This is a genomic window from Rossellomorea sp. RS05, from assembly GCF_039822645.1.
Classification (GTDB): Bacteria; Bacillota; Bacilli; order Bacillales; family Bacillaceae_B; genus Rossellomorea; species Rossellomorea marisflavi_B.
This window is the reverse complement of the sequence record NZ_JBDKWY010000005.1, coordinates 115344-173014: the sequence shown is the minus strand read 5'-3', so window position 1 is coordinate 173014 and position 57671 is coordinate 115344. Positions and strand designations below refer to the sequence as shown.

Genomic DNA, 57671 nt, shown 5'->3' with positions numbered 1-57671 from the left:
CGAATTCTCGTTTTTTTCTTTTTCCTCTTTCTTTTCATCCTGTTTCTCAGTCTTGGAATGTTCATCAGTGAAAGCGTTTGGATTTTTTTGTTTTTCTTTATCCCCGGTCACGGAAGCGACGGAGTTTTCGCTACCCGCCACTTGCTTACTTGTTGGTGCCTTTTGTTCTTCTCCGGAGAAACCATAGGTGACCCCGATTACTCCAAGAGTAAGGAAGAACACAGTCAAGATCGACAGTATGAGCTTACGTTGCTTCTTCATCGAACTCCTCCTAACCTTTTATCTCCATCTTCCGCTTCTTGCGTGCACCCCAGAAATAGATCGAGAGACCCGTGAGTAGAAGGAGTCCTCCCGCGACTGGAAGATACCATTCGTTCACCCCAGTATTGGGGAGCTTTTTCCCCGAAGAAGGTTTGGCTGCCGGTACAACAGTATCGTCTTTCTTGTTTTCCTTTGGAGACGAGCCCGTTTTTCCCTCATCCTGTGTTTTTTCTGGTTCATTTGTTTTCTCTTCCTCTTCCGTTCCCGTTGGTGCCGAGTTGAACACAGCGAATGTGCTCAAGTGATCAGGTTGTACACTGAACCACCCGTCGGAATAGTCCCCTCCGACATGGTCCCATTTTCTCGTATCGGCATTATAGAAGTAAACGGCGGTAGATGTGCTGTCCACCTCTTCTTCCTTGACGGCGAAGGACAGCTCTACGGCATCTTTCACATCATGAATGCTTTTCCCATCCTGTTTGATGGTAAAGTCGTACACGTTACTAAGAGCTTCCTTCATGCCTTCCATGCGCTGGATGGAGAATTCTGCTTCTTTTTTTGAGAACCCTTTCAATTCAGTCTTCATTTTCACTTGAGATGATTCCAAGTGAAGCGTCGCCCCTTTATTGACCATCGCACTCATGCTTTCATCCGGGAAGACGATGGTAACCGAATCGTCCGGGATCTCGATGATAATATCTCCCCCTTCCTTCAGGTTGCTGATACTATCCATCTCAATCGTGCCTTTTCCATCTTTCCATACAGGCTTTAGGGTCACCTGGTCCAGCAGCTTTGGCGGATCCTCATCTTTGGCTTCTTTTTTGTACTGGATGGTCACTTTCTTTGACACCACTTTTTCATTCTGATCTTGTGCGCTGACAATGAGAACATTCTTCCCCTCATTTAAGGAAAGGACAAACTCGCCTGATTTGTTGCCTTCAATGGCCTGATCATTCAACTTCGCGTCGACTACCAAGGCGTTTCCTTCTCCATCCTTTGCCTCAGCCGTGACCGTGATCTCTGGCGTTGCAACAATCTCGCCATCTTTCACCCCTTTTATGGTAAGGGTCGGATCAGGCATGGGTGTCGGTGGTTCCGGCTCCAATGGTTTAGGGAATGAATAAAGCTTCCCCTCCCCTTTTAAGAATTTCTGATACGCAACGAGGGCCTGCAGGGCTTGCTCGGTCGCCATCCCGTTGGAATTGCCTGGACTGACATGCATAAATCCGCCATCCTCCGACTTGAAGCTCAGAAGGTGTGTGACGAGATTATTGGATCCTTTCGTGAATGCCTTTGACGTCGGATCAATCCCGTTCGACGTCAGGGCAATGATCACCTGGGAAGTGGCTTCACTTGAAGTCCCCCCGACAAATGGATCGTCAAATCCTCCGCTTGATTGCTGTTCTGCAGATAGAAATGAGAGCGCACCATCTACCGCTTTCTTCACATTCCCCTGGGATGTATAGGGTGCCAAGGCAATCAAGGCCATGGCCGTGATATCATAGCTCGGGCCCGACATGTATGCACTGAGGGACCAGCTTCCATCCTCATTCTGCTGCTTCAAAAGCTCATCAATCAGCTTTTGACGTGTCCACTTGGCATCTGATGGCACCTCGAACTGTTGGCTGTCCAACGCGATCAAGGCGAAGATCGGTCCGTTATTCCCTTGAAGGGTCATCGTGTCATTCCCTGGTGACACATCCTGACTGTTGTAGATCTTTTCAATCAAGTCTGTGCCGTTGACAGACAATGGATCCAAACCGATTGCCGCCGCCGCAATCACGTGGCGTTCAATATCGGTAATCTTAGCGTATCTCGATGGATTGATGACCTGGCTATCCACCGATTGACTGAAATGATTCTGATAATAGGCTTCCGGCACTGGATATCCCGCTGCCGCAAGTCCTATGGCTTCCCACTCACTACTTACACCGCTGTCCAGAATGTGATTCGCAGCACCTTCAATGGTTTTATTGATCTCAGCCAGCGAAACATCCGTACTCGTCGCTGCCTCTGCGTGTCCAGACGGAATCCCCGCAACCGGCACACCCAAAAACAACACAACGCTCAATACACTTGCCAACATTGCTTGAAGTATTCTCACTCACATATCCTCCCGTATCCCTTATCCCCTGTACTAGATAAATAATATGTATATAAAAAAGCCCTGCTCTTCCCGAAAGAAGAACAAGGCTTTGAAATCGACGTGCACATACTAACCCCATGCATACTGATCCACCTCGCTTCACCTTTTACCGGAAGGCTCCACCACTACACATACAGGCAGGTCTCCTGACTCATGATTCATCGCTCCCTTCCGCCTTCCCGGACTCTAACATCCAGTGGCATTTCAGAAAGATCGCTCATCACTTACAGTGGCCGGACCGCTCAGGATTCACACCTGATTCCCTTTTAATCAGCCCCGAACCCGAGGCTGAACCAATATGCATCTATGAAGTTATACTCCTCTCCATCTTAATGGAAACATTCGATCAATTCAATATACTGTTAATTGGAGGAATATCAGGAAATGGGGAAGGATGTTGATGGGTGGCGGGGTTTGTCGGGGTTTGTACCATTGAAAATTATTTTACCAATCTTTTTCCATGATGATGGCGGTCATCCCGATTTATATTAGCGCTCAGTGCGTCTCTTTTAAAAGTTCAATACCTATACCCTTAAATCATTTGAATATGATGGAAGGAGTTGTGAATCTTATACCGAAATAACCTAGTAATAGATTTTATATAGAAAGTGAGGACTCACAAAAATGATCAAAGGATTCGGAGGAGTCTTCTGGAAATCGCAAAACCCAGAGGCTTTAAAACAATGGTACAACAAGGTTTTAGGCTTGGATATCGGTGAATGGAACGGTGCAATCATAAAAATTGAAGGAAACAGTGAGACCATCTTCTCACTGTTTGACAACGAGGATGAGTATTTTCCGAAAGACCAACAGGTGATGGTGAACTTTCAGGTTCATGATATGGAAGAGGTACTCGCTCACATTGAGCGGGTCGGGGTCCCACTTGCGAAGGATAAGCAGAGCGGCGACTTTGGCCAGTTCGTTTGGATCAAGGACCCGGATGGGCGGCTGATCGAACTGTGGGAGAAATAGTCATTGAATAGCAAGAGGACTTGTTTCGACAAGTCCTTTTTTGTATGATTCAAGCCCTCATTCTTGGAGCATATTAGCAAGAGGGGCGATGGCATGAAGGATAAAAAGAGCAAATCAGAAAACCGATCTGCATTGGATAAGGAAAGACAAAATCAACACGACCGAAACAATGAAAATGCCAAGGCGAGCGCTGAACTGGAACCACGTGCTCCTCGTATCAACACGGATAACCTCTAAACACTAAAAAAGCCATCCCTGAAGGAAACCGGGATGGCTTGTGTTAACTATTTAAGACAAAATAAAACCACCAAATATGTATTTGGTGGAGACGGAGGGAGTCGAACCCTCGTCCAGAAATAACGGCACTTGTGCGTCTACGAGCGTAGTCGATATATTCGCGGTTTCGCTGCAGCTTATGCCTACCGACTGGCGTCCGTGCAGCTAGTCTGGTTAATCTCTTCCTTTGTCCTCAGACGGTGGACTCCGGCGTAGCCTACTAAGAGTGAGTCCCTTACCCTACCACATAGGCGATGGAGGGAGGAACAGCTAAAGCGCTATTACGCAGCTAGAGCTAGGTTATTGTTAGTTTTGCCAGTTATTATTGGCTTTGACGTTTTAACGTAGACGATCCCTACGGCTCGCAACCCAAGCTCGAACTATCCCTGTCGAATCCGTAACGTCCCCATATGAGGAAGAACGGGAAAGAATAAGTTCTCACTGGTTACTTATTCAATTGTTCTTATCGCAGTCAGTTTGCCCTGCGACACTATTTATTATAACAAACTGAGCGCCAAATGCAACTGGAAGGATCAGTAATTCCCTTTTTGCCTTTGGGCGAGCTCGCGCTGGATGGAGCGGTTGGCTTCCTTGCGCTTCAGATCTTCACGTTTGTCATATTTCTTCTTACCGCGTGCAAGACCGATGAGGAGCTTGGCGACGCCGTTTTTGATGTACAGCTTCAGCGGGACGAGTGAATATCCTGCTTCTTTCGTTTCACCGATGAGCTTATTGATCTGCCTGCGGTGAAGGAGGAGCTTCCTCGTGCGGAGCGGATCATGATTGTACCGGTTCCCCTGCTCGTAAGGCGATACGTGCATGTTGTAGACGTATACTTCTCCGTTTCGGATGCGGGCGAAGGAATCCTTCAAGTTGACGCGACCGCCGCGGATCGATTTGATTTCCGTCCCCTGGAGGACGATGCCTGCTTCGAACGTCTCTTCGACGGCGAAGTCATGGCGGGCTTTTTTATTCTGGGCAATGAGCTTGCCTTCTCCCTTTGGCATGTGAATCCCTCTCTCTCTTTCTGTGGTGCCATTATCTCATAAATACACCAGTATGGGTAGGATGAAACAGGAGCACGGGTGGATTCCCATGCTCCTTATGCTTACTTTTTCTTTTTGCGTTTGCTTTTTGGAGCATTGTCGAAGAACTTTTTGTTCTTCTTTTTCTTCTTATTGTTCTTCGGCGGGCGTGTGGACCATTCGCCGCCTTCTTTTTTGTCTTTATCAGCAGGCTTTTTGCCCGGCTTGCTTGTCGGTTTACCTTTACGTTCCGGTCGGAATGAGCGGGCTTTGTCGTCGCGGCGACGGGTGCCTTTCATGCCGACGATCTCGAAGTCGATGGCGCGTTCGTCCTTGTTGACGTTCACGACGCGTACGGTAATCTCATCACCGATGCGGTAGACGTTTGCCGTACGCTCTCCGATCATGGCCAGCTGACGCTCGTCGAACCGGTAATAGTCGTCGGTCATGTAGCTCACGTGGACAAGACCCTCGATTGTATTCGGAAGCTCAACGAACAGTCCGAAGTTAGTGACGGAGCTGATGATCCCGTCGTACTCTTCCCCGACCTTGTCTTCCATGTACTCTGCTTTCTTCAGCTCATCCGTCTCACGCTCAGCATCGACGGCACGGCGTTCGCGGCTGGAGGTATGCTGGGCGATGTTCCCCATCTGTGCTCCCCATTTGTCGCGCGTCGCTTGGTCGACCTTTCCTTCAATCAAGTATGTCCTGATCAATCGGTGGACGATCAGATCCGGATAACGGCGGATCGGCGAGGTAAAGTGGGTATAGAACTCCGTTGCCAGCCCGAAGTGACCAAGGCTTTCCGGATCGTACTTCGCCTGTTGCATGGAGCGCAGCATCATCGTGGAGACGACCATCTCCTCCGCTTTCCCCTGGACATCATCGATGATTTCCTGGAGGGCACGAGGATGGATCGAATTTGCCGAGCCTTTCACGATGAGTCCGAAGTTCGTGATGAACTCGAAGAAGCGCATTAGCTTATCTTCCTTCGGATCTTCATGGATACGATAGATGAACGGTACTTCCATCCAGTGGAAGTGTTCTGCGACGGTTTCATTCGCTGCCAGCATGAATTCCTCGATGAGCTTCTCGGCAACGGAACGCTCGCGCATGACGACTTCCGTCGGCTCGCCTTCTTCGTTCACGAGCACCTTCGCTTCTTTGAAATCGAAGTCGATGGCACCGCGCTTCTCACGCTTCGTGCGAAGGATCTGAGCAAGTTTCTCCATGTCCTCAAACATCGGGACGAGTGGCTCGTACTTGCTTCTCAGCTCTTCATCTTTGTCCACAAGGATCTTGTTGACGTCTGAGTAGGTCATCCGCTCAGCAGTCTTGATCACACTCTGGAAGATCTCATGCTTCACGACTTCCCCGCTCGGTGTGATCTCCATATCACATGAAAGAGTCAGGCGGTCGACTTTCGGGTTCAGTGAACAGATACCGTTCGACAGTCGGTGAGGGATCATCGGGATAACCCGGTCCACGAGGTAGACGGATGTACCGCGGTCGAATGCTTCCTCATCGATCGGTGAGCTTTCTTTCACATAGTAGGTAACATCGGCGATATGTACGCCGAGCTTGTAGTTTCCGTTGTCGAGCTTCGTGACCGTGACGGCATCATCGAGGTCCTTTGCGTCGGCCCCGTCAATGGTGACGATCGTTTGATCGCGCAGATCGCGGCGGTTCTCAAGCTCGGATGGGTTGATTTCATCAGGCACTTGATTCGCCTGCTCCATGACTTCTTCAGGGAACTCGACGGTGATGCCATGCTTATGGATGATGGAAAGGATATCGACACCCGGATCATTTTTATGACCGAGTATTTCAATGACTTCCCCTTCTGCGCTCTTGCGTCCTTCCGGATAAGCCGTCAGCTTCACGACGACCTTATGTCCTTCCGTCGCACCCTTCTGGGCGGATTTCGGGATGAAGATGTCACTTGCGAACTTCTTATCATCAGGGATGACAAAGCCGAAATGTTTGCTTTCGGTGAATGTCCCGACAATCTGATCGACACCGCGCTCGACGATGCGGACGATGGTCCCTTCGCGTCTTGAGCCCGATGAAGCAGCCGATACCCGTACGAGGACGATATCCCCGTGCATCGCATTGCTTGTTTCATTCGGCGGGATGAAGATATCATCCATGCCCTGCTCTTCCGGGATGACAAAGGCGAAGCCCTTGGCATGTGCCGATACCTTCCCTCTTACCAGATTCATTTTTTCAGGAAGACCGTAGCGGTTGCTTCTTGTACGCACCACCAATCCCTTCTCTTCCATGACGACAAGCGCCTTGACGAAATCCTTGAAGTTCCCTGACCCCTCGATTCCGAATGCTTCCTCCAGCTCTTGTACCGTCAATGGCTTGTAGGCTTCTTCCTTCATGTAAGAAAGGAGCTTATCCACATGCCCTTTAATATTTTCATCCATGACATTCCCTCCTGATCGTGATTATACCGTCCAGTCCAGTTTCTCCAGGAAGTTGTACACATCCTCGTGAAGCTGCTCTTTCTCTTTATCGAGCGTTATGACGTGCCCAGAATCTTCATACCATTTGATCTCTTTATCATCAGACTCAACGCTGTCATAGATGATATTCGCAGAATCCGTGTTGATCATATGGTCGTTCCGTGCCTGCACGACAAACGTCGGCGAGTAGATCATATCCACATTCCCACGCACATCGGCGATGAGCTCCTGAAGGGCCTTCAACGTATCCATCGGCGTCTTCTTGAACTCTTCCATTTCCTTTTCAATCTGGTCTTCGGGTTTTCCTTCATATTTTTTAAATTCACGGGCGTATTCCACTACCCCGTCATACATGACTTCTTCGCTTTTTATATACATTGGTGCACACATTGGGACAATACCCTTTACAGGTACAGTGTAACCTAATTTCAATGAAAATACCCCTCCGAGCGAGAGGCCCGCAACGGCGATTTCCTCATACCCAAGGCTCTTCAGATGCTCATACCCGTCCATGACATCCTTCCACCAGTCTTCAGGACCTGTATGCACCAATTCCTCCGGCGGAACACCATGTCCCTTATAGTGAGGCGCATGAGACGTATAGCCCTTCTTCTCGAGGAATCGTCCGAGCATACGCACATCCGATGAGTTACCAGTGAATCCGTGCAACAGAAGGACAGCACGTTTCCCCGCTTCAAATGTAAATGGTTTCGGCAAATTGGTTTTCATGGTTTGATAGCTCCTTTTCGATCTCTTTGATGTCTAGTGGCTTGATGCAGCCGTTCAGATTCTTCTCACTTCTATTTTTAGCAAATATCGGTGGGACAATCCACCATTTCGCATTGTTGTGGCGGTTTTGATGGCGGAGGGTTGTTTGTAGTGTGAGGCAGGGTCATCCCGATCGGTGGCTCTAAGCAGGTAAAGGGCTATTTGCTACTTTAATCGAGTATTAGCGAATTGTTTGGAATCATAGCGATTCATAATGATTTACCATGCATTTACCATCGCCATTTCCCTCTACTTTTCCCTTGTGACATGATTCGACTTTTTTCGCACTGGATTTATGACCCTTTACTCTATCCCGAGACTCGACGATTCTGATCAAGGCGGATTTATTTGCGATAATCAAAAAAATACTTGCGGAATTTTCGATTTAATTTGCGAGTAAAAGCATTCTATTTGCGAACCGACTTGTTGCCCTCGTTCCAATTTGCACATCATCCCTTGAACCAGCGTTCATTCGCAGTTATTTGCGAATGCGTCCACATACGGATGAACCACCTTAATCATCACCTGACCACCAACTACACCGCAAACCCACAAACAAGATTTGCAACCAGCGCTCATTCGCAGTTATATGCGAAAACCACCCCATACGGATGAATCGCTCCGCCCAGCACAAAACGGCCAAGTACAACCCCGATAAAACAAAAAACCTGACCCACAAACGAGATCAGGTTTTTAAACGTTCATTTAGATACGGACGATGGCAACCGTAAGAACGAAGAATAGTACGGCCAATACGATTGTGATGCGGTGCAAAATCAAGTCGAGTCCGCGCGCTTTCTGTTTACCGAATAGCTGTTCCGCACCACCTGAGATGGCCCCTGAAAGTCCAGCACTCTTACCTGATTGAAGCAATACCATGACGATCATGGCGATCGATACGATGATAAGTAACGTGACTAAAATAGTATGCATGAGTCCCACCTCCTGATCCGAACATAACATTGTCTTCATTTTACCATACGGGGGCTGGGGCAACAAGAACATAATGAATATTCGCTTAGATGACGTCCATTAAAAAAATCCCCGTCCGAGGACGGGGATTTCGGCAAACCGGCTATTAGCGGTTAACGTTGTAGAATGTTTTTGCTCCAAGGTATTGAGCAGTGTGAGCCAATTGATCTTCGATGCGAAGAAGTTGGTTGTATTTCGCCACACGGTCAGTACGTGAAGGAGCACCAGTTTTGATTTGACCAGCGTTAGTAGCAACCGCGATGTCAGCGATTGTGCTGTCTTCTGTTTCACCAGAACGGTGAGAGATGACAGCTGTGTAACCAGCGCGTTTAGCCATTTCGATAGCGTCGAATGTTTCAGTAAGTGTACCGATTTGGTTCACTTTGATAAGGATTGAGTTAGAGATTCCTTGCTCGATCCCTTGAGAAAGTTTTGTTGTGTTTGTTACGAATAGGTCATCCCCAACGAGTTGGACTTTGTTACCGATGCGCTCAGTAAGAAGTTTGTGTCCTTCCCAGTCGTTTTCGTCAAGACCATCTTCGATTGAGATGATTGGATATTTGTTAACCATTTCTTCGTACCAGTCAACCATTTCTTCAGAAGTACGTACAACGCCTTCTCCAGAAAGATGGTATTTACCGTCTTCTTTGTTGTAGATTTCAGAAGAAGCTACGTCCATTGCAAGAAGGACTTCTTCGCCTGGTTTGTAACCGGCTTTTTCGATTGCTTCGATGATTGTAGAAAGAGCTTCTTCATTGGATTTAAGGTTAGGAGCGAATCCGCCTTCGTCACCAACAGCTGTGTTGTAACCTTTGTCTTTAAGAACTGATTTCAGGCTGTGGAAGATCTCAGCACCCATGCGAAGAGCTTCTTTGAATGTAGGAGCTCCTACAGGCATAACCATGAATTCTTGAATATCTACGTTGTTGTCAGCGTGCTCTCCACCATTGACGATGTTCATCATTGGTACTGGAAGTTGCTTCGCGTTGAATCCACCAAGGTATTGGTACAATTCTACTCCGAAGAAGTCAGCAGCTGCGCGTGCAACAGCCATAGATACACCAAGGATTGCGTTGGCGCCTAGTTTACCTTTGTTTTCAGTTCCATCAAGAGCGATCATGGCTTGGTCGATGGCAACTTGTTCTGTTACATCGTAACCGATGATTTCTTCAGCGATTTCGTTATTCACGTTATCGACTGCTTTTTCTACACCTTTACCTAGGTAGCGGCCTTTGTCGCCGTCACGAAGTTCAACTGCTTCGTATTCACCAGTTGAAGCACCAGATGGAACAAGTGCGCGTCCGAAAGCTCCGGATTGAGTGTAAACTTCTACTTCGATTGTCGGGTTACCACGGGAGTCAAGGACTTCGCGTGCGTATACATCAGTAATGATTGGCATGAAAAAACTCTCCTTTTTATAGGTGATTTTAGTTTAAAAGCTCTTACCGTCCGGGTGCCCCTGCAGGTCGGCACGCCGGCAGGATTACTTCTTGATGAGGGATTGACCCGTCATTTCTTCCGGTTGATCGACGTTCAAGAGGTCAAGCATCGTTGGGGCAAGATCGCCAAGGATCCCTCCGTCACGAAGTTCAAGGCCTTCTTTTGTCACGATGACCGGTACCGGGTTGGTCGTATGGGCTGTCATTGGGTCGCCGCCTTCTGTGATCACTTCATCTGCATTCCCGTGGTCCGCAGTGATGATGGCCGTGCCACCTTTTTCAGTGATCAAGTCGATGATCTTACCAAGACATTCGTCCACGGTTTCAATCGCTTTGATCGTTGGTTCAAGCATTCCGGAGTGACCGACCATATCAGGGTTGGCGAAGTTCAGGATGATGGCATCCTGGCGGTCTTCACGGATCTCTTCGAGAAGGGCATCCGTCACTTCGTATGCGCTCATTTCAGGTTTCAGATCGTATGTTGCCACTTTCGGTGAATCGATGAGGATGCGCTTTTCCCCTTCGAATTCCGCTTCACGGCCACCGCTCATGAAGAATGTCACATGCGGATATTTTTCCGTTTCAGCAATGCGGAGCTGTTTCAAGCCGTTTTGGGCAAGAACTTCTCCAAGTGTATTATCAAGGTTCGTCGGTTTGAATGCCACATATCCATCAACCGTTTCACTGAACTTCGTCAGGCAGACAAAGTGCAGGTTCTTAGGGAACTTGTCCCCGCGGTCGAATGAACGGAAGTCTTGGTTGGCAAACGTATTCGAGATCTGGATGGCACGGTCGGGACGGAAGTTGTAGAAGATCACAGAATCGTCATCCTGAATCGTTGCAACCGGCTCGCCGTTTTCCTTTGTGATCACGGATGGGATGACGAATTCGTCATGGATTCCATTTTCGTAAGAATCGTTGACCAATTCGATTGGATCCGTGTACGTAGGGCCTTCTCCGTATACCATGGCACGATAGGATTTCTCCACGCGCTCCCAGCGCTTATCGCGGTCCATTGAGTAATAGCGGCCAGAAATCGTTGCGAATTGACCGATACCGATTTCTTTCATTTTTGCTTGTGCATCTTCAATGTACTTCTTGGCGGTCTTAGGACCGACATCACGGCCATCTAGGAAAGCATGGACATAAACTTCTTCCATTCCTTCTTTGGCAGCGAGGCGAAGGAGGGCATACATATGATCGATATGGCTGTGGACCCCTCCGTCCGATAGAAGTCCGAAGATGTGAAGCTTCTTGTCGTGCTTTTTCGCATGTTCAATGGCATCTTTGAAGGTTTCGTTCTTCTCGAACTCCCCTTCGCGGATGGCAAGGTTCACGCGCGTGAGGCTTTGATACACGATGCGGCCGGCACCGATGTTCAAGTGACCCACTTCAGAGTTACCCATTTGACCATCAGGCAGACCTACTGCTTCACCGCTTGCAGTCAGCTGATTGTGCGGGTATTGGTTCCAAAGGCGGTCGAAGTTCGGCTTGTTGGCCTGAGCAACCGCATTTCCTTCTTTCACATCACGGAAGGCAAAGCCGTCCAGGATGATGAGTGCTACTGGAGACTTACTCATGAGAGCTCGCCCCTTCTAGAAGCTGAAGGAAGCTTTGTGGTTCAAGGCTTGCGCCACCGACCAATGCACCATCGATATCAGACTGTGCCATGTATTCTTTGATGTTGGCAGGTTTTACGCTTCCGCCGTACTGGATGCGGACTGCATCGGCAGCTTCTTGACCGAACTCAGATGCCACAACTTGACGGATGTGGGCACATACTTCGTTCGCATCTTCAGCCGTTGAAGATTTACCTGTACCGATTGCCCAGATTGGCTCATAAGCAATGACGGTGTTCTTCACTTGATCAGCAGAAAGTCCGGCAAGGGCCTTCTTCACTTGATCTCCTACTAGTTCGTTTGTTTCGTTGTTTTCGCGTTGTTCAAGTGTTTCACCGACACATACAATCGGAGTCAGGCTGTGTTTGAAGGCAGCGATCGTCTTCTTGTTCACAGACTCATCCGTTTCGTTGAACATTTCACGGCGTTCTGAGTGTCCAAGGATGACATATTTCACTCCAAGATCTTGAAGGGCTACAGGGCTGACTTCGCCTGTGAACGCTCCGTTTTCTTCGAAGTGCATGTTTTGGGCACCAATTTCTACTTTGTAGTTCTTCGTGCTGTTTACAAGGCTTTCAAGGAAAAGCGCTGGTGAACAGATCACAGATTCAACTACATTTGAATCAGGAACGAGTCCTTGTACTTCTTCGGTGAAAGCTTTGGCTTCACCGAGTGTTTTGTTCATCTTCCAGTTACCTGCGATGATCGGTTTACGCATTCTACTCATCCTTTCGATTGTTTTCTAAACGCATTTAGAAACAGGGATTATTTATCGTTCAGAGCAGTGACTCCAGGAAGTTCTTTCCCTTCCATGAACTCAAGAGATGCTCCTCCGCCTGTAGAAATATGACTCATTTTATCAGCATATCCGAATTTCTCGACCGCTGCTGCAGAGTCTCCGCCACCGATTACAGAGTATGTATCTGTTGAATCGGCCAATGCCTCTGCTACGGCTTTCGTACCGTTGGCGAATGTATCCATTTCGAATACGCCCATTGGTCCGTTCCAGATGACAAGTTTAGAGCTCTTGATTGCATCGCTGAAGATTTCACGCGTTTTAGGACCGATATCCATTGCTTCCCAATCAGATGGGATGGAGTCGATGCCCACTTCCTTTGTATTCGCATCATTAGAGAAGTCATCCCCAACAACCACGTCTACCGGCATAAGGAAGTTCACGCCTTTGTCTTTCGCTTTTTGCATGAATTGTTTCGCTAGATCGATTTTGTCTTCTTCAAGAAGGGATTGACCGATTTCGTAGCCGTTTGCTTTCACGAATGTGTATGCAAGTCCGCCTCCGATGATCAAGTTGTCCACTTTATCAAGAAGGTTGTCGATGACACCGATCTTATCTTTTACTTTCGCTCCACCAACGATGGCCGTGAAAGGACGTTCTGGGTTTGATAGTGCCTTACCAAGGACTTCAAGCTCTTTCTCCATAAGAAGACCTGCAACTGCCGGGATGTGCTCGGCGATTCCTGCTGTTGAAGCGTGGGCACGGTGAGCTGCACCGAATGCATCGTTCACATAAAGATCTGCAAGTGCTGCAAATTCTTTCGCAAGCTCAGGATCGTTTTTCGTTTCACCTGGGTAGAAACGAACGTTTTCAAGGACAAGGACGTCTCCGTCTTTCATCTCTGAAACTTTCGCCTGAACGGCTTCACCGTATGCTTCGTCTGCTTTGGCAACGTCTTTGCCAAGAAGCTCTGATAGACGGTTTGCAACAGGTGTCAAACGGAGTTCTTCTACCACTTCACCATTTGGACGTCCAAGATGGCTTGCAAGAAGGACTTTCGCTCCGCCTTCTACTAGATGTTTGATGGTAGGCAGTGCTGCCTGGATACGCGTTTCATCGGTGATCTTCCCGTCTGCCATCGGCACGTTGAAGTCTACGCGGCAAAATACGCGTTTCCCTTTCACATCGACGTCTTTGATCGATTTTTTGTTCATGGAAAAAGGCCTCCTTCAGTTATCAAATTCTACTCTTTTTTCAAGAAACTTGAAATAAGAATAGGAAAGGGGAGAGGGGAATGTTCCCCGCTCCCCTTCGACACATCTTCATTATAGATGGTGGGACAAAATATATCCATCCATCACCTAGATGTCAAAAACCAAACGCGTTTGAATTATAGTCCTTTTGAAGCTACGAAGCCTGCAAGGTCAACGACACGGTTAGAGTATCCGCTCTCGTTATCGTACCAAGAGATTACTTTTACCATGTTGTCTTCAAGAACCATAGTAGATAGAGCATCGATTGTTGAAGAAGCAGGGCTACCATTGTAGTCAGTAGATACTAGTGGCTCATCGCTGTAAGCAAGGATTCCTTTAAGATCGCCTTCAGCTGCTTCTTTAAGAGCTGCGTTTACATCTTCAGCTGTTACGTTTTTGTCCAATTCTGCAACAAGGTCAACTAGTGACACGTTTGGAGTTGGAACGCGGACAGCTCCACCGTTCAATTTGCCTTTAAGTTCTGGAAGAACTAGAGATACCGCTTTAGCTGCACCAGTTGTAGTTGGGATCATGTTCTCAGCAGCTGCACGTGCACGACGGTAGTCTTTGTGTGGCAAATCAAGAATTTGCTGATCATTTGTGTAAGAGTGGATTGTAGTCATCATTCCACGTTTTACGCCGAATTTATCGTTAAGTACTTTTGCGAATGGAGCAAGGCAGTTAGTAGTACAAGATGCGTTAGAGATAACATCATGGCTAGCTGCGTCGTATTTGTCGTGGTTAACGCCCATTACGATTGTGATGTCTTCATCAGATGCAGGAGCAGAGATGATGACTTTTTTAGCGCCAGCTTCGATATGTTTCGCAGCATCTGCACGTTTAGTGAAGCGACCAGTAGATTCTACGACGATTTCAACGCCAAGATCTCCCCATCCAAGTTGAGCTGGGTCACGCTCAGCCAATACTTTTACTTTTTTGCCGCCGACTACTAGGTAGTCACCGTCAACAGTAACTTCTTGGTCAAGTTTCCCGTGAACTGTGTCATATTGTAAAAGGTGTGCAAGCATGTTTGCATCAGTCAAGTCGTTGACTGCCACTACCTCTACATCGTTGCTTTTAAGTGCTGCACGGAATACGTTACGTCCGATACGTCCAAATCCGTTAATACCAATTTTTGTTGCCATGATTAATTTCCTCCTTTAGATCGTTAAGGATGATTTTATATTTCAAAAGGGATTTACCCTTTCAAAAGCGCTTTTGCTGCTCCTTCGTCCGTGATGAGGACGGTTGAAGATGGAGCACTTTTCATGTAGGACCGGATTGCCTTTGCCTTTGAGCTTCCGCCGGCTACGGCGATGACATGCTCGATATGGCTCAGGTCCTCGAGCTGCAGTCCGATGGTCGGCACCTTATGTACCACTTCGCCTTCTTCATTGAAGTAGTAGCCGAATGATTCCCCGACCGCTTGCCCGTCGATGATCTTCTGATAATCGGCTTCCGATGTCTTCCGTCTCTCGGCCATGGTGATCGCATCGCCGATTCCATGGAGGACCATGTTGGCTGATTTGATCATGGTGAGGACTTCTTTGATCATCGGTTCCTTCAGGAAGGACTTGTAGACTTCCTTGCTTACCTGGTCAGGCACATAGAGGACGCGATGACGCGATTTCGTATGCTCGGCCATCTTGGAACAGATGGTGTTTGCCTGATTTTTGACGTCTTCCCCGATCCCCCCTCTTGCTGGAACGAATAAGGTTTCTGATGACGTCAGGTCCGGTGTCAGCATTTCAGCTACAGAGGCCATGGTTGAACCGCCAGTCACAGCGATTGTAGTATTCCCCTTTAGGCGGCGTTTCATACTGGATGCTGTCGCACGCCCCAATTCTTCCTTTACCCACGGTGACTCGTCGCTATTCCCCGGAACAATTACAATTTCATGAAGATTGAGTAACGACTTGAGCCGATGCTCCATTTCATTAATTCCCGAAATCTCCCTCATCATGCATTCAATTTTTTCCAGTAGTTGCATGCCATCTTCGGTCATGATCATTCCGGACGTCTTGATGTCGATGAGATCTTGATTTTTCAGGAATTCAACTTCGCTCCTGAGTACACGCTCCGTCAGCCCCAGGTTCTGTGCCAAGCTTCTGCGGCCGACTGGCTGCATGAAGCGGATGGAACGGAGAATCTGATGCCTTTTTTGCATAACTTCAAGCAGGTCAGGTAATAATCGCTTTTGTATATCAATGATTGATTCCATGTACAAAGCCCCTTCAAAACCGAAGTAAAAGGTTCAATAATCTGCTGGACTATAAAAGTCCCGGTTAGACATATTGTGTCCCACTTACTCCAAAAAAAATTCACACCCTGCTTTCATCTTCAATTCTAGCAGGGTGTGAATGCGAATTCAACTGGAAACTATCGAGTTTTTTCATGTAAACGCTTGCTCATAGTAAAAAAGTCAATTTGCCCATATTGGAGGATTTCCCCGTCCATTTCTGCTACTGGAATCATGAGACCGAATCTCTCCGTCCACTCATCCCTCTCATCGATATTCCGCTCAATCAGCTCGAAAGGAAAATCGTCACGCAGCAAGTTGATGGTGAGCTTAGCTTCGTCACATAACCCACATTGCCGACGGGTGTAAAAAATCAATTCTTTCATGAACATTCCCCTCACTCATATCGTTTCCGTTTCGTAGAAGACGGGATGCCAAGCTGGTCCCGGTACTTTGCCACCGTCCGTCTAGAGACGTCACACCCCTTTTCCGTCAGGAGGGCCACAAGCTTCTGGTCGGAAAGGGGCTTTCGCTTGTCCTCTTGATTAACAAGTTCCTGCAGCTCCTTCTTCACTGTACCGGCAGACACCATTTCTTCATCTGTGTCCACGGCCCGGATCGCTGCCGTGAAAAAGTTCTTCAGTTCAAACACCCCATATGGCGTTTGCACATACATACCCCTGACGGCCCGGCTGATCGTGGATTCATGGGCTCCGACCTCTTCAGCAATCTGCTTCAGCGTCAGGGGCTGGAGATGGCCGGGTCCTTGGAGGAAAAATCCTCTCTGCTTCTCTGCTATTGCCTTCCCCACCTTCAGCATCGTCTGCTTGCGTTGGCGGAGACTCTGGACGAGCCATTCGAATTCCTGCTTCTTTTCTTTTATATATGACGCTGTATCACGGTCGGGATGGTGCCCGAGAAAATCGGTATATTCCTTATTAAGAGTGACCGTGATCGAAGTCCCATCATACAGGGCGACCGTCACATCGTCTCCCTGGACTCTTACATTTAGCTCAGGGACAATATAATGAGAGAAATCCTTGGCATAGGCCGATCCCGGCCGAGGATTGCACTGTGTGATGAAATCAGCCGCCGTCTGTACTTGCTTCAGCTCGAGGCCCAAGATTTTTGCGATTTCCTTCCACTTGCGGTCCGCAAAGGCCTGGAAATGATCGCTCACGATGGTGAGGACGAAATCAGGCACCTCCCATCGACGGTCGAGCTGAAGGTAGATGCACTCCTGCAAGGAGCGGGCCCCGATGCCGGCAGGTTCCAACGATTGGATCAGGCTGATCATCTCTTCAAGTGCTTCCTCTCCGAGTTTATATTTCTCCAACAATTGGTCGCCTTCAATATGCAGATACCCATTCCCATCAAGGCTGAATATCAATTCTTCTATACAATTACGCTCACTATTTGTAAGCGATTTCAAATTCAATTGTATCAATAAAGCTTCGGATAGGCTTATCGCGGTATCCGATGCGAAATCCTGCCACTCTGCTAGCTTCCGCTTGGGTGGTTTCAATTGGATCAGGGGGTTCTCCATCGCTTTCGATTCCAGGTAGTCATTCAGCTCCATCGTTGTATATTGAAGGATCGTGATCGCCTGTGAAAGCTGCTGGGTCATCTGGAGCTTTTGTTGCTGCTGCTGAAAAAGTCCTGCACTCAAATTCATGATATGTACCCTCCCACTTTTCCATTTTACATGAAAACTCCTTATTCGTTAACGGGAATCTACTGGAATCGCTTTACCTATTGCTATGAAGGCATTCTTCGCAACATTCCTTGTATTCTCACCACAATGGTTCTAAAATGGAAATATCTACTTATCGAAGGGACTGAATGATGCACAGAGATCAATAGGAAGACTCCATGATGCACTCATTTTATAAAAACGGAGGGATCTATTGATAATGACATTAAAAACCAAACGACTGGAATTACATGAACTGACACTGGACGATGCCCCTGCACTCTTTACGCTATGGTCACATCCCGATGTGACGCGATTCATGAACATCGACCGGTTCACAGATGAACAGCAGGCAAGGGATATGATCACCCTGCTGACAGAGCTTGCCGCCGAGAACAAGGCCTTGCGTTTTTCGATCTTTGATCGTGACTCAGGTAAACTCATCGGGTCATGCGGATACAATCACTTTGACCGTGACAACTTTATTACGGAAATCGGCTATGACCTCCTCCCTTCCCATTGGGGTAACGGAATCGGTACCGAAGCGGTCGATCTCCTCACCCGTCACGCTTTTGAGGTTCTCGGAATGAACCGGATCGAAGCAAAAGTGGAAAATGGCAACGATGCTTCTGCAGCCGTCTTGGAGAAGAACGGATATCTGTTCGAAGGAACCTTGCGTGAAGGGGAGAAATCAAAGGGACGGTACGTGGACATGAAGCTGTACGCGATCCTGCGATCCGATTGAAAACCTGAGTAAGAATGAATAGGACGGACATACTAAGGGCAAATGACGGAACGAAGGAGAGTTTATGTTTACGCTACTCTTATTATGGTCCATGCTCATCCTGCCCTGGTTTATCCTGATCCCATTGCGTTCTTATCAAGTGAAACGATTCTTCCCAGGAGGTGTGTTCGGAGCACTGCTCCTGACCGTGGTGTTCCAGATGGCCGATGCCTTAGACTGGTGGAAGGTGACAAGGACGATTCCTCTGTTCACGAATATCACCTCTTTTGTGTACGGACTGTTCCTTGTTGGAACGATCGTGATCTTATATTTCACGTACGGACATTTCTGGCGGTACTTCATCACGAATCTGGTGGTGGATGCGTTTCTCGCATTTTTGGTGAGTCCGTGGTTCGAGTACTTAGGCATATACGAACTGCACCGGATTCATCCGCTTGGGGTGTATGGCATCACGACCATTTTGAGCGTGTTGATCTACTGGTATATGAAATGGCAAGATGGCGTGATGGCGAAGTGAGGATGGGACAAAACTAAAAGAGGCCCCTTTCATGCCGAACACGATCAGTATAGGATCTTACTACCGCTCATGATCTCCGTGCAAGACTACGCTTTCCGCGGGTAGCCCGTGAGCCTCCTCGGCACGCCTGCGGGGTCTCACATCAGCTACTCTTCCCGCTGGAGTCTTCGTCTTGCCTCCGATCAACCGCTGGAAACGATGAAATTCGAATGTTCATTAAACGAATGTAAAACCCGAATCATTTGCTTTATCGTAGGCAAATGATTCGGGTTTTACTATGACTAAAAAATATTTGTCTCATCCTCATTTTTTATTCCAGGACCTTTCTATTGCTACAAAACAATTCTCCGAACCAATTGGGACAAGCATTTACTCCCTGCATCCCCTTATACTTTTTAACAAAAATGGGACTTAGTTTCATATTTATCTTCCTTTTTTAGTAAAATCCACTATAATACAATGTATAGTACCAAACATTAATTAGTACATCAGGATTGGTGGAATCAAGATGAATGCTCAATTTAAGAAGGGGGTTCTGGAGCTTGTGGTGATGTCGATTATTCGAAATGGGGATGCGTACGGGTATTCTTTGATCAAGAAAATATCTGACCGGATTAACATATCAGAAGGAACAGTGTATCCAATTCTGAGAAAGCTCGTAAAAGAGGGACACTTAACTACCTACTTCCAGGAGTCAAATGAGGGGCCTGCGAGAAAGTATTATTCCCTGACTGATTCAGGAAGGGACCAGTACGAACTCTTGGCTTCAGAGTGGGAGGAATTTGCTGCTATTGTCCAATTTTTCATCAATAAGAAGGGTGATTCCGATGAGGCGCGATGAATTTTTGAATCAACTGATGAAACACCTTCGATATCTGTCCAGCGAAGAAAAGGCAGAAATCCGCCAAGAATATGAGGCACATTTTCATTTTGACCTGAAAGCAGGGCTGCCCGAACAGGAAACCTCCAGCCGTTTGGGAGACCCGAAAGATATCGCAAAAGAATTGAACGCCGTGTATGCGCTGGATAAAGCAGATGAACGGAGGACTTTGAAAAACATTGTCCATGCCGCACTATCCATCATGGGCTTGAGTATGGCGAATTTCCTGCTTCTACTGATGGGTTTATTCATCCTATTGCTCTTGTCTCCATTCATCCTTGCATTCATCATTGCTGTGCCAATCATGATTCTATCTCCTCTTATTCTAGTCGGGATGGGGATCCTCAATGGCTTCGACACAGTCGGTACACCAGAAATAGTAGAGGTCATCAAAGGAGTATTACTCGGTGGCGTTCTTGCTGTCCTTGGCTTTTATATAGGAAAGGGGCTTCTTGCCATAGTGATCCGGAATTTAAAATGGAACTTATCCATTATGAAAGGAAGAGCATAAGATGAAAAGGTTCTGTATTGGAATCATGACTACACTACTCGTCCTCTGTGGTTGCCAGCAAGCTGAACCCCATCAAGACCTGGAAGATGAACCGGTCGCAACCTTGTCGGAGGTTCAAGTCCCAGACACCATCTTTACGTCTGATCGTAAGGGCGCGTCCATTACGGAAGACGAAATAAAGAGCGCCATCATCCTGTACCTGGATAGCAGTGAGGATCTGGATGAAATCATGCAGGCTTTCCAGGAAACCATCTATTCCGAGGAGGAGCCGACTCGCGAAGAGATGGATAAAGTAAATAAGACCATTTCCTTAATAGAAGAGAATGATCAGAAGTTCAGCGACTTTATCACAGCCAACTCCCTCCCGGCTGATTATGCCAAAGAAGCGGACCGCATAAGCCGATATATCACCGACTACAATGACTATATACGTTCCATGGATAAAGCATTTGATCGCTTTGATAAGGGAGAGATGAAAGTCAGTGACCTGGAAACCCTCCTCGGATCAAGTGGGTCCGTGAACGGCCGGGAACAGAAGAAAATCGAAGACTTCCTGCGTGAGAAGGACATTCAGACACGGGCATTCCAACAATAAAGAAAGAGGCTGTGACAGAAGTGTTTTAGCCATAGTAAAACCCGAATTTTTTGCCTTTGAGCAGGCGAATAAATTCGGGTTTTTACTTGTTTCATGACCATTACGATTTCATTGTTTTCAGCGGTTGATTGGAGTGCAAGACGAAGTTTCTGCGGGAAGAGTAGCTAATGTGAGACCCCGCAGGCCCGCCGAGGAGGCTCACGGGCTACCCGCGAAAAGCGAAGTCTTGCACGGAAATCATAAGCGGCATAAAGAAGCTGTATGAGTGTTCTTCATGAAATGGTCCCTTTTTTGTTTTATCATCCTACAAACACAAGCTCCACTTCGGTCCCCTTCCCTTCCTCACTCCGGATGTTGATCTCTCCGAGGTGCAACTTCATGATGCTCCGGGCAATATGGAGTCCGAGGCCGGTACCGCCGGTTTCCCTGCTTCTTGCTTTATCGACGCGGTAAAATCGTTCAAAGATGTTGGTGATCTCTTCCCTTGGGATTCCGATCCCGTAGTCTTTGACGCGGAGGACGGCGAGATCGCCTACCTTCTCGATATAGACATCGATTTTGTCACTGCTGTATTTCATGGCGTTATCAAGAATGATGATGATGACCTGCTTGATCTTCAGTTCATCCGCCGGAATGATCACCCGTGGAGCGTCCGTGTGCAGGCGTATATCCCGATGATAGACCTCCTGAAGCTGCTTGATGCTGCTTCGAGAGAGGGTCACGAGGTCGATCTGACTGATTTCAAGGACGTTTTCTTTCTCAAGATCTGCCAAGTCGAGAAACGTATCGGTCATCTTCTGGATCCTCGTTGCTTCTGAATGGATGGCCTGAATGGCTTCGTCGGCGATTTCTTTGTTTTCAACCCCATGCCTCCGAAGCAGATTGGCATAGCTCTTGATGACGGTCAGCGGTGTCTTCAACTCATGGGAAGCGTCCGAAACGAACTGGGCCTGTTTCGCCATGTTCCCTTGGATCCTACTGATCATCCGGTTGAACGTTTGAGCCATCGTTTGCAACTCATCGTTTTCCCGTTTTTCAATGGAGATGGTCTTCGGCACCCCGCTCGTTTCGATTTCTTCCATTGTCTTGATCATATTGGAGATCGGCCGCATGATCGTGTTGGCAAGCCATCTGCCCCCCAGAAGAGAGAAGACGGCGGCAAGGACCGTACAGGCAATGAGGATGCCCTTCAGAGTTTCCTTACGTGCCTCCAGTCCTTCCAAACGTTCGACGATCTCGAGGCTCCGCTCTCCATTACCGAAGGGAACCCGGACAACCAGGACCTGTTCCTCATGACGCTGGTTCTTGATTACATGATTCTTCGCTTCTTTGTTCTCGGCAAACTTTCCTTCTATCTTCGAGGAGAGCACGCTGTCATTTGTCACCTGATGAATCAGTTCATCGCCCGGCCCCATGATCCGGATGAAGGAGTGCTCGGTAAGATGCTTCTTCAACGCCATATCAAGGTCGTTCGTGGTCGGCATCCCTCCGACTTCCTTCATGATCTCCTTCGCTTTGTGGAATTGAACATCTTCTTCCATGGTTACGGTATTCTGAACGAACAGGAAGTACACGACAAAGTTGATGACAACCAGAATGCACAGCATCCAAGCAGTGGTAAGCAGGTTAATCTTGGTTGTAATTTTCATCGTGGTTCTCCTTCATGGTGAAGCCGACCCCTCTGACGGTGGTGATCAGCTGCTTTGAAAAGCCTTCGTCGACCTTGACCCTGAGATGCCTGATGAACACGTCGATCACGTTCGTTTCCCCTTCATATTCATAGCCCCATACGTTCAGGATGATGTTTTCCCTGGTCACGACTTTATTTTTATTGATCATCAAGTAGACAAGGAAATCATACTCTTTCGGTGTTAACGTAATGGATGAGCCACCTCTGCACACTTCTCTCGTTTCCGTATTGACCACCAGGTCCTCCACCGATACTAGCCGTTCATCTTTCACCTCACTTGGAGAATGGTTCCGAAGGCATGCCCGGATCCTGGCGAGGAGCTCTTCGATTTCGAATGGTTTGGTCACATAATCGTTCGCACCCTGATCAAGTCCCGACACTTTGTCGAACGTGGTGTTCCGTGCGGTCAGTAGGATCACCGGCGTGTCGCGGTCTTCTTTGCGGATGCGTCTCAGCACTTCAAATCCGCTGAGGCCCGGGAGCATCACATCCAGGAGGATCAGGTCGACCCCCGATTGCAGGGCCCGTTCCAGTCCTTTCTTTCCCTCATGCTCCACGGTGACCTCGTAGCCTTCATATTCAAGCTCCATTTTCAAGACACGGGCTATTTGCGTTTCATCTTCCACGACAAGTACATGCGTTTTCACCCTGGCTTCATCCCTTCTCTTCTAACGATCTATATCTTGTTTCATTATCCACAGGTTCTTCCTACCTATACTGTAGCATGTTAAAGAATGAACGCAGTCATTTTCATGAATTTTTAATGGACTATTCCTATAAACCAGCACGGTCCCGTTCCCTCATACCTTTCACCATGACGAAAAATATGATACTCTCTATTTTAATTGTTTATTAATGTTTTCTTCATCGGGCGTTCAGGTTTCTTTTATATAGTAGCTGTACCCCTCTTAGGTCGGAAGCATGTACTCGTGCTTCGACACATCCTCATTTATAAAGGAGATCATTTTGAATTACTCACTATTTAAATCCATTAATCAACATGCCGGGCATCATCCGTTTTGGGATGGTTTCATGGCAGGGGTGACCAACAATGCCCTGTTCATTTTTGCCATTGTCCTTGTACTGATGTGGCTCTTCGGAAAAAACGATATGAAGCGTACGGTCCTCTATGCAGGAATCACGGGCATTGTCGCCTTGATTCTTAATAGCGTCATTGCCCATATATATTTCGAACCAAGGCCGTTTGTCTCGCACGAAGTGAATCTGCTCGTTCCTCATGATGCAGATGCATCATTCCCGAGTGATCATACGACAGGTGCCGTTGCCCTTGCCTTCGCCGTGCTTTACGTGCACCGCAAGCTCGGTTCCGTGATGCTCGCTTTCGCTCTCCTGACCGGATTCTCGCGCATCTATGTCGGGAACCATTATCCCTTTGATGTGGCTGGAAGCATCGTCGTAGCAGGAATCGTCAGCTTGGTGATCTATAAGCTCTATCCGATCCTTGCCCCACTCGTAAATGGGATCATCCGAATCTACAATCGCATTCCCTTTGTCCCCAAATCGAAGGAATCTGTGCGAACCATCGACTTCAAGTAAAAACAAAAGGAAAACACCGATCCGTTGATACGACCGGTGTTTTCCTTTTGTTTATGGTATCAGCCCTTCAATGCCGTCCATTTGTTCTTGACGAAAGCAAATGCGACGGGCAGAAGGGAAACGAGGACAATACCCAATACGAGGACACTGAAGTTGTCCTTGATCACCGGGATGTTCCCGAAGAAATAGCCGGCAAACAACGCGATACCTACCCAAAGGATTCCCCCTATTACATTATAGGAAAGGAATTTCGCGTAGGGCATCTTCCCCACCCCAGCTGTGAACGGGGCGAACGTCCGGATGATGGGGATGAATCGCGACAAGATGATCGTGGCAGAACCATGCTTGTCGAAGAAGCGATTGGTCTTGTCCAACGACTCCCTTTTCACGAAGAACAGTTTTTCCCGTGCCTCCACCTTACTCCCGGAATAATGACCAATGGTGTAATTAAGCGTGTCTCCGGCAATGGCCGCCACACAGAAGATCAGGAAGATCCACATCAGGTGAATCGACCCGGATGCTGCAATGGCCCCTGTAGCGAAAAGCAGGGAGTCCCCCGGAAGAAACGGAAGGACCACAAGACCCGTCTCACAAAAAATGATAACAAACAAGATGACGTAGATCCATACGCCGTATTCATTCATATACCCCGCTATATGCTGATCAAGATGCAGAAAAACATCGATGATAGTACTCACTCTTTTAGCTCCTATCCTGATGACCTATTACTCTATCCATGATAAACGATGGTCCGGCATTTCACCAATCCATCTGATTCAAATCTACCGCATCTCGTCCACGCGGACGCATGTGTATCCTTTTGCCTTGACTGCAGGGAGCACATCTTTCAACGCCTCGATTGTGATGGCCGGCGCCTCGATATCCGCTCCAGGTGTATCTCCGCAATCATGGAGGAGAACAACGTCTCCCCCTTTGATACCGGATAAGGCACGTCGGATCTTGTCACTACCACCGGATGTCTTCCAGTCCTCTGCGGAAATCGACCAGAGAATGATGAAGTAACGACTCTTCTTGATAAAATCGATCAGATTCAAGATTCCCCACGGTGGTCGGTAATAGATGGTTCGTTCACCCGTAATCTCTTCTATGATCGCTGCCGTTTTCTCGATCCCTTCCTTCACCTTCCACGGACTCATGAGCCAATTGGACGTGTGCTCATAATTGTGGATGCCGAGGAGATGGCCTTCCCGGTGCATCCGCCTGATGATATCAGGGTTCTTCTCGGCTTTACTTCCGACTACGAAGAACGTGGCTTTCACCCCGTTTTCTTTCAGAACATCCAGGAGCACAGGCGTATAGGTAGGATCCGGTCCATCATCAAAGGTGAAAGCAATATCCGTCGGACTCTCCACCCTTTTCATCACCTTCCACCCCAGCCCGCGTGACAAGCCGTATGGAATGACCGTGTACAGGGCGAGGAGGAAGAAGATGCTTGCTATGATATACACCATTGCGTTCCCTCAATTCCATGTTGATTTTCATTTCGTTGATCAAGCTCTAGCAAGTCCGTACACGCCAGCCTGTTCTTCATAGCTTGGAGGCATGTGGACGGTCCCTTCGATGATGCTGCTCATGAACTCAGCAATCTTTTTCGGCGCTTCGGTTTCCATGCCGTTTTGGTAAAGTTGGATGGATGTCTTCCATTGTTTCATGGTCTCGCGATCCATCAAAATGCCAAGAAGTTCTTGTTCAAGGGAGTGATCCTGATTGAGTTTGAACACCAAGCCTTTTTCCGTCAGGTATCGCATATTGATCTCCTCTTGCCCGGGCAACACCGATTGAACAAAGATCGGCAGCTTTTTATGCAGGGCCTCACTGATCGTGACACCTCCGGGCTTCGTGACGATGGCATCCACCTCATCGTACAGCTCGTTCATCTCTTCCCTGGAGGAGAGATACGGAAGAGGCTTGATGTGATCCGCGTTCCATGATTGCAGCTCTTCATACAAGGTGTGGTTGTTCCCGCAGAGAACGTAGAGATCGAACGGGGAACTCTTCTTGAAGCCCTCAAGCTGTTTCATCATGCAGCCGAGCCCGCTATTCCCTCCGGCCATCAATACTTTAGGGCGCGCCCCCGGTGACTTGGAGGAGGTAGTGCCCGTAATCTGATGGTGCACTGGTATCCCTGTCACCATCATCCGCTGCTCTGCGATACGATAGCGCTCACTGTATTCGCGCTTCAATTCCGGGTTGGGAAGCAAATGATACTCGATTTCCTCCCTTCCCCAGACGCTGTTGACGAAGAAATCCGTGTAGGCATTCATCACCGGCGCCTCACATTTCCCCTGCCTCTTCAGCTCGCTGAGAAGGTAGGAAGGAAATCCATGGGTGCAAACGATCAAGTCCGGCTCTTCTTCCACTAATAGCTGCTCCATCTTCTTCAGAAAGAAGTAGTGACGGACCTTGAACGAACGGCTCTTTTCTGTTTCTTTATTAAAAAGGGTTTTATATGCAAGATTATAGGTGGCTGGTGCATAGCGGATCCAGTTCAGATAGCTTTTCGTCACCAGCTTTTCAATATGTGGATTGCTATAGCTCAGCAAATCCACCTTTTTCATTTCTATATCTGCCCGTGTTTCCTTGATGCAATCCATGAGTGCTTCGGCAACTTGATGATGCCCTGAGCGCATTTGCAAGAACGGTAAGAATAGAATTTTCTTCATGTCGATTTCATCTCCTGTCAGCTCTCAACATGTCATTTCAATCTTTAATCTACCATCAAAAATCCGAAATGCGCCCATCTTCATCAATTTTTAATGTAAAAAAAGGAGATTTTCAGGAAAAGGAAAACAGCCCGTCATTCCTGAGGGCTGTTCATTCGTTTCGCTCTTTTCTTTTTCACATAATTGATCAGGACGAACAGGAAGAAAATAGCCAGGAACACTAGGCCGAGGTAAGGAACATACGCAGGATTGATATCCACTTTGCTTCCGACAAAAAGACCGGCCAGGATGAAGGGAAGCGTCCAGATCAACGCCCCTACCAGGGACAAGAAGAAGAAGCTTCCGAACCCGATGCGGTTGATTCCCGCGAAATACGGGCTGATCTGCCGGATGCCCGGCATATAATAGCCGAGGAGGATCGTCCTCCGCACATTCTTCATATATTTCTCCTGCACCTTGTCCCATCGTTCCTCAGTGATGCCCACATACTTCCCGTACTTCCTTATGAACGGACTCCCGATGTATCTTCCCACCACATACGCAGACAGCATCCCGATGAAGGCACCGAAGAAGGCCGCCAGCGTGGCGGGCACGAAAGAAAGACTGTGCTGGAAGATCAGTACGCCGATCAGGAAGAGCAGCGATTCTTCCGGAGCAGGGATCCCGACGATCCCCAGGAATAAGAAAAGAAAGATGATGGCATATCCGTATAGATCCAAGTAGTGTAGAAGGGTATCAGTATTCATAATTCCTCTTTTCCGAGACTTCATGAAGTGTCTGTTGGATGTCATAATACTTCCATTAGTTTGCCTCGTCGTGAGGAGTTTTGCAAGGGGAAATGGGATTCCTACATAGGATGAGTCGTTTCAACTACCAGCACATACCCAACAAAAAAGCCCGATTTTCCGGTGGGAAATCGGGCTTTCTGTACACAATCAATGATGTAATTCAGGAGCAATTCCCTCTTCAGGGACATCTATCTCGATATCTCCCGGCTTGACGCCGGAGAGCAACAATATGATCAAACTGACCACTCCGATCCCCGTCAACGTCTGGAGTGGGACGTTCCATACCAGACCGTGATCAAAGAAGAACATCTCCCTCAATCCCTCCACCATGAAACGCATCGGCAGCCAAGGATAGATCCAATCCTGATAGAAAGTCGGGAGCATCTCCGGAGCAAGCGTCAGAAGCGGAAGACCGAAGAACAGCATCAGCCCGAACACCGGCAGTCCCTTCGACCCCAAGATGGCAAGGACCGCCGAGATCATGAGGTAAAAGCTGTACGATGTGATGGCCAGGAAGATCGCCGTATCCATGTAATCCGGGATATGGATGCCCACGATATCGGAAGCGACCCAGCTTAAACCGAACCCGACGACCAGGGCGATCACCATCCCGACCGCTGCCTGGCCGGCTTTGACCAACAGGCTCTGTTTCCGGGAGGATACCGTTCCCTTCCTGACAAGGAAGAAGATCAGAGCGGCGCTCCCAAGACTTGCCATCCATAGAGGTTGGAACAGGGAAACAGGCGAGTTCCCATTGGCACTGTTCTCACCGGGAATATGGACATTGGTCACCTTTTTCTCGATCGGATCGGCAAGGACCTCTGCCTGCTCCATCGACAGGGAAGTGGCACCCTGATTCACCATACCGTCCATGACTTGTGTGCGGATCGATTGATTGAGCTGGTCGACCACCCCATTGAGCATCTGACCGGCCATTGTGGAAGCGGCGGTGTTCATTCCCTGATTCACGACCACTTCCATCTGTGCCGCTTCAGGCTCTGCGGTCTGGAGCGATGCCTGCTTGGCGCTGAAATCCTTCGGAATGACCAGTCCGGCGTAGTAGTCCTGTCCGTCCATCCCCTTTTTCATTTCTTCCACGCTAGCCACCTGCACCCATTTCACCGATGTACCGGACTTTTCACGGATATTTTCCAAGACTTTCTCTCCAGCATTCATCTTTTCCTGATCCGGGGCCGTGAATCCTTCATCTGCATTGACTACGGCAATGGGCAGATCCTTCGGTGTAGGTTGCACGGTCGGTACCGCTGTAAGGGAAAAGATGAAGATAATCACAAATGCGATCATGGGCGATGCCCATACGATTTTGTTTTTGAAAAATTTCATATTGATCAACTCCTTATTATAATGAACATGCTGTTGATTAGTAATCACATTGTTGATTATAATGGAATATGACTTCCGTACAATACTCAATTTCCAACGATGTGTCCCATACTCAACACATCCTCACATACTGTCCAGTAAGGAGCGAAAAAAAATGAAAAATGATCGCAGGCAGATCCGCACCAAGCAGTTGATCCGGGACGCCCTTCTCAGCCTCATCCCGGAAAAAGGACTCTCCAAGATCACTGTCAAAGACCTGACCGAACGGGCCGACATCAACCGGGGAACGTTCTATCTTCACTACAAGGACGTCGCAGACCTCACCGATCAGCTGAAAGAGGAAATCTTTGCCGAACTCCCCCTTCTCACATCAAAAATCGATCCGACAGACATCCGGATCGCAGCCAAACAGAACGAACCTTACGAACCGATCCAAGCGTTATTGGAATACCTCCTATCCCATAGTGACTTCCTCCGAGTCATGCTGCTGCCCGAAGGAGACCTTCACCTCGCCATGCAGCTAAAGGACTTCATGAAAGAAAACATGCTGAAAAAGTTTGAGCAGTACCTCGGACCCGAAACCGACTCACCCACCGTGCCCGCCGATTATTTCATGGCGTACATCACTTCGGCCAACATCGGTCTCCTGACGCACTGGATGACAAGTGGAAATGATCTTCCCGTCGAGGATATCGCCCTGATGATGACGAAGATCATGAGTCAGGGGCCGTTGGAGGCGATGATGGGTGGAGGGCAATGATCCTCACACAAAAAGCATTCAGCCATGGTGGTTGAATGCTTTTTCAATAAAATGATGAATATGTTTATGCAGATACCCTCATCAGCATCTATCCACCCAATAAAGATCAACCTTACCTCTCCCCAATACCATAGGTTGTCCGCCCTTTCTATCCATCGTATGAACAACATTTCATAACCATCGCTCAAGTATTCAGTGAGATCTGGATGGCATGTAGCCCCTTACCCATCCTGAGTAATTGAAACGGATCTGAGACTGAAAAATGTGAGTCCATCTCCTTTATCTTCAATAGCGCAATCGACCAAAACATTATTCCAGAAAAACTTTTACCTGTTAAACGATTACATTTAATAAATTGGTTTTAACCCCATATGAATGTGGAATGGTAAATACTGTACTTAACTAAGCGACGAAAATAAACAAGGAGGAATCAGCAATGAGCGAACTGGACAAACAAACCTTTTTATCAAACGGAGTCACTCCCCAAACTCAATCCGAACAGCCTGGAGTCGAAAAAGAGATGGATCCGACACCGATCTATGAATTGGAAAGCCATGTGGGCTCAGGAAAGCTGAAAGGCAAGGTTGCCCTCATCACAGGGGGAGACAGCGGAATCGGGAAAGCCGTGGCGATCGGCTATGCAAAAGAAGGCGCGGATATTGCCATTTCATACTTAGATGAACATGAGGATGCCGAACAGACGAAGAAACGCATCGAGGAAGAAGGCGTCAAATGCACCCTTCACCCTGGGGATGTAGTGGATGAAGATTTCTGCTTCAGTGTTGTTGAAGACGTCATCAAAGAGCACGGGAAATTAAATATCCTCGTGAACAACGCAGCACGTCAGGAAGTAAAGAACAGCGTCACGGAAATCAGCGCAGAGCAGTTGAAGCATACGTTTGACGTGAACTTCTTCTCCATGGTGTACTTCACGAAAGCAGCCATCCCGCATCTGAGTGCCGGTGACAGCCTGATCTACACCGCTTCCATCAACCCATACACAGGAAACAAAGCACTGATTGATTACACGTCTACCAAAGGCGCCATCGTGGCATTCGCCCGTTCCGTTGCACAGGAACTCGCCGAAAAAGCCATCCGCGTGAACGGTGTGGCACCAGGTCCTATCTGGACGCCGCTTATCCCAGCAACCATGACCACCGAATTACAGGAATCCTTCGGTGTATCGACTCCACTCGGCCGTCCGGGACAGCCCGCAGACCTTGTAGAGCCATACATCCTGCTCGCTTCAGAAGGATCCGCCTATATGACCGGACAGTTCATCCACGTGAACGGCGGAGGCTACATGTCTTCTTAAGGGTGAATGAAAAAACTGCAGAAAAGTTCGCTTTTCTGCAGTTTTTTAATATGGAAGAAAATTAAGACGAAGGAGGAGCAACACGATGAAGACACCCGGTCCGTCCACCGATTTTCAGAATCAAGAAGAGCTGAAGAAGCATGTATTCAAGACGCTTGATTTATATTACCCCGCCTGCATCGATCACGAAAAAGGCGGCTATATCAACGGCTTCCTGGACGACGGCACCATCACCGACACCACAACCAAGCACCTCGTTGCCACCAGCCGGTATATCTATAATTTCAGCATCGGTGCCATCCTTGGCGGAGGTGACCACTATCTTGAAGCAGCCCGTCACGGTATCCGATTCTTGAATGAGCATCACCTGGATCATCAGCACAACGGCTATTTTTTTGAAATAAATGGCACCGAGGTGGAGAATCCTGCCAAAACGGCCTATGGTCATGCATTCGTACTGCTCTCATCATCCATCGCTTACAAAGCCGGTATCGAAGAAGCAAAAGACGTAATGGAAAATGTATATGATGTGCTCGAAACCCGTTTCTGGGATGAGGATCACGGATTGTATCGTGATGAGTGGAATGCAGATTGGACGAGTCTCTCCCCCTACAGAGGGCAAAACCCCAATATGCATCTGTGCGAAGCGATGCTATCATCATACGAGGCAACAGGAAATGAGCTGTATCTACGAAGGGCCTATAATCTTGCGAAAAAGGTTACCATCGATTTGGCCGACCGGTCAGGCGGACTTGTGTGGGAAAACTACACCCCGGAGTGGGAGCCCGATTACGCGTTCAATAAAGGCGATACAAAAGATGAATTCCGCCCATACGGCTTCATCCCCGGGCATCAATTCGAGTGGGCCAAGCTCCTCATGTGGCTCGATCGTCACCGCTCTGAATCTTGGATGCTTGAGAAGGCAGAAGATCTCTATGAAAGAGCCTGGGAGCTTGGATGGGACAAAGACTACAGCGGTCTCTTCTTTGCCGTTTCACCTGAGCTTGACGTAATCGACCACGACAAAAACTACTGGGTGATGTCAGAAGCCATTGCCGCCTCAGCCCTGCTTGCTGCCAAAACGGAAAATCAGGCATACTGGGAGAAGTATCAACGGCTATTCTCTTATTCTGCTGAGAACCTCATGGATCATGAGCACGGAGGCTGGTATAAGCTCCTTGACCGTGAGAATGAGAAATACAGCCAAGAGAAGAGTTCGCCTCCTAAGACGGATTATCATCCCGTGGCGGCTTGTTATCAGGCGATCATTGCACTGGATGACCCAAGTTAATGAATACGTAAAGAAACAACAATGCCCCCTTGGAAACAAGGGGGCTGTTTTTAGTAATAGATATCTTCAAGCATACGTTTAATCGTTGGAGCTGTTTTAAGCGAAGAAGGAAAGTCGATGTTCAGAGAATTCGCGAGCATGGCCATTTCTGCCGTGATGCCGGTCACAAGCAGTTCGGTCCCCATTACATTCATAAGGCTTTCCAATCGGAAGATTCCTTCAAGATCATCAGACGAAGGGTAGGTCAAACCCGAGACATCAATAATCAATTTCTCGATATGATGGTCCGATACATGTTGAGAGGCCCCCTCGTATACGACCTCAAATCGATGTTCATTCATCGTCCCGACAAGAGGAAGAGCTGCAATATCACCGATTAAAGGGACAATGGGACAAGAAAGTTGCTCAATTTCTAAGAGGGCCTTTTTATAGTTTTCCTCCGCCCTCTTTCTCGCGGTCACATCCCGTTGCACACCTACAAAATAATATTTGTTTTCCTCTTCAATATATAAGGGATCCACCGACAGGCTATTCCAAAACGGCGTGCCATCTTTCTTGTAGTTCAGGACTTCAATGAAGACGGATTCTTTATCCTTGATGGCCACACGAAGCTTATCAATCTCATTCTGATCGGTCTCATTTCCTTGAAGGAAGCGACAATTCCGCCCCATCACTTCCTCCATGGAATACCCCGTCATCGCGGCAAAGCTTTTGTTTGCAAAAACGATAGGATTATCAGGTAGAACGGGATCGGTGATCAACACACCCGCCCCTGTATAGTTCAAGGCTTTTAATAATATATGTTCACTCAGGTTAATAGACACATTTCCCCCTAATGATTGGTTTGACATGGGTAACTTATTGATCCAATTATATCTACCAATTAGTATAATATAGTTGGAAAGGTGTCTACAAATTGTAATGTTTTACAGTAAATGTATCAATCTAGTCTACTTGGTGAGTGCCTTCCTTTCAGTACAGCAACAGGACCGCTTATTTTTCTGCACATATGGCTACTGTCTGATATCCCCTTGATCTTGTTCCTGTTTTCAACAGTACATTCTTTAACCCACTTTCCTTCATAAGAGGAAGTAGCTGTTCGTCTATCATCTTATTGACTCCACCCCATGATACTTCACTTGTTCCATTACATAAAGTAATAACGATTGTACCTCCTGGTTTTAGAACTCTATACATTTCCCGAATTGTTCGAGGCAACTCCCCCCCAAAAATATACTGAATGTATACTCATGACCTTTGTGAAAAGTTGGTCTTTGAAAGGAAGATCCCTTACATCTCCATGTACCAGTTTAACCTTTCCCCTTTTTATCGCATCCTTATTTCTTCTTTTAGCTGAACCGATTATCGACTTGGATAAATCCATTCCCACTACTTCTTCAACAGCAGGTTTCTTAGCTAAAAGCTTCAATGCGTACCCAGCTCCACATCCTAATTCCAGAACGGACTCTTCCTCATTCAGGTTCAATAAATCAAGTGTCCATCGTGTTTCAGGTTCATGCTGCACCACCATTTTTTCTCCAATATACAGTCCCAGAAGACCCGATGGCCGTTCGTATTGGTCCTCTAGGATTGTTTTTAGCCATTTTATGAATTTCATTCCTTCACCTCTGCAGACATTTTATCTTCCTAAAAAATTATAAGTCAGCAGTTTTATAAAACAATATAATAGAAACTATAGGTGTTATTGAATTTTTTTATAGTAATTGGAGGTTACGTTTGTGGATATCAATCAAATAGAGGCATTTGTTCATGTTGTAAGGCTCGGAAGTTATAGTAAGGCGGCCAGGCATCTCAACCTATCCCAACCTACGATCAGTATAAGAGTACAAGGAATTGAAAAAGTAATAGGGGGCAGTCTCTTTCAGCGGGCAGGCAAAGGGGTGGAACTTACTGACATCGGGAAAGGCTTCCTTCCATATGCCTTGCAGATGATTGACATTCTCTCCCGAGGGGTGGACAGAGTCAAATCAATTCAAGAAGGTAAAGTTGGACATGTGACGATAGGTACATTACCTACCTTCACTTCAGGCGCTTTTAGTTCAATCATTTCACAATTACATCGGAGTTCTACCGACATTCAAGTAGAAATCCACACCGGACATAATGAGCAACTTTTTGAAATGCTTTTTGATGGATTCATTAAGATTGGTTTGATCACATTTCCATACTTTAATACGGAGATAAAGCATCATGCCGTACTGAAGGAACCACTCATTCTGGTAGCTCATCGTGATCACCCCATCGCTGTTACTCATGATCGTACTGTGTCTGAATTAGTAAAGGAATGCTCCCCTTATATCATTGTCGACTGGAGCGAGGAAAGTAAACATTGGCAAAAATCGATGATTACACCCGGACTTGATCACCTTGAACTTCCACCCAGCACGGCACTTGATTTTGTCTTATCCAACAATGGGATCACATTGGTTACAGAATCAATGGTTCAAGCTTTATTAGATAATAATACACTAGTAAAACTTAACCCTGTTGATTTCCCACAGATGTATCGTCAGATAGCACTGGTGAGTTTGGATAGCGAAGATTTGTTGTCTCCTGCTGTGAGGACTTTTATTGAGTTTTTTAGAGCACGTTCGGATGGTTGAGGGAGGAGTGCGAGTAATAGCTTTCTTCTGTAAATGTTATTAAACTGACGGGTATAATCTGAACAACTATATGTATACCCGCTCAAAAATAAACACCGGATAACGCCGACTAGTTTAACGAACTTAATACTCTGGGGCTAGTAGCGCTTTTCTTCTTGCCATGTTTATTCCTCCCATTGCCTGGTATTGGTTGCGTGGTAAAACCATTTGAAAAGCACCCAAACAAAAGACAAAAAAAAGACCCCATGCCTGCTGATAATCTCAGCAAACACAAAGTCTCTGGTACGCCCTCGGAGGACGTATAAATGTAGCATTAAACCCTTATCCGATAAGGGTTTTTCATTTTCCATGTGTAAAAAATGTGTAAAAAAATATTAGTATAAGCCACTCAGTAAATAGCATTAAAGAAATCCGAAACTTATGCTGATGTAATGGATATATCTACTGATGTTGTTTATAATCAATTGGTTTCTGATCATAGAGAGAAGTATACACCTGAAGAAGCTCAATATGCTGTAGATAACTCAGAATAAAAAATGGCCCCTTAACAAATTAAATGAGGGGGTTTTAACAATTTATCAAATACCTCAAAGACAATTACATTTTACATAATAATAGAACTAATAGCGATATAATCCAATTGATATGAAAATTCGCTGCTTAATTATATCTGATAATTATCATTCAATACATAATAAAAAAATAAGAGAATTAACACAATACATGTGATTATAACCAGTTTCACCCCGCCACCCCAATTACATATATAGTTTTTTTATTTTGTCCTGTAAATATATTTTTCATACATAAAAAAGCCCCTTGTTCGGGGCTTTAACAAATTAATATTTTTTACAAACTCTTTCAAAGGTATAGTGCAATTGAATCTTTAAAGAGCCGTTGTAGGTTCTATCTGGTGCTGTACCAGTTGTTGCAATCCTAACTAGGTTATCGTAAACGAACGTAATAGAACTATGAGGAGCTACTAAAATAATAATTGGCGCACTATTCTCTCTCTCAAAACGAACGTTAAACGATTGATCACTAAAATTTTCAATTGTACCTGCAGCCGTTACATGAAGACTGTTTGGTTCAACATCAAAAATAACATTGACGTCTCTGTTTCCTCTACCAGAGATAGGGGAACAGTTTTCAAAATGAGCGTCTTTGCACTCCCTTTTTGGTCTTTGCGGACATTTAATGTCTTTCCCTAAAGGTTTACTGAAGCAATCCATATGATTTCACCACCTTTCTTTTCACTTCTATAGACTATGTGGTGAAATCATTTATGCTTGTACCAATGCCTTTTTTTACGTGTAATTCACTAATCCAACAATAAATTGATTTATATTTACCCACTGCAATTTCAAGTGGAAAAATTACATAAAACGAAAAAAACTCTCTCTCTAAGATGCTTAGAGAAAGAGAAAAGGATAGGCCGATCCCCCAGCTGTTTCCAGGTCACAAAGTGAATTAAAAAGGACTGATGATTTATCGATCCTTACAATAACAATATTATGTGACTTGTTGAAAAGTGTTCGTAGAAGATTCCTCTCCTTGAAATATTAGCGGTAGTTAAGTTCCTCTTATGGCTAGAATGATTTAAAATCTCCAAACTACCCTGTAACAAACCCTTGATTACCCTTGAATATAACTCCCAATACCCAGAAGAGCTGGCCTTACCTCTTACGAATCCTGTTAGTTTAAAGGGAAGGCCCTTTGTTGCTACGGCTCCAAGGTTCTTTGATGTCATGCGTTTGACACGGTCTTGAACACAATGGAAAGTCCAATTTCCGTATAGTCACAGATAAATTTTTTTCAATTATGCTGAAGAGAAAACAAGTGGAATTTTTAATGAGGATTATTTGTTAATTGGAAAAATAGCCATCCTCAGCCGACTAGGATGGCTATTTTTCTTGTCCTTTAAAGTATTCTTATTAAACCTAATCTTTAGCGTACTAGAGGGTTTGATATTATCACATCATCGTTATTTGGTGTAGAAAGTGTATCAGGTGAAAACAACTCTCCCCACGTCATCTCCAAATGGAATAATATAATATCAATTTTTTTTAATGATGGATTAGCTCTACCTTGTTCAATAGCGGAAAGATAATTTATTGATATTCCAGTTAAATTGCTTAGGTCTTTTAAAGTTATATCCTTGGTTCTCCGACTCAACCGAATTCGTTTACCTATAATTTTTTCGATATCCATTTTATCAACTCACTCAAATTTGATTATTTTTATAATCTGGATTATGAAAAAGTTATTTAATCTTCAAAAATTAAATGTAGTATATTAAATATTGCATTTAACCTTTTTTATTTCAACATTTTACTACAAGTAATATATACTATTTATGGATTCGTGGTCTAAAAATGGGGCTTACTCCTTCAAACTAAGACAAGTAAGCCCTGTATTTTTATCTCCTATTTAGATTCATAATCTCCATATTCTCCAGTGACAAAGCCCCTCTTCCCGTTGTAGAACACTTCCCAATAGCCAGAAGATTTATTCTTCCCCTGACAGATCCGGTCACTTCAAGGTAGGATTCTTTTGCTACGAATCCAAGTCCCTTTAAAAAACAGCACTATTTTTGGTACCGGATAGACCATTTCCGTATAGTTACAGACAAACAGAGTTTTTCCAGTTATGATGGGTAAAAAGGCTAGGAGGAATTTCCATTGTCGATTAATAAGGTGCGGAAAGCATTATATCTGATGGCCAGGATCCTTGGCGACATCAATGCAGTCAGAAAGGGCACGGTCGGAAAACGAATTGCTCGTCGTGCTGCAGGAAGGGCGACCGGTAAAAGCTTGGGGAAAATCTTCAAATAAAAAAAGGCCCCCTCACGATAATCGTGAGGGGGCTAAAAAATTTGTCGAATACCATATATGGCATTATCAACGATACAATTATTCTTCGCTGATTTCAACTATTTTTTTCCAATGTATATTCTTTTTGCTAATGGTTACCCTTTAAATGTAGGATTTATCCCCTACTGCATTGGACGACCTTTTATGTGATATGGTGAAACAGCCACCCTCCACCCAGGGGTGGCTGTTTCTATTTAGAAAGGTTCGTACTTACCGAATTCTCCTGTCACATAACCTCGTTTTCCTTTATAGAATACTTCCCAGTACCCCGATTCACTGTGTTTTCCTCTTACGGATCCTGCGACTTCAAGGTAAGAGCCTTTTTTCACTTGTCCGAGTTCCCCAGATACTTTCCGGTCAGGTTGATCCTGTACATAAGCAGCGCTCATCACCTTAACGATCTTGATTCGTCCGATGGCTTTAGGACATTTTGGCTTTGGTGCTGGTTTTGGTTTATCTGGCTTCTGTGCGGTGGACGTCGCCGGCGTATGCTCGACTGTCACATACTTACTTGATGCGGTCACATAGTACGTTTCCCCTTTGCTGTTCTTCACCTCATATTGCCACGCATCGTCGACTCTCACTTTACGGACCGCCTGCGGGAATCCATACCCTTTAGGCAGACGTCCTGCAACATGTTTGTCGTTCCATGATGGCTTCGAGTAGTATCGAAGATCATCGACTTTCGATCGTACCCAATTCGTTTTATGAGTAGGGGTACTTTCTTCTTTCGGCTCGACTGCTGCTGGTTTGGATGGAGGGACGACCACTTTAGCATCTGTCATCCTTAAAAGCTCTTTCCACAAGCTTGGATTCGATACCATTGGAGCCGGACAGTTCTTTCCGGTAACGTCAAAATGACGGACAAAACGATTTTCTGTATCTTTCAGCTGCGGGAACTTCTTCTGCAGGTACTGATTTACAAGGGCTGTCCGTGCGAGAGTGTCTGGATGGATTGTTCCGTCTTCTTCTACGCACATTTCCACATGGATGCAAAGGAGATTGGCGTTCCCTTGGCCATCGATGGTTGGATACCGTGGATCTGTAGCCCTGAGTGAGGACAACTTCAATCCCGCTGTCCCTCCGTCGTTCGCACCGAATGTCCCTTCATCTAATGGGATCAGTTCAAGCGCTTGGAAGCGATCCACGAAGATGTGGGCCCCGGCATAACGTTCGATCTCAATGATTGTTTTATCGAAATAGACGAAGTGATTCTCTGCGCTTGCGCCGTAGTTAGCTGTCCAATGTTCTGTTACAGCTTGCAATCTCAGCAACTTAAAACCGGGTCTTGAATACTTGTTTTTTCTGATATGTTTGACCTTGTAATTAAGCTTGACCATTTACATTCTCTCCATTCTGATTGAATTAGAAAAAGCCCCCTGGATAGGGAGCTTACTTATCGACGTCTTCACTTTTCTCCTCGATGACCTGAAGGCTGTTCTTTATCTTTCGGGGGACCTTCACCCCGACCTGTGCCAGATTCTCCGTGATAGAGAGAATTTCCTGGCCAACATAAAATAAGACAGTCCCGAAGGTTATCACCCCACTGAGTCCAAGAATTTGATCAATGATATTTGCCACGATGATAACCAGGAACGTCAACATCTTTCGCACATACCCAAACCAAGCACTGCGACTGCGAAGTTTCCCAAACTTAATCGCCTTAACAATCCCCGTGATGATATCAATGATAATCAACACCATAAGGAGATCTATAAACTTTACGTTCCCAAATAAATACGCTCTTGCTACATCCAAAGACTCAACATTCAATAACAACGATGTTTCCTCCACTTCTCTCACCTCATAATTTTGTCAAAATAAAAAAGCCTTATAGGCTTTGGGCGAACTCTATTCGGCTTTGCTAATGCTATTGACTGACCGGGCATCGATGATGACATCTCCAATGATGACGGTGTGTTCAGGGTCGGAATGCCCTTGTGCTTCCTTAATCGTTTCGTGATATTCCTTGGCGACAGCTGCATTCCATTCTTCTACTTCGGTTTTATGCTTTGTTCCGTTATGCTCAACGACAGTTACTTTAATCATGAACGGTTACCACCTTTCCTTTGCTGTTTGGCTTTTTTATGTTCTTTTTGAAGGAGTCCCTCGGCTTTCTCCAGTCTCTCCTTCAAGTCTTGATTTTCTTGAGTGAGAAGGGTGAATTGCTGTGTTAGTGCGGTGAGCTGGACTTCCTTTTGCCCGATGATTTTGATGAAAAAAGAAGGGTCGATTTGTTGGTTTTGGTTTTCCATGAATACATTCTCCTTATAAAAGAGGGCAATTATGCCCCCACTTGGTTTATTTTTTCTTCTAAGACCATCATTCGTTCTTCCTGGTCCGCATATTTCTTTTCTAGTTCTGCGATTTCTCTACCTTTGGTTTCATTCTCATGTTTCAGCACTTTGATGTCTTCCACGTTATCGTTCAAAATTGGGATAAATAGAAACGGAAGCCTCTCATACTTCAAGCCTTGGATGGAGCGATTACCTTGTTCGTCCGGCAAGCCTTTATTTACAAAGAGATCAAGGCCAAGATCCGCGACATCCTCCGCGATGGCTCCTGGTACCCTCTCCATATAAGGAATGTCTAAGTCTTCAAGAGAGCCACCGTTCGATAGGTAGTTCGCATACTGATCGATGGTCGTCTTATCAAACCACGTTTTCGGTTTCAACTTTAGGATTTTGTATGCTTCCTCTTTTGGAATCTCTTCCTCGAGATATTTGAACTTCCTTGAAGAAGTGTCTCTTCCCATTACACCGTTGGATGTAATGTAAAGGTTTGACCCATAGGTATAGGTCCGGTTAAAGATTGAATCTGAACGAATGAAGGTTGACCTAGAGTCCTCGCCAAACGAAAAGACATTTCGTCCTCCCTGGAAGACTGTAAGTTCTCCTGCTCCGTTCCCGCCAACCCGATTATTGTAAGGAGATTCGGAGATTTCAAATCCATTCCCATTTAGGAAGGTTAATCCTTCCCCTTTACCAGGATCGTTAATTCTCAAGGAGTTGATGTTAATTAGATTGTTGTTTTGCATATCAACGTCACCATCAAAGGCAAATCTATTTGCAAGCTCTTTCTGGAATACTACTGTTGGATCCCCAGCATTCCCCGATGAGCCGATAGAGAGAACGTTCATTCCATATGGCCCTACATTAAAGTTTGTTTTAATCCCACTAAAAGTAACACTACCAGTACTACTTTTGCTACGGAAAACAATGTCCCTCAATGCTTCCAAAGTTACCGCTTCTGAACCACTTACCCCATTTGCAAAGAAATTTAAAACTGATGTTCCTCCCGAAGCAATGGATAGAGGGCTGTTGTATGCACCTACTTTAAATTCAAAATATCTGTTGTCCAAGCCTGCAAATTCAAATTTTTCACCATGGGTAACATACATAGCATCAGCGTAAACGCTTATACCTTGCTCCCTTAAAGCATAACCTGTGCTTTTAGTGATTCTGTCACGATAAATTCTTAAAGATCCTGTTGAAAGTTCTCCTCCTTCTTCAGTATTGTAAGTGGAATCCCTAGTAGAGATATTCTGAGAATATGCCTTACCTGCCCTTATTGTTGTTCCGTTAAATATTACGTTGCCCCCAACACTAGGGGATTTCGAGACAAGTTCTACTCCGTCTACAAGACCGGCCGTTACCTTCCCGAGATTGGCAGAAATGGCGGAGAGCTCATTCGCGTTGATCTTCGAGGCGTCTACGCTGGCGATCTTTGCATTATCTACCGCAAGGTTCGCAATCTTGGCGGTTGTGACGGCTGCATAATCGAGCTGGGCATTACCGACAGCCAGGTTGCCAATCTTCGCCGTCGTGATGGCTGCGTCCGCCACCGCCAATGTGCCGACTGCTGCGATCCCAATCTTCGTGGATGTGACGGCCAAGGTGGCAATCATGGCATTCCCGATCGCCAGGTCCGCAATAATCCCGGATGAGGCGGTGATCGTATTCGTCGCCATCTCGTAGGAACGGATCGTCCTTGTAGCAATCTCATTCGCCGTGACAGCGCCCGTAGCAATCTTTGAGGTCGTAACAGCCCTTGCATATATCTCGTTCGCTGTAACGGATCCTGTGGCCAATTTCGACGTTGTCACAGACCTGGCATACAGTTTATCCGTTGTGATCGCTCCGGCATTGATATCGTCATCAGGGTGAGGAGAATAGTCCAGGGCGACAATGCCCCGGTGCCACATGATCCCGTTCACATTCGTAACGGTCCCGGAAGCCCCATTACGGAATTCAATCATCATCCTGGCTGCCGTGGAAGGTGCTTTGACTTTCGCCACCAATTTCCGATACTCAGATGAATAGGAGGTTAATGATTCAAAGACGTCCCCCGCAAACCCCGCAGATTCCGTTTCGAATCTGATCCGAATGTAGAAATCATCTGCCCCAGTGGTCATCCGTTTGAAATACGCAGAAAGGACAATATCCTCCCCAGGACTCACCGGGAGGGTGTAGGATCTCAAGTACGCTGTCGTATCGACGGTCAACGACCTTTTAGAGATATACTCTGTGTCGTTGATGCGGCTCGCATACCCTGGACTTTGATCTGGCCGACTAAAGGAGAAGAGATTTGCTGACGAAACCATTAAAGATCCTGCTACGATTTTATCAGCGTAAATGCCACTAATCTTTGCATTATCTACAGCCAAATTATCTATTTTAGCATTGGTTATTGCTCCATTTTGAATGGCTGCGTTCCCTACTGCTAAATTGGCAATCTTCGTTGCCGTTACTGCGCTGTCCGCTAGTTTGGTGGCATCCACCGATAGCTCCGCCAACTTTGAAGCAATCACCGCATTGTCCATAAGCTTTTCATAGCTAACTGATAAACTACCAAGCTTTGCATTATTGATTGCCTGGTCTACAATCTTTTCAACTGATACGGCTTTGTTGCCCAATTTGATGTTGCTGATGGCACCGTCCACGATCTTATCCACCGAGACGGCCAAGTCTTCGAGCTTCTTGTTATTGACCGCGCCATCTACGATTTTCCCCACTGTGACGGCCAGGTCGGCCAACTTCACATTGCCCACCGCTCCGTTGGTAATCTTGCTGAAATCCACTGCCCCATCATCCAACTTTCCATTCGTGACGGCTCCTGGAGAAAGCTTCCCACTTGTTACCGCCTGATCGGCTAACTTCTTCGCTGATATGGAGAGGTCGGCCAGTAAATCAGACGTGACACTCCCGAACAAGATGTCGTCCGTCACGATCCTGGCCGTTTGGGCCGTTACGACATCGGAGAAGTCACTGTATTCCCCGTGGGTGTTCATGGTACGGCCGACAAAGTACCACTGCTCATTGGTTCCCGCGTTATGGACAAATCCGCCTGTCTTCCCTCTAAAGAGCAAATTCGATGGACCTGGGATGAACTCAGGGAACTGTGAGCCATAGAGCTCATACGCAGCCACATGAATGGCCGAATTGAATCCCCAGCTGAGTTTGATGGTCTTGAATAACCCGTCTGCTGTGAGACCCTTTATAGACGGAGGCGGGCTGTCTATGATGTCATAGTCGTCGATGGGACCCATATCCGGAATTGATGGATTTGACCAGACGCCACTCTTTTCATTGAGTCTTGCTTCAATGGCGCTGATCCGGTCATCCGAGTCGTTGAAGTCAAGAAAACTTCCAAGTTCGACCTCTGCCGGCTTATCCGGATTAGCGACGTCATACTTGAACTTGATAATCCGGCTTTCCAGCTCAATGGGTTGGGCAAAAGAATCATCGATTGCGATTGTGGTATCGCCCAGCCGGGCTTTTCGATGATCATAGCCCGAAATGCTCTCCAGGAGGTGAACCGTCATGCTGACATTCAGAATGGGCTCCATTTCCTCTTGCAAAGCGTTGTAGGTTTCCTGAAGAAGAACTTCCGGGTCCTCTTGTTCTCCATCCTCGTAAAAGCCGACCCGGTGGCGCCTGGTCCCGCCTTTGTTTTTGCGTCCATACTTCTGGAGGGCCCGAGGGTCCCCGACCCACTCTTGACCAAGAGGCTTATCGACCGGATCCCCCTTGCTTACCTTCCATTCCACGTCGGCAAAGGTGATTTTCCTGGTAAAGCCCCCGTCCTCGGTTTGAAGACTGGACCCTCTTCCGTAGAGGGCGGTCTTGGGACTCGATTCGATCCGGTAGTTTAACGACTCAATGTCTTCATCGATGTACCACCGGTTTCCGGCATTTTGTCCACGCCTGGGCAGAATATCGATGTATCGGTCTTTTATTCCGTTATCATCGATTTCGACTCGATCCTTCAGTTCCCCACCCCATGTATTGATGATGATTTCAAGGGCGTTCTTGGCGGAAATATAATAAAAATTGGCCGAGTTAATCCCTAACTCCGCCACGGTCCCTACCTTTATTCTGGTTTTACTTAGTACGCGCGTTGCTGCTGTTTCGGCGGTAACGTTGTACGCCCGGATGTCTTCCAGAGGCTCATCCTCAAGCTCCTGCATCCAGGAAACGCATTCCGCGATAATTTCCGGGCCATCCTTTCCGTTACTCCATTCCGGATTCTTAATGATGAACAAACGAAAAACCTCATCCTTGTCATAAAAACCGACTTGGTTTTCATTGACGAGGAATGAGGCATCTGGATGATCCGCCGTGGCCTTAATCTGAAACACAGGCTCACGGTTTAGTTCGTCTTCGAATGGAGCCGCGTATACCAAGCAAGCTCCATCAGCATCCGATGACAAGACCGTCAATAGGTTGTCGTCCGGATCAAATACATAGAAATCAGCCAAGTCACCACATCCTTTCTCTGTGCTTCTTATATGGACTTGGGTTCATACAATAGCTTCACAGTGGCTGCGGTGTACGGCGACACCGTCAGATGATTCGTAAAGGGTACAAGCTTGAAGAACCGGCTTTTAAGCGTGAACGCCGTCATACGGACGTTGTTATTGATTGTGACCTTCCGCTTGTTGAAGTCGATCACCAGGAGGTCTCCGACGACAAACCCATATTTCACTTCGACGAACTTCCCTGTCTCCTGGTGAGTCACCTTGAAGGAACTGGCTGCCGTCGTGAACTTCGCCGTAATGGTCGGCCAGTATTCCTCGGGGCCAAGATCGATGGCTTGGCCAATCAAAGCGATTTCTTTCCTGTTGCCATAAATAAACGGGTCCAGCATGGTGAGTTCGATTTCAAACTCGCCGTCTGTACCCGTCACATTTTGGATATCATATTCTCCTTCTTGTAGCGCCATCAGATAGTTGCCTGGGTACATATCCCGCACAACCTTATATTCATCACTATGGAAAAAGGTCTGATAGATTTCGTGTTTGAAAGAGTCCAATTCTTCCAGGCTTCCCTTTTCAAAGCTGAATCCTATCTGTACCTTCCTCACTCCGATTCTGGAAGAGATCAAACGGGCACCAGGAATTTGGGAGTGTTCGTATAGCGACCGTTCTGCATTCGGGGAAGAAATCCGGAAGAAGCTCACCCACAGTCCCTTTTCGTGCATGTTCACCTTACGACCATCCGAATACTCAATACTAAAATTAAATCGACTCTTCATCATTTAATCCTCGCTTTGAACCGCCGCGAATCGGCTTTCTTCTTCTGCGCTGTGTGCTTTTGAACCGGTTCCCACATGACTTCTCCAGCCTTTTTGCCATCGATGATGACATCACCGGCCGATACCTGCAGCTGTACCATCAGCTCTTGCGCTTTGTCTGCTACGTTTTTCGATGTCTGTTGGATTCGGTTCTGAGCGTCCGCGATCAGTGTCGCAATCCGTTTGGCATGAGAGCCTTCAAATGGGACGATGCCTTCCTCGACGTCGCCAAAACCGGCATTACCAGCCACCACAGGTCGGGTGAACACCCCACCGGTCTTATGCCAGTTGATTTTCGGATATTTGACGTCGAACCCTGCGATGTTTTTAATACCCGTTGAAATGCTGACTTTCGGGATGGAGGGCTTCGGTATCTTGAGCTTCAAGTCGGAAAAGGCGTTTTTGATTCGATCAATCGTATCGAGGACTGTTTGCTTCGCTGATGAAATCGGATCCGTTATGAATTTTTTAATACTGTCGAATTTTGACGAAACCGAATCCGATAGACTACTGATTTTTGATACTACGGATGTTTTCAATCCGCTGAACTTATTGACCACATAGCTGCGGATTGACTCTGCCACTCCACTTGCGGACTTGTATAAGGACTTGAATTTCGAGACCACTGATGAAGTGAAGCCGGACACCTTACTGACAACGGACGAAACCATTCCAACGAATTTATTGATTACATAGCTTCGAATAGATTCTGCCGTATTCGATATGTTGCTGAGTAAAGACTTGAATTTGTCAATCAAGGATTTATGGAAGTTCACGATCCTTGAAACAACGGTGGTAACCATCCCGACAAATTTCTGGACGACAAAGCTCCGCAACATTTCAGCGAGACCCTTCACCTTATTTAGTAGACCCTGAAACTTCGCTACCGTGGATGTGTACAGATTAACGATCAGGGTAACGATCTTGTCCTTCGCCATTTTGAAGATAGCCCCGATGAGGGTCCAAGTATTCTTGGCATTTTCGACAATGGTGTCCCAATTTTTGTATAGGAGGACGCCAATGGCGATTAGCGCCACGACTGCTGCGATTACAATCCCTACAACGCCGGCGACTGCTGCAAAGCTCGCACCAACCACCCCGGCTATTGTTGCGATTGCTGTGAATATGGGGCCTAAGACAGCTAAAATCCCCAACAACGTTCCTACTACGGCCACTATGGCCACTATGGTGGAGGTCAAGGTGGGGTTATCCGATGCCCAAGAGGCAATCTTTGTGACCACATTCGCGATGACTGTGAACAAAGGATCCAGGGCTCCCTTTAACTTCTGCGTTGCTTCGGAGAGCTTCTTCGCGGGCGTGTCATCGATCTTCTTGACCTTGTCCGCCAAGTTCTCCTGCTGCTTAGCCAAGTCAGCTGTGCCGTCTTTGGCATTCAGTAAAGTGTCGGCGATTTTAGATCCTTGGTCTTCCCACATGGTTCCGAACATCTTCGTCCCAAGCAAGTTGCGATCTGTCTCGTCTTTTACGCCTGTAAGTGCTTTTGTGGCTTCAAGCATTGCCTCCTGGCCCTTGTCACCACCTTTGGCGATGGCTGCACCCCATTCTTCAAACTTCTTTATACTAAGTCCGGCACCGTCAATGATTTCCCTTGTGGCTTTATCAGTACCGGCACCAAATTCGGCCATTTGAATTCGACCTTCTTTAATTCCATCCAAGAGGTTATCGATATTCCACGATTTCAGGTCGACCCCTGCTGCAAAGATGTTTTGGACCTCTTCTGCCTCGTAGCCGGCCATTTGTAGCTGCGTACCGTATTCGGCGATGATATCCAACTGTTCAGGGGGGAAGCCTCCTTGAAGTAAGGCATCCACAAGACCAAGAGCTTCATTGTTGGATATTTTAAGAGCCGAGCCAATTTCATTCGTCTCCTGAATCAGCTCATTAAAATCGATACCTGCGTATATCTTGCTGATCGTGGCTGCACCTTTGATGACTGCCTCGTTTGTGGTATCGCTCGACTTCTTGTTGAGAGCCCATTGTCTTCTGACCCCTTCCAAGGCGGCTTCCGCATCGATTCCATAAGACTCAACATTCCTGACTAACTTGTAGATGTCCTTCTTGGCGCTCTCTGGCACTTCAAAGGTCAAATCAATCTTGGCTTTCAGGTCTGCGGCATCAATGGACTGCCCGATGGCCGCCCCGATGCCAAGGCCAGCAGCCAATCCTCCGGCTAATCCGCCAATCTCGGACCCGAGCCCTTTAACAGAACCCTTTGCCTCATCCGCGCTCTTTCCGAGCTTATCCAAGTCCTTTCGGATCGACTTAATGGAAGACCCGTCATCCAGCTTGGCCAATATCTTCTTGACCTGGTGAATATCTGCTTCGGTTCCTACTGCGCTCTTTGATACCTTCCGGAAGGCGTATTCCAATTGTTTCGTGGAGGCCGTTCCCTTATCGATAGCTTGAGCAATTTCAGGACCGAGCGCCTGGGCCAAATCCTCCGTAGACGTTTCCGTCACTTCCATGATCCGTTTAATGTCTTGCATGGCCTTCTTATAGCGCATTTGTTCATTTTTGGTCGACGTCAATTGATTTTCTAGCTTCTGTTGGGTGGTTTGATACCCAAGAAGTACATCATTTAACTTTCGGGCCTCATTGGAGTTTTCCCCATAGGCTGCCTTTGCTTTGGCCAATTGGCTCGCCGTAGCTTTTACTTTGTCCCCAGCTAACTGGTGTTGCTTGGTAAGGTGAGAGAGCTTTGCTTCAAATCGCTCCGAAGTTGTGCCATTTGCTTTCAGCTGCTCTTCCTGGAGCTTGAATTCTTTTCTGAGCGTCGCAGATTCCTTGCTGATTTTGTCTATGCCTTCGTTGAATTCCTTATTGAAGATACTGAACTTAACCTTTACTTCCGGTTGTCTTGCCATCTATTCACCAACTTACTTCGTATAAGGGTTCGCCTGCCAACTGTCGAAGGCCGCTTTCCCTTCGTAGATTCGTTCAACCGAGGCATAAGGGAAGTGCCAGAATACGTCGTCTGAAATACCAAACACTAAACAATAGAGGACGTATCGATCCTCTACCGTTTCGATTTTGATTTCTGGTGGTTTCGGTTGCCCTTTTTCGGTTTTTTTTTCGTGCTATTTTCCAATGCCTTAGCGAATTGATTCGTGTCTTTCTGAGCCAGGTCGGAAATCAGTTCCGCATAGGTCTCAATGATCGTTTCCGTGTCTTCGTGATAACGTTCGGCGAACTCATCAAAGGAGTACGGGAACCCTTTCTTTAACCCGGCACATGCCAAGAAAATGACTTTGAGGCACTCCGTTGTGTCCAATCGCTCCATCGCTTCCGCTGCTTGATCTGGATTATCTTCCACATCCTGAAGCTTCTGCAGGTGCATAATATCTGCGAGGAGTGATCCCTTGATTAAGCCGCGGTCTTGACCGACTTTCAGGGAATAGTTTGTGAGCATTGCAGGGTATTTTTCGGTGTCGATATATTTCTCTTTGTAAATCCCGTCTTCTTCGTACACTTGTAACGTCTTGAGAACGATTGTTTGAATGGCCATGGCCTCTTCCTCCTGTTCCATATAAAAAGAGCAGGGAGTTTCCCCTGCTCCGATTTACACTTCTGGTGTTGATTCAACCAATGATCGATCAAATTCCGTGTGCCATTTTGTAGCAACTGTCGTATCTTCTAGCTCACTGACGAATGCCTCATAGTAAATCTCTCTCATTGCATCCGGGTAAGCCGTCAGCTGCACTTCCATAAGAGCCACTTCGTCCGCCCCGTTTTCAATGGTGAAGGTGAAACCTGTGGCACTCACGCATTTCGGGAACGCGATCAGCTTGGTCACATCCTCGAATTCATCGATAACATCTGCTGTGAAGACAAATTCCATTCCTTTTGAATCTTGCCCGTACTTGTAAATTCCAGGCTTTAGTCCATTTGAGGAAATGCCGAAGATCTTGCGGATGACGGACGTCCGGATGTGGGCCGAGACAGTAAGGTCCATCTTTTCTGGCTTGGTTCTTTTGGCCACCTCTTGCCCTTCTTCTGTCTTGATCAATTCCTTAAGGGTGGTTTCTCCCTCAACGGAACCAAGGCTACCAAACTTCTCGCCTGTCTTTTTTGTCCCGCCTTCATAAAATTGCACACTGGCATTTGTGATGCGCACTGGCGCAAACTGTTCAACAACTGTCGGCATATTTACAACTCCTTTGTAATTCGTTCTTCTATGGCCCTGCCTAGTTCATCCAGGACCGGATTGGTGGCTCTATATAAACCGGTTTCCATGAACCGTTGTTCTAAAGGGTTCGAGGGGCCCCGCCCTTCATTCGGGAAGACAAGGTACCCGAAGCTACCGCGCTTGTTCGCCGCTCCGCCTGCTGCCTTCACAACAAACTCCAGATTGCCTTCTTCAGCCCTTGACCAGGTACTCAACTTGGCATGGCGCTTCTGTCGTTTAGAAATCGGCATCTCCTTGGTGATATCCCGGACGACTTTTTTCACTCCAAAGGTATGCAGCACTTCATTAATGGTCTTCTCGGCCTGGTCGCCGAGCTGGGAAATCTTTTGAAGGAGACGATCAACATCCTTATAGTCAATTTGAAATCGGGCTGACATACTTGATCATCCTCGTGAAAATCAGCGTGACACGATCCACAAATTCGGACGTATCTGCTTTTTGAATTCTCTCTTTCGTTGTCCGTTGAAAATCAACCGCTTTGACGCCTTCAACTAACGAAATGATGTCCAGGCTGGTTTCATCCAACTCGTCATTTCCTTCGCTGATGTAAACGACGTAGACGTCCTGTGAAAGTCCATTTCTGGTTGCTCGTTGCTTTTCCGTCCGGCTGATATCTCCATAGACAATGAGAAAGTAGTTATGGTCCTCCGGGATCTCATCTTCATTGATGTTATCCTGGAACCCGGGAAGACCAAAATGATCCTTTAAAACCGTGAGTATGGACTTGTTTTGTCCTTTGATGATTTCTTTGGCGCGTTCATTCATGAACCGCACCCACCTTCTGCAGATAGAAGAACAAATACCTTCTACCTGGATCCGTATCAACCTCGATAACGTCGTACTCATTGGATTCGATAACGACCTTCAACTTCGACTTGGATATAGTCTTGAAGGACGGAGGGGCCAACGTTTTAATCTTTCGATCAAGCTTGGAATCTAGGACTCCCGCAAGCTCGTAATCTCGATCACGGCAACTCAATTCCTTGTACGCCAATTTCCCAACCGGCGAGAACGACTTGCCTACCGCTTTGCCACTTTCAGAACGGGCTGTTTTGGAAAACCCGTACTGCATAAACCCATCGTTAAATGTTTCGCGATAAGGTTTCATCATCTATAACACGCGCCTTCCTGTACGCATTGACCGCTTCCTTTAGGATGAAACGAGATAGCTCTCTTTCGAAGTTCACCTCGAACTCGTCCGTCGCACTGTTGTGCTGATACCGGCAGCGCTCGAGTAGCAATTCCCTTGCGCGGATATTCGCTGAAAAATCAAGCGACGTACCCGTTAATTCTTCCAGGTAAGCCGCTGATTTAGTGATGTGGTTTTGCAACCTTCGATTGGTATCTTCGTCTTCCCATGTGATGAGGAGATCATCCTGGAGTTCTTTTAGAAGAGAAGCCCTTGTGCTCTCATCAATACTGTTCATAGCGTTACTCGCCCTTATAGAGTTTGATCAGCTCAGGTCTTGTGGCCGAAGCCTTGTATGAAATCTTTTTCTCATCGAGAAGTTCTTTCAAGGCTTTCGCACCCAATGCCTCCAGCTGCTCGTCCGTGTAGACGGCTGGTTTAACCTCTTCGGCCGGCTCCGCCTCCAATGGCTCTGGAGCAAGGAACGCTCGCTTATACTTCGGGTGGACGGCCTGGAGCTCGGAAATCCGCTCCGGGGTCTCTTCCAGCCCTTGAAGAGGGTAGATATCGCCCTTTTCGTAAAGGGTTTTGGTTTTGGTATCAGTGAAATCGTTAATCACCTTATATGGCATGTTCGTTCATCCTTTCTATTTAGACTTCTGGCGTAGCTTCTACTTCCCCAATTTGTGAGATATCGAAGACCGTGAATGAATCTGGATCCAACGGGCGGCCATTAGCCAATTGACGAACGAGGTACAAGCGTTGATCTTCAATCATTCGAAGAATATCGGTTGTCTCGAGTTTTTGTTCTACGCCAACTCCCATGAAGTAGTCTTTTGGTTTTCCAGAGATCATCTGTCCGAGCTTCACTGCTGGTGATTGGATGATTTCCAATCCTGGTACGGCAAAATTATCATAGGTCCAGCTACCGTCATCCTTTTGCTTGGCACCCAATGGGAAGAAACGAATAGCATAGTCCATCGGATTAACGATAAGCGTGACGCCTGTGTATCGGCGCGTTCCTTCTTTTGTTGTCGGGGCTAGAATTTCCTTACCGATTGTCTTTGGAGTGAAATCCGCAAGCACTTTCGCCGCTTTTAAAGGATATACTCCACCTGTGGTTGAACCCTCTAAGTCCCGGGTCATCCCGATTGGTTTTTTGTTCCCGTCACCGTTGACGATGACATTTTCTAGTTCATCGGCGATGATCTCCGCCATGAACATACGAACGTAGCGATCCAACCACTGTGGGCCAAGTTCAAACATCGCTTTGGAAACAACCAAGAACCCGCTCAGTTTGTACATCCCTTGTTCAACAGTACGGAAGCCTTCATCCAGCATTTCTTGAATGGACGCCGTTACATCGCCCCAGAACGCAACCGGCTCCCCTGGCTTGCGAAGAACCCATGCCGTCTTGGCGCCGGTCTTCTGGAAATTCACTCTTGATAGAAGAGGATGTTCTTTTTCAAGGTCCTCAAAGACACGTTCGAAAACGGTCGGCGGAACAAGCTTGATGACTTCATCAAAGGACTCAGCCTCGATGGCTTCGTTGTAGAATTTCTTCTCTTCGCTTGTGAGGACACGGACGCCACGGGATGCAAGAACTTGATTATCCCACTGCTCGGAAGTGGCTTGCCTTGCGTCTTTGGTAACTTGGTTCATCATGTCCTGTACTCGGGCCATGTTGTTCTCAAAATTGGCTACAATACTTGCAGCAACTGCTTCGGGATCGCCTGTTTCAAAAGCCTGTTGCATGGCTTTCACTTGCTCTTCTTTGTTTTGGACAATTGGGTCATCCGGATTTTTGATTCCGGCAAAAAATTGAATATTCAATGGTAAAAGGTTCAGCTTTGATTTCATAGATTGTTGCCCTCCAAATGGTTTCATAATAAAAAGCGCTACTCTGAGCGCTTGAATCGATTCAATATTGATGGTGCTGGGTTTTGGGATGGTGCGGGTTTGCGATTCCGGATTTTATCCAGGATGGCATTTTTCACTTCCTCCGGATCCGCCGGATTGGTGTCCTCTTCGCTAACGTTATCCGCGAACCCCGCATCGATGGCTTCCTCTGCGGTGAACCACGTTTCGTTCGTGATCATGGTCTCGATATCGACCCGCTCGCCCGTGAACTTCGTCATATAGATGTTGCCGATGGATTGATCTATCTTTTCCAATGCGTTCAACGTCTTTTGGATATCCCCTTTATTCCCCCAGGCTATTGTAGATCCTTCGTGAATCATCAGCATAGATCCCACGTTCATAACGACCTTGTCCCCTGCCATAGCAATAAGGGAGGCAGCACTTGCAGCAATGCCATCTACATGGGTCGTGATGGAGGCTTTATGGTCCTTTAATGTGTGATAGATCGCAATTCCATCAAAGACATCCCCTCCATAGCTATTAATGTGAACATCAATATGATTAGAGTCGATTCCGTTGAGGGCATTCTCCACTTCACTTGCGGTGACGTAATCACCCCACATAGATTCACCGATATCGCCATAGATTGTTAGCTTATGCGTATCGGCATTGATAGCCTCTGCCTTGAACACTCGCCCAATCGCAGGCTTGTTATTGAATTTTTCGTTCTTAAACCGCTTCATTTTCATTCTCTTCACCTCCTTCCAGGTTCTCTGCATCTTGATAGTTTTTCGTGACAAAACGTTTCTTCGACCACGGAGTGTTAAGAGGTTCTTTACCTAGGAGCTCTAGAATGTCGTCGATGCATAGGCCGCCGACCGCAAAGAGCTTGTCCACCGCGTTCGCCAACTGAACGATGTCCACGACTTTGATCTGTGACGTGTCGACCTTGATATAGCTGCGCTCCAGGAATTGCTCTTTATCATAGAACTTCCTATTCAGCTCCGTCTGGATCAGCTTAACCAGTGGCAATATGCAGAACATCAGGAAGCTATCAATTTGCTTTTCAATATCAGATACGTCTCCTTTGATGATGCCCCTGGGAACATGCAGGCTCATGGCCACGAAATCAGTCACATCATTTACCAGATCCCGAATATCTCGGCTCGTCCCGAAGTTACCGGTGCTTTTTTGTCCGTCACTCATATCTTCCATAGTGAGGTCTTTGGAGAAATGAAATGCTGACCCTTCCTTGTCAGGATTGAACCAATCCTTTAGCTGCGCCTCCAAAAGTGCATTGGTCTCTTCTTGCTCTTTCTCCGTCAAACCCCTTAAATAATCGCCCTTCATCGCATACCTTTTGTTGTTTTTTCGCTTATAGTAATTGATTCCGGATGCCAAGAGCTTCCCATAGTCTTCATATAAGCTATCAATGACCTTTATGATGTTATGATCGTTGAGCTTGAAGTAAAAGACATCTTCCTCGTAGAACGTCTTATCAAATTTAAAGTCGCCTACCTGAACATTCTTATATGAGTTTGGCTTCACCGCGTACACAGTACGAGCAAAAGAATCAGCAATGATCAATTCTTCGCCTTGTTGAAGGACCAGGCATTCGTTGTCATTGATCAAGTGCGTCACGACACTATGGAAAAACTCCGTGGCATTCTGATTTTGATTGGGTGCCACATTCAGCGTGTAATGGAGGCTTCCTTTGGTTTCCTTGCCCTTATTAAATGTCGTGAATTCACATCTAGAAAGGGCACTGGCTATGATATTTGTACAGGTATCTATGGCCAGCCTCTTGTAATGGACCTTTGCTGCCAACTCAAAAAAGTCAGCGTCTAAAGCGATCGTGCTACTGTCTTTAAACCAGGAACTGAACCAATCTAATATTTTCAAATTTTTCTCACCTCCTTACACAGAGAAGGCCCTGAACATGTTTTTGATCCGGTCCATGGTCATTGGCTCTGAATCCTCAAGCTCTGCATCATGTTGCAGGGCGTGAAGGAATGCAAAAAAGCCATCAGTCTTTCTCAGCCGTGGCTCGATCTTTTCGTATGTGATGTTTCCTTTGCTATCACGCTTGATGTAGACGTTATTTGTATACCACCGCATCATCAGGTCATCTTCATCAAAGATCACATTCTCATATGCAAAGAGGTCCTCAATGATTGGCTGCAGCTGCGTATGCGTCTTGCTACCACTCCTGGCAATGATGAATTCATCAAACCCGGCTTTCTCAAATTCTTCTCTCAAGTAATTGATCCGGTACATATCGGCGGTGATGAACTTAATGTCATGAACCTTCGCTTGTTCAAGGAACCACTCAACGAGATATTCTGGTTTGTTGGTTTCTTCTTTAATAATCGTAACCAGACCGCGTTCAATGGCCTCTTCAATGTTTACCTTGTAATTGTTCAAGAGCAAAGACTTGTGATTGATGAATGTATGCTGCTTGAAGTATTTTTTCTTCCCGAGCTTGAAGTACAGACCCACGACGGCGAAATCTTGCGTGTCAGAGTAGTCTATGGAGCCAATGCAGGCCGAACGCTTGAACTCGGGGAAGTTATGCTTTGTGGCGGCCAAGATTTTCTCCCATTCAGCGACAAGATCGTAGGCATCCTGTGAAGGGATGTTCATTCTCTTTGTCATAAACTCAAGTTTAGCCGACTTACGGTGCTCCATATTCCGGTACTCTGTTTCCATCTCCAATTTAAGATGAGGAAAGTACATGATGGAGGGGTTGGCTTTCTCCCACTTGGAGAAGTCGTGAACCTCTTCCGGATCATCGAGCTTACATATGAACGGGAAGAGCCTGCTCCCTTTAATCTCACCATTCAGGACCATCTTGGCCTCTTCCTTCATCTGATCAAGGAATCCGCCACGGATATTGCCATCTGTTGTGATATAAAAGCGCCTGGCTCGTGGTACTTTACCGAGGGCCGAGGTGAAGACTTTTATGTTCTCCTCATCTTCATAGGCGTGGACCTCATCGAAGATGATACATCCTGGTCTCAGTCCATCCTTCGTTTTTGCATTGTTCGTAAAGTATTCGAGCTTTGACTTGGTTTTCTTAAATCCAATTACTTTAAGAGTCCGCCTAAACTTCTTCTCTAATTTTCTCCAGTGACTGTCCAGTGCTTCCCAGACGTCCATAAATGAAGTCTTTGCTTGCTTCTCGCTAGTGGCCACAATAGCAACATCATAATTACGAATCTTTTGTCGTGAGATCAGATAAAACGAGAGGGCAGCTATAAATCCGTTTTTTCCTGCGCCCCGGCCCATCATTAAAAAAAACTCATTGAAGACCAATGAGCCATCTTTCTTATAGGTCATCCCTACGACGAATGCTGTAATGAATTTTTGCCAAGGAAGCAACAGGAAGGGGAAGTATCTCTCAATTGCCTTAATGGCCCGATCTATCTCTTCATGATCTATGTGAATAAGTTCTTTTTCATCATGAAGCTTCCCTTTAAGATAGGCTACTAATTGCTTTACTTCTTTCGAAGCGACAATATGGCCACTTTCAACTTGTTTAAAGTAATGATCAATATGTTTGTTGTATTGAATCTTACCAGTCGTCATCGTCGTCATCACCATCAAAGTTCGCGGCAGCTTTGAGTCCTAGCTCCGACAAAATCTTTAACATTTGAGCATTGGTTTTGTTCAGGTCATTTATGGCTGGGTTTGACTTTGGACCATGCATTCCAGCAACCTTTGGACCTTCCTTTTCGATATCTTCTATCAGTGAATTTGTTAAATCCCACATCGATAGGTACACCTGAACCAAGTCAAAAAAGTGCTCACCAGATATTTCTCTTTCATTAAGTTGATCAAGCAAATCTGCTTCAATTCTTTTTCTCTGGGCTTGGCTCGTTTTCCTGGCCATCTTATCACCTCCTCGTAGAACATTTTCCATTCATTTCCCAATATTTACTCATGAGAGCATCAGAAATTTAATTAATCGTCACCCTCCCCCGTTGTAGACCCTCCCAAGTAATTCGCCAAAATTTTTGACCGGGGGGCATTTCATCCCTTCACCACCTCTCTTCATTTATAAATTCCTTCTCCTTTTTCCTGAACCGCTCCAGCTTCTCCGGGTGAAGCTCATTGTGACAACGAATGCACACCGCTTCTAAGTTCTCATCATCATAAGCGAACTCCGGAAAGTCCTTGAGCTCCTTAATGTGATGCACGTTTCGAGCCCTTGCGTACTTTCCCCTGCGCTTGTGGATTTGACATTCATTGTTGTCCCGCTTCAGGATCTGTTTGCTCTTCCTTCGCCACGCTCCTCGGTTATAGAACTTATCAATGCGATCATTGGCGATGAGCAACCTGATTTCTTCTGTCATCATTTTAGAGCACTCCTTGCAACAGCCTTGATTGGTCTGTGCCTGTTCACAGGCCGCTTTCTCTCTGGAAGAAGGATATCCCACCCTTTCCTTGCAACAAGCCGGCTCCCCGCTTTTCCGAATTGCTCCTTAACGGTGATGCAGAATTTCTTCATCCGTCTGAACACTGCTGCTGCCTCCTTCTTTAGGTACTCAATGAATCTACTTAACTCGTTCAGAAATGCCCTCCTGCTCTCTTCATTCATGGCGCTTCCTCCTTTTATGGCAACAAAAAAAGCACCCTCGAAAGGATGCTCCCCGCAACTCACGCTACAGGATGAGTTGCATGTGTTTGGTATTCCTCAAAGTCCGCTTTCTTTACTCTGAATCTATGTTTGCAGATCAGACACCTCATGATAACGATATTGTCCTTTTTAATTTTCCTGTTGAACACCCAGGCAGCGCTAAGGCCGATGATGCCACCTAACCATCCGATGATCGGGATAATCAGCACCACGCAGG

60 protein-coding genes, 1 other RNA gene and 1 riboswitch (1 of these 62 only partly in view) are annotated in these 57671 nt (G+C 46.6%); of the genes, 14 read left to right on the top strand and 47 right to left on the bottom strand.

What is annotated here, in order from left to right:
* Both ABJ225_RS14530 and ABJ225_RS14525 read right to left on the bottom strand, forming a co-directional pair.
* Nucleotides 1–261: the 5' portion of a DUF4430 domain-containing protein gene (locus ABJ225_RS14530; protein WP_347320887.1), read on the bottom strand. The gene continues 666 nt to the left of window position 1, outside the view; the window shows 261 of its 927 coding nt (coding positions 1–261); it begins with the start codon at nt 259–261; its stop codon lies off the left edge, out of view.
* A gap of 10 nt (nt 262–271) precedes the next feature.
* A complete protein-coding gene (locus ABJ225_RS14525) occupies nt 272–2365 on the bottom strand; it encodes an LPXTG cell wall anchor domain-containing protein (protein ID WP_347320886.1) in 2094 nt (697 codons plus the stop codon).
* Nucleotides 2366–2526: 161 nt separating this feature from the next.
* A riboswitch (cobalamin riboswitch) is annotated at nt 2527–2720 on the bottom strand.
* Between the two features lie 311 nt (nt 2721–3031).
* Here ABJ225_RS14525 and ABJ225_RS14520 point away from each other — a divergent pair.
* A complete protein-coding gene (locus tag ABJ225_RS14520; RefSeq protein WP_347320885.1) occupies nt 3032–3379 on the top strand; it encodes a VOC family protein in 348 nt (115 codons plus the stop codon).
* 93 nt (nt 3380–3472) lie between these two features.
* A complete protein-coding gene (locus ABJ225_RS14515; RefSeq protein WP_347320884.1) occupies nt 3473–3616 on the top strand; it encodes a hypothetical protein in 144 nt (47 codons plus the stop codon).
* An 83-nt stretch (nt 3617–3699) separates the two neighbouring features.
* Here ABJ225_RS14515 and ssrA read toward each other — a convergent pair.
* The 13 genes from ssrA to rpoN all read right to left on the bottom strand — a co-directional run bounded on the left by ssrA (nt 3700) and on the right by rpoN (nt 17852).
* Nucleotides 3700–4063: a transfer-messenger RNA gene (ssrA, locus tag ABJ225_RS14510) on the bottom strand.
* A 125-nt stretch (nt 4064–4188) separates the two neighbouring features.
* Nucleotides 4189–4662: an SsrA-binding protein SmpB gene (gene smpB / locus ABJ225_RS14505; protein ID WP_048006753.1), complete on the bottom strand. Its 474-nt coding sequence runs from the start codon at nt 4660–4662 to the stop codon at nt 4189–4191.
* A 101-nt stretch (nt 4663–4763) separates the two neighbouring features.
* Nucleotides 4764–7112, bottom strand: coding sequence for a ribonuclease R (gene rnr / locus ABJ225_RS14500; RefSeq protein ID WP_048013382.1), 2349 nt, complete (start codon nt 7110–7112; stop codon nt 4764–4766).
* Between the two features lie 21 nt (nt 7113–7133).
* Complete coding sequence (locus tag ABJ225_RS14495; RefSeq protein WP_347320883.1) at nt 7134–7880, bottom strand: alpha/beta hydrolase; 747 nt, start codon at nt 7878–7880, stop codon at nt 7134–7136.
* A gap of 744 nt (nt 7881–8624) precedes the next feature.
* On the bottom strand, nt 8625–8852 hold the full coding sequence (gene secG / locus ABJ225_RS14490; protein WP_218246491.1) for a preprotein translocase subunit SecG: 228 nt from the start codon (nt 8850–8852) through the stop codon (nt 8625–8627).
* A gap of 145 nt (nt 8853–8997) precedes the next feature.
* The gene (eno, locus tag ABJ225_RS14485) at nt 8998–10290 is read right to left on the bottom strand and encodes a phosphopyruvate hydratase (RefSeq protein ID WP_048006749.1); all 1293 of its coding nucleotides are present in this window, start codon (nt 10288–10290) and stop codon (nt 8998–9000) included.
* 84 nt (nt 10291–10374) lie between these two features.
* Nucleotides 10375–11910 carry a 2,3-bisphosphoglycerate-independent phosphoglycerate mutase gene (gene gpmI, locus ABJ225_RS14480; RefSeq protein WP_347320882.1) on the bottom strand — a complete coding sequence of 512 codons (1536 nt, stop codon included), beginning with the start codon at nt 11908–11910 and terminating at the stop codon, nt 10375–10377.
* Complete coding sequence (gene tpiA / locus ABJ225_RS14475) at nt 11903–12667, bottom strand: triose-phosphate isomerase (protein WP_318341644.1); 765 nt, start codon at nt 12665–12667, stop codon at nt 11903–11905. The genes gpmI and tpiA overlap by 8 nt, the downstream gene beginning before the upstream one ends.
* Nucleotides 12668–12714: 47 nt before the next feature.
* Nucleotides 12715–13899 carry a phosphoglycerate kinase gene (locus ABJ225_RS14470; protein ID WP_347320881.1) on the bottom strand — a complete coding sequence of 395 codons (1185 nt, stop codon included), beginning with the start codon at nt 13897–13899 and terminating at the stop codon, nt 12715–12717.
* A 176-nt stretch (nt 13900–14075) separates the two neighbouring features.
* Nucleotides 14076–15083, bottom strand: a complete 1008-nt coding sequence (gap, locus tag ABJ225_RS14465; RefSeq protein ID WP_048006745.1) for a type I glyceraldehyde-3-phosphate dehydrogenase — start codon at nt 15081–15083, stop codon at nt 14076–14078.
* A gap of 53 nt (nt 15084–15136) precedes the next feature.
* Nucleotides 15137–16159: a sugar-binding transcriptional regulator gene (locus tag ABJ225_RS14460; protein WP_053429169.1), complete on the bottom strand. Its 1023-nt coding sequence runs from the start codon at nt 16157–16159 to the stop codon at nt 15137–15139.
* A gap of 158 nt (nt 16160–16317) precedes the next feature.
* Nucleotides 16318–16563, bottom strand: coding sequence for a glutaredoxin family protein (locus tag ABJ225_RS14455; RefSeq protein WP_056540654.1), 246 nt, complete (start codon nt 16561–16563; stop codon nt 16318–16320).
* Between the two features lie 11 nt (nt 16564–16574).
* Nucleotides 16575–17852, bottom strand: a complete 1278-nt coding sequence (gene rpoN / locus ABJ225_RS14450; RefSeq protein ID WP_347320880.1) for an RNA polymerase factor sigma-54 — start codon at nt 17850–17852, stop codon at nt 16575–16577.
* 238 nt (nt 17853–18090) lie between these two features.
* On the opposite strand from rpoN, the gene ABJ225_RS14445 reads away from it, so the two are divergent.
* The 5 genes from ABJ225_RS14445 to ABJ225_RS14425 all read left to right on the top strand — a co-directional run bounded on the left by ABJ225_RS14445 (nt 18091) and on the right by ABJ225_RS14425 (nt 21118).
* Entirely contained in the window at nt 18091–18615 is a 525-nt protein-coding gene (locus tag ABJ225_RS14445; RefSeq protein ID WP_347320879.1) for a GNAT family N-acetyltransferase, read from the top strand.
* A gap of 64 nt (nt 18616–18679) precedes the next feature.
* The gene (locus ABJ225_RS14440) at nt 18680–19132 is read left to right on the top strand and encodes a hypothetical protein (RefSeq protein WP_048015743.1); all 453 of its coding nucleotides are present in this window, start codon (nt 18680–18682) and stop codon (nt 19130–19132) included.
* A 508-nt stretch (nt 19133–19640) separates the two neighbouring features.
* A complete protein-coding gene (locus ABJ225_RS14435; RefSeq protein ID WP_318341649.1) occupies nt 19641–19973 on the top strand; it encodes a PadR family transcriptional regulator in 333 nt (110 codons plus the stop codon).
* Nucleotides 19974–19977: 4 nt separating this feature from the next.
* Nucleotides 19978–20523, top strand: a complete 546-nt coding sequence (locus tag ABJ225_RS14430) for an HAAS signaling domain-containing protein (RefSeq protein ID WP_347320878.1) — start codon at nt 19978–19980, stop codon at nt 20521–20523.
* A gap of 1 nt (nt 20524) precedes the next feature.
* A complete protein-coding gene (locus ABJ225_RS14425; RefSeq protein WP_048015746.1) occupies nt 20525–21118 on the top strand; it encodes an NDxxF motif lipoprotein in 594 nt (197 codons plus the stop codon).
* A gap of 299 nt (nt 21119–21417) precedes the next feature.
* On the opposite strand, the gene ABJ225_RS14420 is transcribed toward ABJ225_RS14425, so the two are convergent.
* Together ABJ225_RS14420 and ABJ225_RS14415 are read right to left on the bottom strand one after the other, a co-directional pair.
* On the bottom strand, nt 21418–22767 hold the full coding sequence (locus ABJ225_RS14420; RefSeq protein ID WP_347320877.1) for a sensor histidine kinase: 1350 nt from the start codon (nt 22765–22767) through the stop codon (nt 21418–21420).
* Nucleotides 22745–23455 carry a response regulator transcription factor gene (locus ABJ225_RS14415; RefSeq protein WP_347320876.1) on the bottom strand — a complete coding sequence of 237 codons (711 nt, stop codon included), beginning with the start codon at nt 23453–23455 and terminating at the stop codon, nt 22745–22747. The genes ABJ225_RS14420 and ABJ225_RS14415 overlap by 23 nt, the downstream gene beginning before the upstream one ends.
* Before the next feature lie 319 nt (nt 23456–23774).
* Between ABJ225_RS14415 and ABJ225_RS14410 the strand changes: the two genes are divergently transcribed.
* On the top strand, nt 23775–24365 hold the full coding sequence (locus tag ABJ225_RS14410) for an undecaprenyl-diphosphatase (protein WP_347320875.1): 591 nt from the start codon (nt 23775–23777) through the stop codon (nt 24363–24365).
* A gap of 59 nt (nt 24366–24424) precedes the next feature.
* Here the strand turns inward: ABJ225_RS14410 and ABJ225_RS14405 are convergent, their stop codons facing one another.
* From ABJ225_RS14405 to ABJ225_RS14385, 5 genes are all read right to left on the bottom strand, one after another.
* The gene (locus ABJ225_RS14405) at nt 24425–25063 is read right to left on the bottom strand and encodes a DedA family protein (protein WP_347320874.1); all 639 of its coding nucleotides are present in this window, start codon (nt 25061–25063) and stop codon (nt 24425–24427) included.
* An 84-nt stretch (nt 25064–25147) separates the two neighbouring features.
* Nucleotides 25148–25837 (bottom strand): polysaccharide deacetylase family protein, encoded by a 690-nt coding sequence (locus ABJ225_RS14400; RefSeq protein ID WP_347320873.1) that lies wholly within the window; start codon nt 25835–25837, stop codon nt 25148–25150.
* Between the two features lie 39 nt (nt 25838–25876).
* Nucleotides 25877–27049, bottom strand: a complete 1173-nt coding sequence (locus tag ABJ225_RS14395) for an MGDG synthase family glycosyltransferase (RefSeq protein ID WP_347320872.1) — start codon at nt 27047–27049, stop codon at nt 25877–25879.
* Nucleotides 27050–27183: 134 nt separating this feature from the next.
* Nucleotides 27184–27795 carry a DedA family protein gene (locus ABJ225_RS14390; RefSeq protein WP_347320871.1) on the bottom strand — a complete coding sequence of 204 codons (612 nt, stop codon included), beginning with the start codon at nt 27793–27795 and terminating at the stop codon, nt 27184–27186.
* Between the two features lie 189 nt (nt 27796–27984).
* Nucleotides 27985–29181 (bottom strand): YhgE/Pip domain-containing protein, encoded by a 1197-nt coding sequence (locus tag ABJ225_RS14385; RefSeq protein ID WP_347320870.1) that lies wholly within the window; start codon nt 29179–29181, stop codon nt 27985–27987.
* A 154-nt stretch (nt 29182–29335) separates the two neighbouring features.
* Between ABJ225_RS14385 and ABJ225_RS14380 the strand changes: the two genes are divergently transcribed.
* From ABJ225_RS14380 to ABJ225_RS14370, 3 genes are all read left to right on the top strand, one after another.
* Entirely contained in the window at nt 29336–29941 is a 606-nt protein-coding gene (locus ABJ225_RS14380) for a TetR/AcrR family transcriptional regulator (protein WP_218246478.1), read from the top strand.
* Between the two features lie 436 nt (nt 29942–30377).
* Nucleotides 30378–31256: an SDR family oxidoreductase gene (locus ABJ225_RS14375; RefSeq protein ID WP_218246477.1), complete on the top strand. Its 879-nt coding sequence runs from the start codon at nt 30378–30380 to the stop codon at nt 31254–31256.
* An 85-nt stretch (nt 31257–31341) separates the two neighbouring features.
* Nucleotides 31342–32547, top strand: a complete 1206-nt coding sequence (locus ABJ225_RS14370) for an AGE family epimerase/isomerase (protein ID WP_347320869.1) — start codon at nt 31342–31344, stop codon at nt 32545–32547.
* 50 nt (nt 32548–32597) lie between these two features.
* On the opposite strand, the gene ytvA is transcribed toward ABJ225_RS14370, so the two are convergent.
* Both ytvA and ABJ225_RS14360 read right to left on the bottom strand, forming a co-directional pair.
* Complete coding sequence (gene ytvA, locus ABJ225_RS14365) at nt 32598–33371, bottom strand: YtvA family blue-light photoreceptor (protein ID WP_218246475.1); 774 nt, start codon at nt 33369–33371, stop codon at nt 32598–32600.
* A gap of 365 nt (nt 33372–33736) precedes the next feature.
* Entirely contained in the window at nt 33737–34165 is a 429-nt protein-coding gene (locus ABJ225_RS14360) for a class I SAM-dependent methyltransferase (protein WP_290032091.1), read from the bottom strand.
* Nucleotides 34166–34286: 121 nt separating this feature from the next.
* Here ABJ225_RS14360 and ABJ225_RS14355 point away from each other — a divergent pair, with 121 nt between their 5' ends.
* Together ABJ225_RS14355 and ABJ225_RS22390 are read left to right on the top strand one after the other, a co-directional pair.
* Entirely contained in the window at nt 34287–35171 is an 885-nt protein-coding gene (locus tag ABJ225_RS14355) for a LysR family transcriptional regulator (protein ID WP_347320868.1), read from the top strand.
* A gap of 395 nt (nt 35172–35566) precedes the next feature.
* Nucleotides 35567–35704: an Ltp family lipoprotein gene (locus ABJ225_RS22390; RefSeq protein ID WP_481900629.1), complete on the top strand. Its 138-nt coding sequence runs from the start codon at nt 35567–35569 to the stop codon at nt 35702–35704.
* Nucleotides 35705–36010: 306 nt separating this feature from the next.
* Here the strand turns inward: ABJ225_RS22390 and ABJ225_RS14350 are convergent, their stop codons facing one another.
* Nucleotides 36011–36403, bottom strand: a complete 393-nt coding sequence (locus ABJ225_RS14350) for an S-Ena type endospore appendage (protein ID WP_056540595.1) — start codon at nt 36401–36403, stop codon at nt 36011–36013.
* 715 nt (nt 36404–37118) lie between these two features.
* Entirely contained in the window at nt 37119–37382 is a 264-nt protein-coding gene (locus ABJ225_RS14345) for a helix-turn-helix domain-containing protein (protein ID WP_082529811.1), read from the bottom strand.
* A 470-nt stretch (nt 37383–37852) separates the two neighbouring features.
* Here ABJ225_RS14345 and ABJ225_RS14340 point away from each other — a divergent pair, with 470 nt between their 5' ends.
* On the top strand, nt 37853–38005 hold the full coding sequence (locus tag ABJ225_RS14340; RefSeq protein WP_347320867.1) for a hypothetical protein: 153 nt from the start codon (nt 37853–37855) through the stop codon (nt 38003–38005).
* Nucleotides 38006–38238: 233 nt separating this feature from the next.
* Here the strand turns inward: ABJ225_RS14340 and ABJ225_RS14335 are convergent, their stop codons facing one another.
* From ABJ225_RS14335 to ABJ225_RS14235, 21 genes are all read right to left on the bottom strand, one after another.
* Entirely contained in the window at nt 38239–39318 is a 1080-nt protein-coding gene (locus ABJ225_RS14335) for a peptidoglycan recognition protein family protein (protein ID WP_347320866.1), read from the bottom strand.
* Between the two features lie 118 nt (nt 39319–39436).
* Nucleotides 39437–39838 (bottom strand): phage holin family protein, encoded by a 402-nt coding sequence (locus ABJ225_RS14330; protein WP_056540591.1) that lies wholly within the window; start codon nt 39836–39838, stop codon nt 39437–39439.
* A gap of 57 nt (nt 39839–39895) precedes the next feature.
* Nucleotides 39896–40093 (bottom strand): hypothetical protein, encoded by a 198-nt coding sequence (locus tag ABJ225_RS14325; RefSeq protein ID WP_056540588.1) that lies wholly within the window; start codon nt 40091–40093, stop codon nt 39896–39898.
* Complete coding sequence (locus ABJ225_RS14320) at nt 40090–40299, bottom strand: hypothetical protein (RefSeq protein WP_347320865.1); 210 nt, start codon at nt 40297–40299, stop codon at nt 40090–40092. Before ABJ225_RS14320 ends, ABJ225_RS14325 begins: the two co-directional genes overlap by 4 nt.
* A gap of 29 nt (nt 40300–40328) precedes the next feature.
* Nucleotides 40329–44804: a phage tail spike protein gene (locus ABJ225_RS14315; protein WP_347320864.1), complete on the bottom strand. Its 4476-nt coding sequence runs from the start codon at nt 44802–44804 to the stop codon at nt 40329–40331.
* A 26-nt stretch (nt 44805–44830) separates the two neighbouring features.
* Nucleotides 44831–45580, bottom strand: coding sequence for a phage distal tail protein (locus tag ABJ225_RS14310; RefSeq protein WP_347320863.1), 750 nt, complete (start codon nt 45578–45580; stop codon nt 44831–44833).
* Nucleotides 45580–48504 (bottom strand): phage tail tape measure protein, encoded by a 2925-nt coding sequence (locus tag ABJ225_RS14305; protein ID WP_347320862.1) that lies wholly within the window; start codon nt 48502–48504, stop codon nt 45580–45582. The genes ABJ225_RS14310 and ABJ225_RS14305 overlap by 1 nt, the downstream gene beginning before the upstream one ends.
* A gap of 152 nt (nt 48505–48656) precedes the next feature.
* Nucleotides 48657–49145, bottom strand: coding sequence for a hypothetical protein (locus ABJ225_RS14300; protein ID WP_347320861.1), 489 nt, complete (start codon nt 49143–49145; stop codon nt 48657–48659).
* A gap of 54 nt (nt 49146–49199) precedes the next feature.
* Nucleotides 49200–49733 (bottom strand): phage tail protein, encoded by a 534-nt coding sequence (locus ABJ225_RS14295; RefSeq protein WP_481900628.1) that lies wholly within the window; start codon nt 49731–49733, stop codon nt 49200–49202.
* A 53-nt stretch (nt 49734–49786) separates the two neighbouring features.
* Nucleotides 49787–50203, bottom strand: a complete 417-nt coding sequence (locus ABJ225_RS14290) for a hypothetical protein (protein WP_082824254.1) — start codon at nt 50201–50203, stop codon at nt 49787–49789.
* Entirely contained in the window at nt 50181–50591 is a 411-nt protein-coding gene (locus ABJ225_RS14285) for a hypothetical protein (protein WP_056540565.1), read from the bottom strand. Before ABJ225_RS14285 ends, ABJ225_RS14290 begins: the two co-directional genes overlap by 23 nt.
* A complete protein-coding gene (locus ABJ225_RS14280; RefSeq protein ID WP_347320859.1) occupies nt 50584–50934 on the bottom strand; it encodes a head-tail adaptor protein in 351 nt (116 codons plus the stop codon). Before ABJ225_RS14280 ends, ABJ225_RS14285 begins: the two co-directional genes overlap by 8 nt.
* Nucleotides 50909–51253: a hypothetical protein gene (locus ABJ225_RS14275; RefSeq protein WP_347320858.1), complete on the bottom strand. Its 345-nt coding sequence runs from the start codon at nt 51251–51253 to the stop codon at nt 50909–50911. The genes ABJ225_RS14280 and ABJ225_RS14275 overlap by 26 nt, the downstream gene beginning before the upstream one ends.
* A gap of 4 nt (nt 51254–51257) precedes the next feature.
* Nucleotides 51258–51587 (bottom strand): hypothetical protein, encoded by a 330-nt coding sequence (locus tag ABJ225_RS14270; RefSeq protein ID WP_347320857.1) that lies wholly within the window; start codon nt 51585–51587, stop codon nt 51258–51260.
* 19 nt (nt 51588–51606) lie between these two features.
* Nucleotides 51607–52815 carry a phage major capsid protein gene (locus ABJ225_RS14265; RefSeq protein ID WP_347320856.1) on the bottom strand — a complete coding sequence of 403 codons (1209 nt, stop codon included), beginning with the start codon at nt 52813–52815 and terminating at the stop codon, nt 51607–51609.
* A gap of 38 nt (nt 52816–52853) precedes the next feature.
* Entirely contained in the window at nt 52854–53564 is a 711-nt protein-coding gene (locus tag ABJ225_RS14260; protein ID WP_347320855.1) for a head maturation protease, ClpP-related, read from the bottom strand.
* On the bottom strand, nt 53545–54717 hold the full coding sequence (locus ABJ225_RS14255) for a phage portal protein (protein WP_347320854.1): 1173 nt from the start codon (nt 54715–54717) through the stop codon (nt 53545–53547). Before ABJ225_RS14255 ends, ABJ225_RS14260 begins: the two co-directional genes overlap by 20 nt.
* Nucleotides 54718–54732: 15 nt before the next feature.
* Entirely contained in the window at nt 54733–56412 is a 1680-nt protein-coding gene (locus ABJ225_RS14250) for a terminase large subunit domain-containing protein (protein ID WP_347320853.1), read from the bottom strand.
* The gene (locus ABJ225_RS14245; protein WP_056540551.1) at nt 56390–56707 is read right to left on the bottom strand and encodes a P27 family phage terminase small subunit; all 318 of its coding nucleotides are present in this window, start codon (nt 56705–56707) and stop codon (nt 56390–56392) included. Before ABJ225_RS14245 ends, ABJ225_RS14250 begins: the two co-directional genes overlap by 23 nt.
* Nucleotides 56708–56855: 148 nt before the next feature.
* Nucleotides 56856–57173 carry an HNH endonuclease gene (locus ABJ225_RS14240; protein WP_347320852.1) on the bottom strand — a complete coding sequence of 106 codons (318 nt, stop codon included), beginning with the start codon at nt 57171–57173 and terminating at the stop codon, nt 56856–56858.
* On the bottom strand, nt 57170–57415 hold the full coding sequence (locus tag ABJ225_RS14235; RefSeq protein ID WP_347320851.1) for a hypothetical protein: 246 nt from the start codon (nt 57413–57415) through the stop codon (nt 57170–57172). Before ABJ225_RS14235 ends, ABJ225_RS14240 begins: the two co-directional genes overlap by 4 nt.
* Nucleotides 57416–57671 lie beyond the last annotated feature (256 nt).

Excerpts from the sequence above, each read along its gene's own strand:
- ABJ225_RS14260 (WP_347320855.1), bottom strand. The coding sequence starts at position 53,564 with ATGAAAATGAAGCGGTTTAAGAACGAAAAATTCAATAACAAGCCTGCG.
- ABJ225_RS14370 (WP_347320869.1), top strand. The coding sequence starts at position 31,342 with ATGAAGACACCCGGTCCGTCCACCGATTTTCAGAATCAAGAAGAGCTG.
- ABJ225_RS14285 (WP_056540565.1), bottom strand. The coding sequence starts at position 50,591 with ATGAATGAACGCGCCAAAGAAATCATCAAAGGACAAAACAAGTCCATA.
- gap (WP_048006745.1), bottom strand. The coding sequence starts at position 15,083 with ATGGCAACAAAAATTGGTATTAACGGATTTGGACGTATCGGACGTAAC.
- ABJ225_RS14445 (WP_347320879.1), top strand. The coding sequence starts at position 18,091 with ATGACATTAAAAACCAAACGACTGGAATTACATGAACTGACACTGGAC.
- rnr (WP_048013382.1), bottom strand. The coding sequence starts at position 7,112 with ATGGATGAAAATATTAAAGGGCATGTGGATAAGCTCCTTTCTTACATG.
- tpiA (WP_318341644.1), bottom strand. The coding sequence starts at position 12,667 with ATGCGTAAACCGATCATCGCAGGTAACTGGAAGATGAACAAAACACTC.
- ABJ225_RS14425 (WP_048015746.1), top strand. The coding sequence starts at position 20,525 with ATGAAAAGGTTCTGTATTGGAATCATGACTACACTACTCGTCCTCTGT.
- ABJ225_RS14520 (WP_347320885.1), top strand. The coding sequence starts at position 3,032 with ATGATCAAAGGATTCGGAGGAGTCTTCTGGAAATCGCAAAACCCAGAG.
- ABJ225_RS14440 (WP_048015743.1), top strand. The coding sequence starts at position 18,680 with ATGTTTACGCTACTCTTATTATGGTCCATGCTCATCCTGCCCTGGTTT.
- ABJ225_RS14385 (WP_347320870.1), bottom strand. The coding sequence starts at position 29,181 with ATGAAATTTTTCAAAAACAAAATCGTATGGGCATCGCCCATGATCGCA.
- ABJ225_RS14395 (WP_347320872.1), bottom strand. The coding sequence starts at position 27,049 with ATGAAGAAAATTCTATTCTTACCGTTCTTGCAAATGCGCTCAGGGCAT.
- ABJ225_RS14515 (WP_347320884.1), top strand. The coding sequence starts at position 3,473 with ATGAAGGATAAAAAGAGCAAATCAGAAAACCGATCTGCATTGGATAAG.
- secG (WP_218246491.1), bottom strand. The coding sequence starts at position 8,852 with ATGCATACTATTTTAGTCACGTTACTTATCATCGTATCGATCGCCATG.
- ABJ225_RS14325 (WP_056540588.1), bottom strand. The coding sequence starts at position 40,093 with ATGATTAAAGTAACTGTCGTTGAGCATAACGGAACAAAGCATAAAACC.
- ABJ225_RS14435 (WP_318341649.1), top strand. The coding sequence starts at position 19,641 with ATGAATGCTCAATTTAAGAAGGGGGTTCTGGAGCTTGTGGTGATGTCG.
- ABJ225_RS14320 (WP_347320865.1), bottom strand. The coding sequence starts at position 40,299 with ATGGAAAACCAAAACCAACAAATCGACCCTTCTTTTTTCATCAAAATC.
- ABJ225_RS14245 (WP_056540551.1), bottom strand. The coding sequence starts at position 56,707 with ATGGCCAGGAAAACGAGCCAAGCCCAGAGAAAAAGAATTGAAGCAGAT.
- gpmI (WP_347320882.1), bottom strand. The coding sequence starts at position 11,910 with ATGAGTAAGTCTCCAGTAGCACTCATCATCCTGGACGGCTTTGCCTTC.
- ABJ225_RS14300 (WP_347320861.1), bottom strand. The coding sequence starts at position 49,145 with ATGGCCATTCAAACAATCGTTCTCAAGACGTTACAAGTGTACGAAGAA.
- ABJ225_RS14420 (WP_347320877.1), bottom strand. The coding sequence starts at position 22,767 with ATGAAAATTACAACCAAGATTAACCTGCTTACCACTGCTTGGATGCTG.
- ABJ225_RS14275 (WP_347320858.1), bottom strand. The coding sequence starts at position 51,253 with ATGAACAGTATTGATGAGAGCACAAGGGCTTCTCTTCTAAAAGAACTC.
- ABJ225_RS14240 (WP_347320852.1), bottom strand. The coding sequence starts at position 57,173 with ATGATGACAGAAGAAATCAGGTTGCTCATCGCCAATGATCGCATTGAT.
- ABJ225_RS14270 (WP_347320857.1), bottom strand. The coding sequence starts at position 51,587 with ATGCCATATAAGGTGATTAACGATTTCACTGATACCAAAACCAAAACC.
- ABJ225_RS14235 (WP_347320851.1), bottom strand. The coding sequence starts at position 57,415 with ATGAATGAAGAGAGCAGGAGGGCATTTCTGAACGAGTTAAGTAGATTC.
- ABJ225_RS14350 (WP_056540595.1), bottom strand. The coding sequence starts at position 36,403 with ATGGATTGCTTCAGTAAACCTTTAGGGAAAGACATTAAATGTCCGCAA.
- ABJ225_RS14455 (WP_056540654.1), bottom strand. The coding sequence starts at position 16,563 with ATGAAAGAATTGATTTTTTACACCCGTCGGCAATGTGGGTTATGTGAC.
- ABJ225_RS14400 (WP_347320873.1), bottom strand. The coding sequence starts at position 25,837 with ATGGTGTATATCATAGCAAGCATCTTCTTCCTCCTCGCCCTGTACACG.
- ABJ225_RS14470 (WP_347320881.1), bottom strand. The coding sequence starts at position 13,899 with ATGAACAAAAAATCGATCAAAGACGTCGATGTGAAAGGGAAACGCGTA.
- rpoN (WP_347320880.1), bottom strand. The coding sequence starts at position 17,852 with ATGAATTTGAGTGCAGGACTTTTTCAGCAGCAGCAACAAAAGCTCCAG.
- ABJ225_RS14265 (WP_347320856.1), bottom strand. The coding sequence starts at position 52,815 with ATGAAATCAAAGCTGAACCTTTTACCATTGAATATTCAATTTTTTGCC.
- ABJ225_RS14360 (WP_290032091.1), bottom strand. The coding sequence starts at position 34,165 with ATGAAATTCATAAAATGGCTAAAAACAATCCTAGAGGACCAATACGAA.
- ABJ225_RS14310 (WP_347320863.1), bottom strand. The coding sequence starts at position 45,580 with ATGAAGAGTCGATTTAATTTTAGTATTGAGTATTCGGATGGTCGTAAG.
- smpB (WP_048006753.1), bottom strand. The coding sequence starts at position 4,662 with ATGCCAAAGGGAGAAGGCAAGCTCATTGCCCAGAATAAAAAAGCCCGC.
- ABJ225_RS14380 (WP_218246478.1), top strand. The coding sequence starts at position 29,336 with ATGAAAAATGATCGCAGGCAGATCCGCACCAAGCAGTTGATCCGGGAC.
- ABJ225_RS14375 (WP_218246477.1), top strand. The coding sequence starts at position 30,378 with ATGAGCGAACTGGACAAACAAACCTTTTTATCAAACGGAGTCACTCCC.
- ABJ225_RS14460 (WP_053429169.1), bottom strand. The coding sequence starts at position 16,159 with ATGGAATCAATCATTGATATACAAAAGCGATTATTACCTGACCTGCTT.
- ABJ225_RS14250 (WP_347320853.1), bottom strand. The coding sequence starts at position 56,412 with ATGACGACGATGACGACTGGTAAGATTCAATACAACAAACATATTGAT.
- ABJ225_RS14495 (WP_347320883.1), bottom strand. The coding sequence starts at position 7,880 with ATGAAAACCAATTTGCCGAAACCATTTACATTTGAAGCGGGGAAACGT.
- ABJ225_RS14305 (WP_347320862.1), bottom strand. The coding sequence starts at position 48,504 with ATGGCAAGACAACCGGAAGTAAAGGTTAAGTTCAGTATCTTCAATAAG.
- ABJ225_RS14345 (WP_082529811.1), bottom strand. The coding sequence starts at position 37,382 with ATGGATATCGAAAAAATTATAGGTAAACGAATTCGGTTGAGTCGGAGA.
- ABJ225_RS14390 (WP_347320871.1), bottom strand. The coding sequence starts at position 27,795 with ATGAATACTGATACCCTTCTACACTACTTGGATCTATACGGATATGCC.
- eno (WP_048006749.1), bottom strand. The coding sequence starts at position 10,290 with ATGCCAATCATTACTGATGTATACGCACGCGAAGTCCTTGACTCCCGT.
- ABJ225_RS14280 (WP_347320859.1), bottom strand. The coding sequence starts at position 50,934 with ATGAAACCTTATCGCGAAACATTTAACGATGGGTTTATGCAGTACGGG.
- ABJ225_RS14290 (WP_082824254.1), bottom strand. The coding sequence starts at position 50,203 with ATGTCAGCCCGATTTCAAATTGACTATAAGGATGTTGATCGTCTCCTT.